The organism is Sporosarcina sp. SAFN-015 (assembly GCF_059415085.1).
In genome coordinates, this window is sequence record NZ_JBPFDR010000010.1 from 115,343 (window position 1) to 157,683 (window position 42,341).

At 42.9% G+C, this 42,341-nt stretch carries 45 protein-coding genes (1 of these 45 cut by a window edge); 37 read left to right on the plus strand and 8 right to left on the minus strand.

Annotation, left to right across the window (positions count from 1 at the left end; translation table 11 throughout):
* The 19 genes from dnaK to recO form a co-directional block, all read left to right on the plus strand.
* Positions 1-1,191 carry the 3' portion of a molecular chaperone DnaK gene (gene dnaK, locus ACR65H_RS16290; protein WP_440501700.1) on the plus strand. 648 nt of this gene lie to the left of the window's left edge, so only the last 1,191 of its 1,839 coding nucleotides appear in the window; its start codon lies beyond the left edge, outside the window; the stop codon is at positions 1,189-1,191.
* Between the two features lie 207 nt (positions 1,192-1,398).
* Positions 1,399-2,529: a molecular chaperone DnaJ gene (gene dnaJ / locus ACR65H_RS16295; RefSeq protein WP_440501701.1), complete on the plus strand. Its 1,131-nt coding sequence runs from the start codon at positions 1,399-1,401 to the stop codon at positions 2,527-2,529.
* A gap of 15 nt (positions 2,530-2,544) precedes the next feature.
* The gene (gene prmA / locus ACR65H_RS16300; protein ID WP_440501703.1) at positions 2,545-3,489 is read left to right on the plus strand and encodes a 50S ribosomal protein L11 methyltransferase; all 945 of its coding nucleotides are present in this window, start codon (positions 2,545-2,547) and stop codon (positions 3,487-3,489) included.
* A 3-nt stretch (positions 3,490-3,492) separates the two neighbouring features.
* Entirely contained in the window at positions 3,493-4,233 is a 741-nt protein-coding gene (locus tag ACR65H_RS16305) for a 16S rRNA (uracil(1498)-N(3))-methyltransferase (protein WP_440501704.1), read from the plus strand.
* A 16-nt stretch (positions 4,234-4,249) separates the two neighbouring features.
* Positions 4,250-5,590, plus strand: coding sequence for a tRNA (N(6)-L-threonylcarbamoyladenosine(37)-C(2))-methylthiotransferase MtaB (gene mtaB / locus ACR65H_RS16310; protein ID WP_440501706.1), 1,341 nt, complete (start codon positions 4,250-4,252; stop codon positions 5,588-5,590).
* A 110-nt stretch (positions 5,591-5,700) separates the two neighbouring features.
* A complete protein-coding gene (deoC, locus tag ACR65H_RS16315; RefSeq protein WP_440501708.1) occupies positions 5,701-6,372 on the plus strand; it encodes a deoxyribose-phosphate aldolase in 672 nt (223 codons plus the stop codon).
* A 152-nt stretch (positions 6,373-6,524) separates the two neighbouring features.
* A complete protein-coding gene (gene rpsU / locus ACR65H_RS16320) occupies positions 6,525-6,698 on the plus strand; it encodes a 30S ribosomal protein S21 (protein WP_009496905.1) in 174 nt (57 codons plus the stop codon).
* A 158-nt stretch (positions 6,699-6,856) separates the two neighbouring features.
* A complete protein-coding gene (locus tag ACR65H_RS16325) occupies positions 6,857-8,191 on the plus strand; it encodes an NfeD family protein (protein WP_440501710.1) in 1,335 nt (444 codons plus the stop codon).
* The gene (gene floA / locus ACR65H_RS16330; RefSeq protein WP_495164286.1) at positions 8,191-9,201 is read left to right on the plus strand and encodes a flotillin-like protein FloA; all 1,011 of its coding nucleotides are present in this window, start codon (positions 8,191-8,193) and stop codon (positions 9,199-9,201) included. The genes ACR65H_RS16325 and floA overlap by 1 nt, the downstream gene beginning before the upstream one ends.
* Before the next feature lie 37 nt (positions 9,202-9,238).
* On the plus strand, positions 9,239-9,745 hold the full coding sequence (locus ACR65H_RS16335) for a YqfB family membrane protein (RefSeq protein ID WP_440501712.1): 507 nt from the start codon (positions 9,239-9,241) through the stop codon (positions 9,743-9,745).
* A gap of 47 nt (positions 9,746-9,792) precedes the next feature.
* The gene (locus ACR65H_RS16340) at positions 9,793-10,050 is read left to right on the plus strand and encodes a hypothetical protein (RefSeq protein ID WP_440501714.1); all 258 of its coding nucleotides are present in this window, start codon (positions 9,793-9,795) and stop codon (positions 10,048-10,050) included.
* Positions 10,025-11,128, plus strand: a complete 1,104-nt coding sequence (locus ACR65H_RS16345; protein ID WP_440501715.1) for a sporulation protein YqfD — start codon at positions 10,025-10,027, stop codon at positions 11,126-11,128. The genes ACR65H_RS16340 and ACR65H_RS16345 overlap by 26 nt, the downstream gene beginning before the upstream one ends.
* A 5-nt stretch (positions 11,129-11,133) precedes the next feature.
* Positions 11,134-12,093, plus strand: coding sequence for a PhoH family protein (locus tag ACR65H_RS16350; protein ID WP_440501716.1), 960 nt, complete (start codon positions 11,134-11,136; stop codon positions 12,091-12,093).
* Between the two features lie 119 nt (positions 12,094-12,212).
* Positions 12,213-14,285, plus strand: coding sequence for an HD family phosphohydrolase (locus ACR65H_RS16355; RefSeq protein ID WP_440501771.1), 2,073 nt, complete (start codon positions 12,213-12,215; stop codon positions 14,283-14,285).
* Between the two features lie 19 nt (positions 14,286-14,304).
* Complete coding sequence (gene ybeY / locus ACR65H_RS16360; protein WP_440501718.1) at positions 14,305-14,775, plus strand: rRNA maturation RNase YbeY; 471 nt, start codon at positions 14,305-14,307, stop codon at positions 14,773-14,775.
* A 7-nt stretch (positions 14,776-14,782) separates the two neighbouring features.
* Positions 14,783-15,130 carry a diacylglycerol kinase family protein gene (locus ACR65H_RS16365; RefSeq protein ID WP_440501720.1) on the plus strand — a complete coding sequence of 116 codons (348 nt, stop codon included), beginning with the start codon at positions 14,783-14,785 and terminating at the stop codon, positions 15,128-15,130.
* Between the two features lie 24 nt (positions 15,131-15,154).
* A complete protein-coding gene (locus ACR65H_RS16370; RefSeq protein WP_440501722.1) occupies positions 15,155-15,568 on the plus strand; it encodes a cytidine deaminase in 414 nt (137 codons plus the stop codon).
* The gene (gene era / locus ACR65H_RS16375; RefSeq protein ID WP_440501723.1) at positions 15,549-16,463 is read left to right on the plus strand and encodes a GTPase Era; all 915 of its coding nucleotides are present in this window, start codon (positions 15,549-15,551) and stop codon (positions 16,461-16,463) included. The genes ACR65H_RS16370 and era overlap by 20 nt, the downstream gene beginning before the upstream one ends.
* Positions 16,464-16,487: 24 nt before the next feature.
* Entirely contained in the window at positions 16,488-17,273 is a 786-nt protein-coding gene (recO, locus tag ACR65H_RS16380; RefSeq protein ID WP_440501725.1) for a DNA repair protein RecO, read from the plus strand.
* A 24-nt stretch (positions 17,274-17,297) separates the two neighbouring features.
* Here recO and ACR65H_RS16385 read toward each other — a convergent pair whose 3' ends face one another.
* Positions 17,298-18,677, minus strand: coding sequence for a glycine--tRNA ligase (locus ACR65H_RS16385; RefSeq protein ID WP_440501727.1), 1,380 nt, complete (start codon positions 18,675-18,677; stop codon positions 17,298-17,300).
* 373 nt (positions 18,678-19,050) lie between these two features.
* Between ACR65H_RS16385 and ccpN the strand changes: the two genes are divergently transcribed.
* From ccpN to ACR65H_RS16430, 9 genes are all read left to right on the plus strand, one after another.
* A complete protein-coding gene (gene ccpN, locus ACR65H_RS16390; protein WP_440501728.1) occupies positions 19,051-19,680 on the plus strand; it encodes a transcriptional regulator CcpN in 630 nt (209 codons plus the stop codon).
* Between the two features lie 38 nt (positions 19,681-19,718).
* Positions 19,719-20,534, plus strand: a complete 816-nt coding sequence (locus tag ACR65H_RS16395; RefSeq protein WP_440501730.1) for a pyruvate, water dikinase regulatory protein — start codon at positions 19,719-19,721, stop codon at positions 20,532-20,534.
* A gap of 190 nt (positions 20,535-20,724) precedes the next feature.
* Positions 20,725-22,533, plus strand: coding sequence for a DNA primase (gene dnaG, locus ACR65H_RS16400; RefSeq protein ID WP_440501732.1), 1,809 nt, complete (start codon positions 20,725-20,727; stop codon positions 22,531-22,533).
* 35 nt (positions 22,534-22,568) lie between these two features.
* The gene (gene rpoD / locus ACR65H_RS16405; protein ID WP_440501734.1) at positions 22,569-23,741 is read left to right on the plus strand and encodes an RNA polymerase sigma factor RpoD; all 1,173 of its coding nucleotides are present in this window, start codon (positions 22,569-22,571) and stop codon (positions 23,739-23,741) included.
* Positions 23,742-23,811: 70 nt separating this feature from the next.
* A complete protein-coding gene (locus ACR65H_RS16410) occupies positions 23,812-24,228 on the plus strand; it encodes a hypothetical protein (RefSeq protein ID WP_440501735.1) in 417 nt (138 codons plus the stop codon).
* A gap of 85 nt (positions 24,229-24,313) precedes the next feature.
* A complete protein-coding gene (locus tag ACR65H_RS16415) occupies positions 24,314-25,456 on the plus strand; it encodes an acyl-CoA dehydrogenase (RefSeq protein ID WP_440501736.1) in 1,143 nt (380 codons plus the stop codon).
* Between the two features lie 136 nt (positions 25,457-25,592).
* Positions 25,593-25,973, plus strand: a complete 381-nt coding sequence (cccA, locus tag ACR65H_RS16420) for a cytochrome c550 (protein WP_440501738.1) — start codon at positions 25,593-25,595, stop codon at positions 25,971-25,973.
* A 109-nt stretch (positions 25,974-26,082) separates the two neighbouring features.
* Positions 26,083-26,781 carry a tRNA (adenine(22)-N(1))-methyltransferase gene (locus tag ACR65H_RS16425; RefSeq protein WP_440501739.1) on the plus strand — a complete coding sequence of 233 codons (699 nt, stop codon included), beginning with the start codon at positions 26,083-26,085 and terminating at the stop codon, positions 26,779-26,781.
* A complete protein-coding gene (locus ACR65H_RS16430) occupies positions 26,778-27,896 on the plus strand; it encodes a Nif3-like dinuclear metal center hexameric protein (protein ID WP_440501741.1) in 1,119 nt (372 codons plus the stop codon). The genes ACR65H_RS16425 and ACR65H_RS16430 overlap by 4 nt, the downstream gene beginning before the upstream one ends.
* 55 nt (positions 27,897-27,951) lie before the next feature.
* On the opposite strand, the gene ACR65H_RS16435 is transcribed toward ACR65H_RS16430, so the two are convergent.
* Positions 27,952-28,932, minus strand: coding sequence for a 4-hydroxy-3-methylbut-2-enyl diphosphate reductase (locus ACR65H_RS16435; protein WP_440501743.1), 981 nt, complete (start codon positions 28,930-28,932; stop codon positions 27,952-27,954).
* 64 nt (positions 28,933-28,996) lie between these two features.
* Positions 28,997-29,428, minus strand: coding sequence for a VrrA/YqfQ family protein (gene vrrA, locus ACR65H_RS16440; protein ID WP_440501745.1), 432 nt, complete (start codon positions 29,426-29,428; stop codon positions 28,997-28,999).
* A 112-nt stretch (positions 29,429-29,540) separates the two neighbouring features.
* Between vrrA and ACR65H_RS16445 the strand changes: the two genes are divergently transcribed.
* Both ACR65H_RS16445 and ACR65H_RS16450 read left to right on the plus strand, forming a co-directional pair.
* Complete coding sequence (locus ACR65H_RS16445; RefSeq protein WP_440501746.1) at positions 29,541-30,842, plus strand: DEAD/DEAH box helicase; 1,302 nt, start codon at positions 29,541-29,543, stop codon at positions 30,840-30,842.
* 7 nt (positions 30,843-30,849) lie between these two features.
* Complete coding sequence (locus ACR65H_RS16450; protein ID WP_440501773.1) at positions 30,850-31,737, plus strand: deoxyribonuclease IV; 888 nt, start codon at positions 30,850-30,852, stop codon at positions 31,735-31,737.
* A 55-nt stretch (positions 31,738-31,792) separates the two neighbouring features.
* Here the strand turns inward: ACR65H_RS16450 and ACR65H_RS16455 are convergent, their stop codons facing one another.
* On the minus strand, positions 31,793-32,038 hold the full coding sequence (locus ACR65H_RS16455; RefSeq protein WP_440501748.1) for a hypothetical protein: 246 nt from the start codon (positions 32,036-32,038) through the stop codon (positions 31,793-31,795).
* Between the two features lie 119 nt (positions 32,039-32,157).
* Between ACR65H_RS16455 and ACR65H_RS16460 the strand changes: the two genes are divergently transcribed.
* From ACR65H_RS16460 to ACR65H_RS16470, 3 genes are read left to right on the plus strand one after another with little or no spacing between them, the layout of a single operon-like run.
* Positions 32,158-32,922: a metal ABC transporter ATP-binding protein gene (locus ACR65H_RS16460; RefSeq protein ID WP_440501749.1), complete on the plus strand. Its 765-nt coding sequence runs from the start codon at positions 32,158-32,160 to the stop codon at positions 32,920-32,922.
* Positions 32,923-32,924: 2 nt separating this feature from the next.
* Positions 32,925-33,791 (plus strand): metal ABC transporter permease, encoded by an 867-nt coding sequence (locus ACR65H_RS16465; RefSeq protein WP_440501751.1) that lies wholly within the window; start codon positions 32,925-32,927, stop codon positions 33,789-33,791.
* Positions 33,788-34,204, plus strand: a complete 417-nt coding sequence (locus tag ACR65H_RS16470) for a Fur family transcriptional regulator (protein ID WP_440501752.1) — start codon at positions 33,788-33,790, stop codon at positions 34,202-34,204. Before ACR65H_RS16465 ends, ACR65H_RS16470 begins: the two co-directional genes overlap by 4 nt.
* Positions 34,205-34,232: 28 nt before the next feature.
* Here the strand turns inward: ACR65H_RS16470 and ACR65H_RS16475 are convergent, their stop codons facing one another.
* The 4 genes from ACR65H_RS16475 to ACR65H_RS16490 form a co-directional block, all read right to left on the minus strand.
* Positions 34,233-34,817 carry a 5' nucleotidase, NT5C type gene (locus tag ACR65H_RS16475; RefSeq protein ID WP_440501754.1) on the minus strand — a complete coding sequence of 195 codons (585 nt, stop codon included), beginning with the start codon at positions 34,815-34,817 and terminating at the stop codon, positions 34,233-34,235.
* Positions 34,814-35,938, minus strand: coding sequence for a flavodoxin-dependent (E)-4-hydroxy-3-methylbut-2-enyl-diphosphate synthase (ispG, locus tag ACR65H_RS16480; RefSeq protein WP_440501756.1), 1,125 nt, complete (start codon positions 35,936-35,938; stop codon positions 34,814-34,816). The genes ACR65H_RS16475 and ispG overlap by 4 nt, the downstream gene beginning before the upstream one ends.
* 89 nt (positions 35,939-36,027) lie before the next feature.
* On the minus strand, positions 36,028-36,354 hold the full coding sequence (locus tag ACR65H_RS16485; RefSeq protein WP_440501758.1) for a protein YqfZ: 327 nt from the start codon (positions 36,352-36,354) through the stop codon (positions 36,028-36,030).
* A gap of 45 nt (positions 36,355-36,399) precedes the next feature.
* Positions 36,400-36,903 (minus strand): DUF1189 family protein, encoded by a 504-nt coding sequence (locus ACR65H_RS16490; protein WP_440501760.1) that lies wholly within the window; start codon positions 36,901-36,903, stop codon positions 36,400-36,402.
* Between the two features lie 202 nt (positions 36,904-37,105).
* Between ACR65H_RS16490 and ACR65H_RS16495 the strand changes: the two genes are divergently transcribed.
* From ACR65H_RS16495 to ACR65H_RS16510, 4 genes are all read left to right on the plus strand, one after another.
* A complete protein-coding gene (locus ACR65H_RS16495; RefSeq protein ID WP_440501761.1) occupies positions 37,106-38,737 on the plus strand; it encodes a Na/Pi cotransporter family protein in 1,632 nt (543 codons plus the stop codon).
* 25 nt (positions 38,738-38,762) lie between these two features.
* Positions 38,763-39,248, plus strand: coding sequence for a DUF456 domain-containing protein (locus tag ACR65H_RS16500; protein ID WP_440501763.1), 486 nt, complete (start codon positions 38,763-38,765; stop codon positions 39,246-39,248).
* Between the two features lie 85 nt (positions 39,249-39,333).
* Positions 39,334-39,936, plus strand: coding sequence for a superoxide dismutase SodA (gene sodA, locus ACR65H_RS16505; RefSeq protein WP_440501765.1), 603 nt, complete (start codon positions 39,334-39,336; stop codon positions 39,934-39,936).
* 103 nt (positions 39,937-40,039) lie between these two features.
* Positions 40,040-42,247 carry a peptidoglycan D,D-transpeptidase FtsI family protein gene (locus ACR65H_RS16510; RefSeq protein ID WP_440501767.1) on the plus strand — a complete coding sequence of 736 codons (2,208 nt, stop codon included), beginning with the start codon at positions 40,040-40,042 and terminating at the stop codon, positions 42,245-42,247.
* Positions 42,248-42,341: the final 94 nt, after the last annotated feature.

A 42,341-nucleotide genomic window follows, 5' to 3' on the forward strand; every position in this document is an offset into this window, starting at 1 on the left:
GAAAATGCTATCGACCTTTCGAAAGACAAAATGGCGATGCAACGCTTGAAAGACGCTGCTGAAAAAGCGAAGAAAGATCTTTCAGGTGTAACGTCAACTCAAATTTCATTGCCGTTCATCACTGCAGGAGAAGCAGGACCGCTTCACCTTGAAATTTCATTGTCTCGCGCTAAATTCGACGAATTGACTGCACATCTTGTTGAGCGCTCCATGGTGCCGACGCGCCAAGCGATGAAAGATGCAGATCTCTCTCCTTCCGATATCGATCGCGTCATCCTAGTTGGAGGATCTACTCGTATTCCTGCCGTACAGGAAGCGATTAAGAAAGAAACTGGCAAAGAGCCTTTCAAAGGAGTAAACCCTGACGAAGTAGTTGCAATGGGTGCGGCTGTTCAAGGTTCAATCCTTCGCGGAGACGTGAAAGATGTTGTTTTGCTTGACGTAACTCCACTTTCTCTTGGTATTGAAACAATGGGAAGCGTATTTACGAAATTAATTGAGAGAAATACAACTATCCCTACTAGCAAGTCCCAAGTGTTCTCAACTGCTGCAGACAACCAGCCTGCTGTTGATATCCATGTGTTGCAAGGTGAGCGTCCAATGGCTGCGGACAATAAAACACTCGGCCGTTTCCAATTAACAGATATCCCACCGGCTCCACGAGGAATTCCACAAATCGAAGTGACATTTGATATCGATAAAAACGGTATTGTTACTGTTAAAGCGAAAGACCTTGGAACTCAAAAAGAACAAAACATTACGATTCAATCAAGCTCTGGCCTTTCTGACGAAGAAATTGATCGAATGGTAAAAGATGCTGAAGCGAATGCGGAAGAAGATAAACGCCGTAAAGAAGAAGCGGACTTGAAAAATGATGCAGATCAGCTCGTATTCATGGCTGAAAAGACATTGAAAGACCTTGAAGGCAAAGTTTCTGAGGACGAAGTGAAAAAAGTCGAAGAAGCTAAAGAGGAATTGAAAAAAGCAGTCGAAGCTGGAAACTTAGACGAAATGCGTACGAAAAAACAATCGTTGGAAGAACTTGTCCAACAATTGTCGGTTAAATTGTATGAGCAGGCAGCTGCGGAAGCCCAAGCACAAGGCGGCTCAGCTGAAGCTGGCGATCAACCGAAAGGTGATGGTGTTGTCGATGCTGACTTCGAAGAAGTGGACGATGACAAGAAAAACTAATTGAACGAACGATTGACGGAAAAGTCAAAGTCCGATATTCCGGCTTTGGCTTTTTCTTTTGTTGAGCAATTGTGTTCTTGCCAACAGTAGTTTTGTCTCTTTTTTCTGAGCGTGTTACAATGAGTCGTAACTTTTAACTAGAACGGTTATAAGCTTGAATATGGTTCGTGAACTGCGAATGTCAAAGATTCATGGGAGAGTGGAATAATGAGTAAGCGAGATTATTACGAAGTGCTTGGCGTATCGAAAACGGCGAGCAAAGAGGAAATTAGAAAAGCCTACCGGAAATTGTCAAAACAATATCATCCCGATTTGAATAAAGAAGCGGGAGCAGAAGAGAAATTCAAGGAAGTAACAGAAGCATTTGAAACATTAAGCGATGAAAATAAACGTGCGAATTATGACCAATTCGGCCATGCCGATCCAAACCAAGGCTTTGGTGGATTTGGCGGCTTTAGTGGCGGTTCTGCTGACGGATTCGGTTTCGAAGACATATTCAGCACATTCTTCGGAGGAGGGTCGAGAAGACGGGACCCAAATGCGCCGAGGAAAGGTGATGACCTCCAGTATTCCATGACAATCGATTTTATGGAAGCTGTATTCGGAAAAGAGACCGAAATCGAGTTGCCTAGGGAAGAAAAGTGCGATACATGTGACGGAACCGGAGCTAAAAAAGGAACACCGGTAAATACATGTTCTCACTGCGGCGGTTCTGGACAAATTTCAGTCACCCAAAACACTCCGCTTGGTCAAATGGTGAATCGCCGAACATGTCCGCATTGTCAAGGGACAGGGAAAATCATTCCTGAAAAATGTGAAACTTGCCATGGCTCAGGCCGTGTGACGAAACGTAAAAAGATCAAAGTGACAATTCCTGCAGGTGTCGACGATGGGCAACAATTACGCGTGTCAGGCCAAGGTGAAGCCGGCATCAACGGCGGCCCGGCTGGAGACTTGTATATCGTCTTTAGAGTGAAGGATCATGACCGCTTTGTTCGTGAAGGCGATGATATTTACTTGGAGTTGCCTCTTACATTCCCGCAATTGGCGCTAGGTGATGAAATCGAAGTACCGACCGTATCCGGGACCGTAAAACTGAAAATACCAGCAGGAACGCAAACGGGAACAAATTTCCGCCTTCGTGGAAAAGGTGTAAAAAATGTTCACGGTCATGGAGTTGGTGATCAACACGTCATCGTCAAAGCAATTACCCCTAAAAAAATGACGGAAAAACAGAAAGAGCTTCTCCGTGAATTCGCTTCAATTGAAGGCAACTCGCCGGATGAGTATTCGAGCTCACTTTTTGATAAAATCAAAAGAACAATAAAAGGCGATTGAAAGGGATGAACGTAGTTGAAATGGTCCGAAATCTCCATCCATACGTCACATGAGGCGACAGAAGCAGTTGCAAACATTTTACATGAAGCAGGTGCGAGCGGAGTTATCATCGAAGATTCCGAAGAGCCTGATCGAATTCATGAAGATCGTTTCGGTGAAATATATGAACTGAAAAAAGAAGATTTCCCTATGGAAGGGGTCATTGTAAAAGCTTATTTGCCAGTCAATAGTTTTTTAATTGAGACGGTAAAGGAAATTGGTGAATCCGTCAATGAACTGGCTGAGTACGGATTGGATGTCGGACTCAATCAAGTGCAGACGAACGAGGTCGATGAAGAGGATTGGGCAACGGCTTGGAAAAAATACTACCATCCTGTCAAGATTTCTGGCAGATTCACGATTGTTCCAACGTGGGAAACATACGAGCCGGTCGATTCTGATGAGTTAATCATTGAACTCGATCCTGGTATGGCCTTCGGCACAGGGACGCACCCAACGACAGTCATGTGTCTCCAAGCGTTGGAGAAATACGTCAAGCGAGGCGACTCTGTCATAGATGTCGGAACAGGCTCGGGCGTTTTGTCGATCGGAGCGGCACTTCTTGGCGCATCCAAAGTGCAAGCTTTAGATCTGGACGAAGTTGCTGTGCAAGCGGCGAAAGAAAATATCGCTTTAAACAAGGTGGAAAATGTCGTTGACGTAACTCATGGCAACTTACTGGATTCCATTAAAGAGCCGGCATCCATCATTGTTGCGAATATCTTGGCAGAAGTAATTATGACGTTTTCTGAAGATGCTTATTCAATTCTGCCTCAAGATGGGTTATTCATCGTTTCAGGAATCATCGCTCAAAAACGTGACCTAGTGAAGGAAGACCTCCAAAGCAAAGGATTTGAAATTATTGAATCCGTCTTAATGGAAGAGTGGGTGGCAATTGTCGCAGTCAAAAGGGGCGTGTGAGGTTTGCAACGTTATTTCTTAGAGACATCATTTGATAACGATGGAAATGCTCATATTTCAGGTGATGACGGGAAGCACATCGTCAAAGTGATGAGGATGGAAGTTGGTGATTGCATCATTGCAGTTGATGAAGGAGAGGCTTTCATTTCTGAAATTACCGATATCCTCAATGACGGTGTAGCCGTAAAGAAAAAGGATGGTCCATTGCCTTCAAATGAGATGCAAGTGAATGTAACAATTGCATGCGGCTTGCCTAAAGGTGATAAATTGGATTTTATCGTCCAAAAAGGAACCGAGCTTGGAATGAGGTCAATTATCCCTTTTGAAGCAGAGCGATCCATCGTCAAATGGGATACGAAAAAAGGGAGTAAAAAGGTGGAGAGGCTTCAAAAGATTGCAAAGGAAGCAGCGGAACAATGTCATCGGACGATTATGCCCGAAGTATTGTCTCCGATGTCCTTCAAGCAGTTGCTGAAGGAGTCCAAAAACTACGATATCCGATTTTTTGCAGATGAAGAAGATGCAAAAGGCACTGATCCGAACAAGATTGCAGATAGATTGAAAAACGTGTATCATAAACAAACGGTGCTCGTTGTTTTCGGTCCTGAAGGCGGATTGTCCAGAAAAGAAGCTGAGGAAATGAGCGCTGCGGACTTCCTATCGGTTTCGTTAGGACCGCGCATACTTAGGACAGAAACCGCTCCACTTTATTTTTTGTCCGCCATGTCATACGAATTTGAATGAAAGAGGTGAGCAGCTAGTGTCTTCTGTCGCATTTCATACATTAGGCTGCAAAGTGAACCATTATGAAACGGAAGCGATCTGGCAGCTTTTCAAGGATGCCGGTTATGAACGCTCCGATTTCGAAAAAAACGCAGACGTTTACGTAATTAATACATGTACGGTCACGAATACTGGCGATAAGAAAAGTCGTCAAGTCATTCGGAGAGCCATTCGGCAAAATCCGGATGCGGTTATTTGTGTTACTGGTTGCTATGCACAGACTTCCCCGGCTGAAATTATGGCTATTCCGGGAGTCGATATTGTCGTCGGTACACAGGACCGTACGAAATTGCTTGGTCTAATAGATGAATACAAAATAGAACGGCAACCGATCAATGCTGTCCGGAACATTATGAAGAATCGTGTATATGAAGAACTCGATGTACCTGCATTCACAGATCGTACAAGAGCTTCTTTAAAAATTCAGGAAGGCTGCAATAACTTCTGCACATTTTGTATCATTCCATGGGCTCGTGGACTTATGCGCTCTAGGGATCCCGAAGAAGTTATCCGTCAAGCTCAGCAGCTCGTCGATGCAGGTTATCTAGAAATCGTTCTTACGGGAATCCATACAGGCGGATATGGCGAGGATTTGAAGGATTATAATCTAGCACGTCTACTGCGAGACCTTGAAACCCGAGTAAAAGGGTTGAAACGACTTCGGATCAGTTCCATTGAAGCTAGCCAATTGACTGACGAAGTGATCGATGTGCTGCGTGAGTCAACTAAAATCGTAAGGCATTTGCATATTCCAATTCAATCTGGATCCAACACGGTTCTCAAACGGATGAGAAGGAAATATACAATGGAATTTTTTGCGGAACGTCTAGATCGTCTGCGCGAAGCATTGCCACATCTTGCAATCACATCTGATGTCATCGTAGGTTTCCCTGGTGAGACGGAAGAAGAATTCATGGAAACGTATAATTTCATTAGAGATCATCGTTTTTCTGAGTTGCATGTCTTCCCTTATTCAAAACGGACGGGAACTCCGGCTGCGCGGATGGATGATCAGATCGATGAAGAAGTTAAGAATGAACGTGTACATCGACTGCTTGAGTTGAATGACCAATTGGCAAAACAATACGCTGCTGAATTTGAAGACGAAGTGCTTGAAGTGATTCCGGAAGAGAAATATAAGTTGGACCCGGAAAGTGGTTTGTATGAAGGTTATACGGACAACTACTTGAAAATCGTATTCCAGGCAGATGAGTCAATGGTCGGCAAAATCGTTAAAGTAAAAATAACGAAGGCTGGATATCCATATAACGAGGGTCAATTCGTCCGTGTTATTGAAGAGGAAGAAGCTTTTGTGTGAACAAATTTAGAAAACGGTTCATCCATTGTTGGGTGAACTGTTTTTTAATGCGAAGAATGTCCTTCTTTGCTATGATGAAAGAGGTACGTACAACTGGAGGAGGAATTATTTTGAATCAACAATACGCAGCATATATCGACCATACATTACTGAAAGCGGATGCGACAAAAGAGGAGATCATTCAACTTTGCGAAGAAGCAAAAACATATTCGTTTGCATCTGTATGTGTGAACCCTGCATGGGTCAAAACGGCAGCAGAGGTACTAAAAGGGTCATCTGTGAAAGTGTGTACAGTGATCGGTTTTCCTTTAGGTGCTTCTACAAGTGAAGTAAAAGCATTTGAAACGAAAGATGCGATTGAAAACGGCGCTGGTGAAATCGATATGGTCATTAATATCGGAGCGCTTCGAAGCGGCGATGATGAACTCGTTAAAAATGATATTGCTGCAGTCGTCGAATCGGCAAAAGGCAAAGCGATTGTGAAAGTGATCATTGAAACTTCATTGCTCACTGAACAAGAGAAAAGAAAAGCTTGTGAACTTTCACGAGCTGTTGGTGCTGATTTTGTCAAAACTTCAACTGGTTTCTCCACTGGAGGAGCTACTGAAGAAGATGTAAAGCTAATGCGCGGAGTCGTCGGTCCCGAAATGGGTGTAAAAGCATCCGGAGGGGTTCGCAGCTTTGATGATATGAAAAAGATGATTGAAGCAGGCGCTACAAGAATCGGTGCAAGTTCAGGCGTGCAAATCATGCAAGGACTAGAGGGGAATTCTGCATATTGATAGGGCATCTACTGTGAAACAGAAAATTTTCCTATTTAGCAAAGATATTTTGAAAGTTTTTTATTGACCACTCACAGATAGTGCGTTATAATTTTTTAGTACAAGGAGTAAAACCTTGTTTCGAAGTGTGCTCGGAGGGAGGGACAAGAGATATGACGAAAACTGTCGTTCGCAAAAATGAATCGCTTGAAGATGCTCTTCGCCGCTTCAAACGTACTGTATCAAAAAGTGGTACAATACAAGAGGTAAGAAAGCGTGAGTTCTATGAGAAGCCAAGTGTCAAACGTAAAAAGAAGTCTGAGGCTGCTCGTAAGCGTAAATTCTAATATCTGTCCATATTAACTAACAAAAATAAGTATGTTATGAATGAAACCGGAAGATCCTATTGGATTTTCCGGTTTTTGTATTGTTTTGAATGAAACTTTTTAACAAGTCCATACGTAAAGAAGGTATAATGGACATAAAGAAAGAGGTGAATGAACGAATGCGTAAAATGATAGGGACGTTTCTCCTGTTCATTTTATTCTTATCCGCGATTTCAATACCTTTTGCGCAAACGGATGCAGCCACCGAAAAAGTATACCACGTGAAATTAAACAAGGAAGTGGAGAAAGGCCTTCATGCTTATTTGAAACGGTCCTTTAAGGAAGCAGAAGAAGCCGGGGCAAAGATGGTCATCCTTGAAATTAATACAAATGGGGGTTTTGTTGACGCAGCAGGTGAAATTGGAAAACTCATGGATGAGACTAAGCCTGAAATCATTGCCTATATCAACTACAAAGCACTTTCCGCAGGAGCATACATCGCACTCCATGCTGAAAAGATCTACATGTCTCCGAATGGAAAGATTGGTGCTGCTCAAGTAATTGAAGGGGCTAGTGGAAATGCCGCGGAAGATAAAGCCCATAGTTTTTGGGTGGCTGAAATGAAAAGCGCTGCAGAATCACATGGCCGAAATCCAGATTATGCAATCGCCATGGCGGAGCCTTCCATCGAAATGCCTCAATATCGAGCGCCTGTAGGCAAGTTGCTTACGCTCACTGCAAGCGAAGCGGAAGAAGTCGGTTATAGTAAAGGCACCGTTTCGTCGATCCAGGAAATTCTGCAATTGAATGGATTGGAAAAAGCCGAAATCGTAGAGACGAATGTGACCTTCACTGAAGGAATTGCACGTTTTATTACACATCCAATCGTCGTACCAATTCTTCTATCCATTGCAGGCTTGGGCCTCGTTGTGGAGCTTTATTCACCAGGCTTCGGTGTTCCGGGGACGATGGCGCTTTCAGCATTGCTGCTCTTCTTTTTCGGACATCTTATTGCGGGGCTTGCCGGATATGAAACGCTCATTCTGTTCATAATCGGCATTGTGCTCATTGTGCTTGAATTTTTCTTGGCAGGTGGGATAGCAGGCCTCCTTGGAGCGGTCGCTATCGTTGTTAGTATCATTTTGGCGGGTGCCAATCCAGTGTTCATGGCGTATTCTGTCCTGATTGCGATTGCAGTAGCCGTCAGCGGGATGGTGATTATTATGAAGTTTTTTGGTAGGAAACTGCACTTGCTGAATAAAGTCATCTTGATGGATTCGACAGATACAGAAAGCGGTTATGTATCGAATGTAAATCGGGTCGAGCTTCTCGGCAAAAAAGCGATGACAATTACGCCTCTTCGTCCATCGGGAACGATTGATATGGAAGGCGAACGAATTGATGTCGTTTCACAAGGAAGCTATATCGATAGAGGAAAACATGTTATCATTGTGAAGGTTGAAGGATCCCGGATCGTTGTTCGGGAATTCGAAGAAAAGGGGGAAAATGAATAATGGGTATAGCAGTTGGAGGAAGTATGATTGTTACTATTGCAGTCATTATCGGAGCAATCATTATTTTGTCGGTATTTTTTACACTAGTTCCTGTAACACTATGGATTTCCGCGCTAGCGGCGGGTGTACGAGTAAGCATTTTCACATTGATCGGTATGCGTCTTCGCCGGGTTATCCCGAGCAGGGTTGTCAATCCGCTCATCAAAGCGCATAAAGCAGGTTTGAATGTTGCTATTAATCAGCTTGAGAGCCACTACTTGGCTGGGGGTAACGTAGACCGGGTCGTAAATGCATTAATTGCCGCGCATCGTGCGAATATCGAATTATCATTTGAACGTGCCGCAGCGATTGACTTGGCAGGTCGTGATGTTCTTGAAGCGGTTCAAATGTCCGTAAACCCTAAAGTTATCGAAACACCATTTATTGCTGGTGTGGCTATGAATGGTATCGAAGTTAAGGCGAAGGCACGAATTACTGTTCGTGCAAACATCGACCGACTAGTCGGTGGTGCAGGTGAAGAAACCGTAGTTGCACGTGTCGGGGAAGGTATCGTTTCGACAATCGGTTCTTCTGTTGACCATGCTAAAGTTTTGGAAAATCCGGATTTGATCTCCCAGACAGTTTTAGCTAAAGGTCTTGACTCTGGAACGGCCTTCGAAATCTTATCCATCGATATTGCAGACGTTGATATCGGTAAAAACATTGGAGCTGAACTTCAAACTGAACAGGCAATGGCTGATAAGAACATTGCGCAGGCGAAAGCGGAAGAGCGTCGTGCAATGGCTGTCGCGAATGAGCAGGAAATGAAAGCGAAAGTCCAAGAGATGCGTGCAAAAGTGGTCGGTGCTGAGGCGGAAGTTCCTTTAGCGATGGCTGAAGCTCTCCGGACAGGCAATATCGGCATTATGGATTATATGAACTATAAAAATATCCAAGCGGATACAGGTATGCGTGATTCCATTAGTAAAATTGGTGGGGAACAGCAAAAACCTGACACAACTAAAGAGTGACATTTGAGCTGAAAATTCCCGGAAAGGGGATGCACAGATGGAAACGTTAATTATAGCAATCGCCATGGGACTTATCAGCATGTTTTTTAAAGGGAAGAAGTCTGATGAGCCCGAGAAGAAGTCACAACCTAAACGACCACCTGCATCACAAGGCCCTTCTGAACAACCGGATCCAATACGGAAGTTGAAGGAAATGTCCCGAGAGATGTACAAGGAAATCCAGCGTGAATTTCAAACGGAAATCGATGAACCTCCAAGCAGGCAGCCATCTGAACGCCAACCCGCTCCGGCTGTTACAACGCCATTTAAAGCGAAAGTAGCTGAAAGCAGGGGACGCCTCATAGAAGCTCCGGTTCACGTGGATATGATACACGACAGGACATCGAAACGGGAACCGCATCGTGGTCGTTTATCGGCTCATCAGGGCACTCTCATCACAAAAGAGCCGGTCAAACATAATGAGATGATACCGAAAAATGAAAATGACTTGATCAAAGGCATAATATTCTCTGAAATTTTAGGGCCTCCTAAGTCAAAACAATAATCATTGACCCCCTATCCAAATCATAGGCTTGGATAGGGGGTTTTATCTTGAAAAAATTATTTAAAATGAACTCAACTGTAACGATTGAAGAATTTGTTTCGGTCAAAATTACAGGTCCTTATTCTTTAATGAAGCTTGGACCGGATTATGCAACGATTCGTTGCGGTGATCATGTTATCGAAGCTGCGGGGGAGGAGCTAATCGTCGAAACGCTGTCGGAAGAAATGGCTGTATTCTCATTTGAAGTATTAACATCCGTGATAGTTAAAGAGATGAAAGATGGACAGGGCGCATATGATTCATAAGCGATTTAACGTCATTCTTATTGGCAAAACTGACCCTTCTAGATTTTTGACATTTCTTGCAACATCTGGTGTGAAGGTTTCTGGAATTATGGAGTCCGGAAAAGGGATACGTTTCCGCACCGATAAAAAAGGTATTCAATTCATAAGGAAACATAGACGACGATATAAAATGAAAGTTTCAATCAAACCTGCAGATGATGGGGCGGTTGAAAAAAGGCTTTTCACATCCTTCCGATTTCTCATTGCTTGTCTTATCCCGCTCGTTGCATCGTTATTCCTTTGGAAAATCGAAATAGAAACGGATGTGCCAGAAGTATCGGAGAGGATCAGCAACAAGCTAGAGGACATTTCGATATCGATGTATCGCCCGCTATCGTTGATTCCCGATGAAGGGGAAATCCGCAGAGCGCTCATGTTGGAGGATCCATCGCTCTCTTGGGTACGTTTTAAGCGGTCAGGAAGTACATTGACCGTCATACCGATGCTCTCCCCGAAATTGAATGACAAAGTCGAAAAGGTGGGACCGCCTTCAGATCTCGTTGCACGAACAGGTGGCGTCATAACAAGTTTTCAGTTGAGCAGAGGCGAAAGGGTTGCTCGATTGCATCAAACGGTTAAAAAAGGTGATTTACTTGCTACCGGAATTTTGGAGCAAGGGAATAAGCGTGCAGTTGTCGGTGCTGAAGGATCTGTATATGCAGATTTTTGGATGGAGTATTCTTTTAAAATTCCGAAAACAGTTGATTATCATCTGCTTGGAGAAGAAAATGTCATTATCCATTGGCAATCTCCTGTTGTCTGGAAAAAGGGTGAAATGCCCGATTTTCGATCTTTTATTAGAACAGAAAGATACCGTGAAGACAGGCTTGATCAATTTGAGCTGACGGAAGGCATGGAGGAAGATGTAATCATTCCGTTACTAAAATATAAAATCATGACAGAAACACAAACCGATCTCATCATAAAAGATGAAAACATTTTACACTTGACGTTCGGAAATGATACAGTTGAGGGGACTATATTGTTTTTAATGAATGAGAATATAGCGATAAAAAGACCGTTATCCCAAGGAGACTGAAACTATTGAGCGAACAACTGATACAACTTCATATCGAGGAACCGAATGAGGCCGTCATGCTTCTCGGCATTTCCGATCAAAATATGAAATTGATTGAAGAATCCATGAATATTTCCATCCTTACCCGCGGAGATACGATTTCACTTGCCGGGGAAGAACAAGATATCATTGCCGGGAAGTATCTACTAGAGCAATTGTTAAAAGTGATCCGTAAAGGGATCAACATCAATTTACGCGATATTTCCACAGCGATAGAAATGGTGAAAAATGGCACGATTGAATATTTTGCCGAGTTATATGATGAAGAAATTGCTCGGACGGCAAAAGGGAAGGCAATCCGTGCGAAGACGATCGGCCAACGGGAGTACATTCATGCAATCCGGAAAAATGACTTAGTATTCTGTATCGGCCCAGCAGGTACCGGTAAGACGTACCTCGCAGTCGTTCTTGCTGTGCAGGCAATGAAGACAGGATCTGTAAAGCGAATTATATTGACAAGGCCGGCAGTAGAAGCCGGTGAAAGCCTAGGATTTCTTCCTGGAGATTTGAAAGAGAAGGTCGATCCTTATTTACGTCCTCTTTACGATGCTCTGCATGACGTTCTAGGGGCTGAACATACGGAAAGGCTCATAGAGCGGGGAGCGATCGAAATCGCGCCCTTGGCGTATATGAGGGGCCGTACGCTAGACGATGCTTTCGTCATTCTCGATGAGGCGCAGAACACGACAAAAGCGCAAATGAAAATGTTTTTGACTCGACTTGGATTTGGCTCCAAAATGGTCATAACAGGCGACAAGACACAAATCGATTTACCTCGAGGCGTTGACTCGGGACTGAATGCTTCTGAATCGATCTTGAAGAAAGTACCTGAAATTCATTTTCAATATCTGGAGCAAGGTGACGTCGTACGACATCCGATCGTCGCAAAAATCATCGAGGCGTATGAAAGTGAGCAGTCATCTTAACATGACTGCTCTTTCATCATTTCAACAACGAACGAAAAGATAAAGAGAGATAGGGGGAATTGTTTGTGTTCACACCCATCATTAAACTTTTCAAGTCCTTGAAATTTAAATATTTATCAATGTTCGTCATAGGATTAGCAGCTATCGCATTATTTTCCCTCATGTATGGAAATGTTAAGCAGGAAACGTATGAGCTTCATGAATTCAAAATCTCTCCAAAGACGATCCGTTCTTTGAAAACGGTTGAAGATACTGTCAAAACGGAGCAGGAAAAGAAAAGAATTGAATCGGAAGTAACACCGTTTTATCAGTTTTCGGAAGATATTGCGAAGAACAGGGCTGCCATCGCCATAAACTTATTCGATTTCATCATAGATGAAAAACAACAGAATGTCCCGGATACCGGAAATCCAGATAAAAAAGTGAAAACACGTTCCGAACAAATTAAAGATATTAGGGATAAATTTTTGAAGCTGGAAGAAGAGGAGCCGGGCCTTCGTTTGACCGATGATGCGATTTCAAGCTTGTTAACAAGAGATGTATCCGTTTTGCGCAAAATGCAAAATGAAATTTCAAGCATTATTACGGAAGAATTGTCCAAGCCTATCCGGAGCGGTGATTTGTCTACGGTCCGCTACGAAGTGGAAAGGAAATTACGATTATCAGAAGCAATTCCTCCTGCGGAATTACAAACGCTTATAACATTAGGGAGATCGCTCGTTGTAGAAACGGAAACAATAAACAAAGAATTGACAGACAAACGAATCGAAGAGGAAAAAAATGCAGTTGAGCCTACTAGGATTTTGCAAGGTCAAGTCATCGTTCGTGAAGGCCAATTCATAGATTCGGAAATTTACAGACAGTTGGAATTGACAGGCCTATTAACAAACCGGTCCTCTACGAAGCCGATGGCTGGACTCATACTGTATGTTGTTTTTGTCTCCTCTATTGTTGCGATGCATTTCACAACATGGCGGGAAGACAATAATAAGAAAAAGAAATCATTGCTGATCGTCTATTCCGTCTTCTTCATTCTAGTAATTATGATGAAGCTTATCAGTTTGATTGATAAAGAGTTTGATGTGCAGATTGCATTCCTGTTTCCGACGGCACTGGCACCTCTTCTTGTAAAGCTGCTAACGAATGAACGGTTAGCTTTCATGTTGACGATTATTACTGCCTCTACCGCTGGCATTATGCTTCAGGAAGGGTTCGCCGCAATCATGCAAATGGAAATTGCACTCTATATTTTGTTCAGTGGACTCATAAGCATCTATGTTTTAGGGAACAACGGACGAAGATCGAATATTTTACGGACGAGCCTCGTCGTGGCTGCGTCTAATATCCTATTTATAGGTTTCTATTTATTGATGACCCAGTCAACGTATGAGTTATCCGAGTTGGTATTTTACTTGATAGCCGCATTAGCTTCAGGAATATTGTCTGGAGCTTTGACGATTGGTCTAATGCCTTTTTTCGAGTCTGCTTTCGGGTTGCTTTCGGATATGAGGCTGATCGAATTATCAAACCCGAATCACCCTCTTTTGAAAAAAGTACTTACCGAAACACCAGGTACATATCATCATAGTGTAATGGTCGCCAACTTGGCAGACGCTGCATGTGAATCGGTCGGGGCGGATGGACTGCTGGCAAGAGTAGGTAGTTATTATCATGATATCGGGAAGACGATACGACCAGGTTTTTTTATCGAGAATCAGCATGGCACCGTCAATCCACATGATGAATTGCCACCAGAAAAAAGCCGTGATATTATTATTGCCCATGCAAATGACGGTGCAGACCTGCTTGCTAAGCATAAAATGCCGATAGAAATCATTAATATCGCAAGGCAGCACCATGGAACAAGCTTTTTGAAGTTTTTCTTTGTAAAGGCGAAGGAATTGGGACAGGATGTAGTAGAGGATGATTTTCGCTATCCAGGACCGAAGCCGCAGACGAAGGAAATCGCCATCATTTCAATTGCGGATAGTGTCGAAGCGGCAGTGCGTTCTTTAAAGGAGCCGACACCGGAAAAAATAGCGAAATTAGTCAAATCGATTATCGCCTCGAAATTGAATGACGGGCAATTCGATGAATGTGATTTATCGATGAAGGAACTAAAAACGATTGAAAATGTTATTTGTGAAACGTTAAACGGCATTTTCCATAGCCGGATTGAATATCCGGACTGATCAGAAGGAAGGCGAAACAATGCTGGATATTTATTTTAATGATGAAACGGAAAAAGTGTCCGAAGACATTACACAACTCGTGGCGGAAGTTTTGAATCATGCAGCAGGAATGGAAGGGCTATCCGGCCAGCCTGAAGTGTCGGTGACTTTCATGACGGATGAAGAAATTCGGAAAATAAATGCTCAATACAGAGGAAAAGATAAGGCGACCGATGTCATTTCATTTGCGCTTGAGGAAATGACAGAAGGAGAAATCGCTGTCATCCAGGAAGAGGACATGCCGATTGTCCTAGGTGACATTCTTATATCAGTTGAGACAGCGTCCAGACAAGCTGCCGAATACGGCCACGATGAGAGGCGCGAAATCGGCTTCCTTGCCTTGCATGGTTTCCTGCATCTTCTTGGATATGACCATATGACGGAAGAAGATGAAAAGAAGATGTTTGGAAGGCAGAAGGAAATTCTTACATCATTCGGCTTAGAAAGGTAGGAAGGAGATGCATCCTTTCTTCAAGTCTTTCCATTATGCTCTAAAAGGAATACGGCATGGCATTTTGAATGAACGTAATTTAAGGTTTCATGCATTTGCTATAGTTGTCGTATCGATTGCAGGTGTATTCACTGGCCTCACTGCAACAGAATGGTGCATCATCTTTATTCTGTTTGGTGGCATGACTGCTTTAGAGTTGATAAATACTGCCATTGAACGAACTGTAGATCTTATTACAAATGAGATTCATCCCCTAGCGGAACAGGCGAAGGACGTAGCAGCTGGAGCTGTTTTGATTTTCGCATTTTTCTCTGCAATTATTGCAATGATCATATTTATTCCGAAATGGTTGTAAATAAAATTACGTAGAGGTGTACTGATGGATAAAATGATATTGATAGAAGAAGCAAAAAAGGCACGTGAAAAAGCATATGTACCTTATTCGAATTTTCAAGTAGGGGCGGCTTTGTTGACAGCTGACGGTCAAGTAATACATGGCTGTAATATTGAGAATTCAGGTTACAGCATGACAAATTGCGCAGAAAGGACAGCTTTTTTCAAAGCTATTTCAGAAGGGATCATGGACTTCAAAGCCTTGGCGGTAACTGGTGATACAGAAGGCCCGATTTCACCATGCGGCGCATGCAGACAAGTAATTGCTGAATTCTGCGATTCCAACATGCCTGTCTATTTAACGAATTTGAACGGAGTCTTAAAAGAGACGACCGTAGGGGAATTGCTGCCAGGTGCTTTCTCCAAGGAGGATCTGGATTATGCAGAAGGAAAACAATAAATTCAAGTCAGGTTTCATATCGATCATTGGCAGGCCAAATGTAGGGAAATCCACATTTTTGAATCGAGTCGTTGGCCAAAAGATTGCTATCATGAGCGATAAGCCACAAACGACGAGAAACAAAGTGCAAGGAGTTGTTACGACGGACAGTTCTCAATTAATTTTTATCGATACTCCAGGAATCCATAAGCCGAAGCATAAGCTTGGGGATTTCATGGTGAAGTCGGCGCGCAATACGTTAAAAGAAGTCGATGTCATCATGTTCATGGTGAATGCCAATGAGCCGATTGGTGGAGGAGATAGGTTCATCATCGATTTGTTGCAAAACACGGAAACGCCTGTATTCCTAGTAATCAACAAAATCGATCTCGTACACCCTGATGATCTTTTGACGACGATCACGAAGTATACAGAGGAATATGATTTTGCGGAAATCGTACCTCTATCTGCACTGAACGGCAATAATGTCGAAAGGTTAATGGAAACGTTGACGAACTATTTGCCGGAAGGTCCGAAGTATTACCCCGACGACCAAGTGACCGATCATCCTGAGCGTTTCATCATTTCCGAATTTATCCGCGAAAAGGTTTTACATTTAACACGCGAGGAAATTCCTCATTCAGTCGCAGTTGTCATTGAAAAGATAGATAGGGATGAAAGCCGCGGACTTATCGATGTAGCTGCCACAATTATCGTTGACCGAGATTCCCAAAAAGGAATCGTCATCGGTAAAAAAGGTGCCCTTTTGAAAGAAATCGGAACGAAAGCAAGACATGATATCGAAATGCTGTTAGGTTCGAAAGTATATCTAGAGCTTTGGGTAAAAGTGCAAAAGGATTGGCGCAATAAACCCGGTCAATTACGAGAATTTGGATTCCGCGAAGACGAGTATTGATTTTTCATTTGAGGAGGGGTGTCCTTGCTGAATAAATGGGAAGGGATCATCCTGAAAAGCATTCCATACGGCGAATCGAACAAAATCGTTACTCTCTATACACGTGAGGCGGGCAAAATGACCGCGATGGCGAGAGGAGCGAAAAAACCGGCTAGCCGTTTAGCTGCTGTGACGCAAACGTTCACGTACGGTTATTATCTTCTAAGGTCCGGGCGAGGAATGGGGACGCTTGAACAGGGCGAGCCGATCGATTCAATGCGACATATCAGAGAGGACCTTGAAGCGACCGCTTATGCTAGCTACATAGTCGAGCTAATCGACCGATTGACAGAGGATCATGGAAATGGACCGAATGTGTTCGGGTTGCTATACGAAGCATTGCATGCGATCAATGAGCAATACGATCCCGAAGCGATTGCTTTGTTCGTCGAATGGAAGATGCTGCCTGTCGCTGGCGTCCATCCTATCCTTCATAAATGCGCGAATTGCGGAGCGACTGAAGGGGAGTTCGCATTCTCATTTCAGGAGATCGGATTCCTTTGTCATCGCTGCTTCCAGATTGATCCTTATTTAGTCAGAATCACCCCGACGCAACTCAGGTTGATCCGCACTTTTTATACTGTGCCCATTGAGCAGGTCGGATCATTGAATTTGAAAAAACCGACCAAACAATTCATGAAAAAAATTGTACGGACAATTTATGACGAACAAGTGGGAGTTCGATTGAAGTCACGCACTTTCTTAGATCAATTGGAACGTACACCTGAGCTGTTGCCACAAAAAGAAAAACCGGAGGAAAAAGGTGAATGACCTTTTCCTCCGGTTTTTTTACACTTAAAATACGAGGTGCTTCGCAATATAATCTACAACATCCGATATCGGCATACGCACTTGTTCCATGGAGTCGCGGTGTCTTACTGTAACTTGGCGATCTTCCTCGGAATCAAAATCGTATGTGATGCAGAATGGAGTTCCAATTTCATCTTGTCTGCGGTAACGTCTTCCGATGGACTGAGAGTCGTCATACTGTGTAGCGAAATGCTTACGAAGCTCAGCAAATACTTCGTCCGCACCTTCAGAAAGCTTTTTAGATAATGGAAGGACAGCAGCTTTAATAGGAGCTAGGGCAGGGTGAAAACGCATCACTGTACGTTTGTCGTCTCCTTCAAGCTCTTCTTCGTCGAATGCATCGCAAAGGAATGCAAGTGTCACACGATCGGCGCCGACTGAAGGTTCGATGCAATACGGGATGTATTTCTCATTCGTTACAGGATCTTGATAATGGAAATCCTCACCCGAATGCTCCATATGGCGGGATAAGTCGAAATCAGTTCGGTTCGCAATTCCCCACAACTCTCCCCAACCAAATGGGAATTTATATTCAATATCCACTGTTCCTTTTGAGTAATGTGAAAGTTCTTCGGCATTATGCTCGCGTAAACGAATATTTTCGACAGTCAAACCGAGGTCTAATAGCCATTTTTCGGAGAAGTCTCTCCAATACTCATACCACTTCATATCTTCGCCAGGCTTGCAGAAGAATTCTAATTCCATTTGTTCGAATTCGCGGGTACGGAACGTGAAGTTTCCAGGTGTAATTTCATTCCGGAAGCTCTTCCCGATTTGCGCAATACCGAATGGCATCTTTTTACGCATAGACCGTTGGACATTTTTAAAGTTTACAAAAATCCCTTGAGCTGTTTCTGGACGTAAAAAGATTTCATTTGCAGAAGAATCAGTGACGCCTTGTGTAGTTTTGAACATTAAATTGAATTGGCGGATACCAGTGTAGTCCATAGCACCACAATCCGGACAAACAATATTATGTTCTCTAATCAGTTCTTCCATCTTTTCAAACGGCATACCATCTACGACAAGCTCAATGCCTTTCTCGTCTAATGCATCTTCAATGAGCTTATCTGCACGATGGCGCGTTTTACATTTCTTGCAGTCAATCATCGGATCATTGAAGTTTCCGATGTGGCCGGAAGCTTCCCATACTTTCGGATTCATAAGGATGGCAGCGTCAAGTCCTTCGTTATAAGGTGACTCTTGTACAAATTTCTGCCACCAAGCTTTTTTTATGTTGTTTTTCAGCGCAATGCCGAGGGGACCGTAATCCCAAGTGTTTGCCAAGCCGCCGTAAATTTCCGATCCAGGAAATACAAAGCCTCTTTGCTTCGATAAATTGACAATTTGATCCATTGAATACATTTGAATATCCCTCCAATTAAAATAAGCACCCATCCAGGGACTAAAAAGTCCGAGGACGAGTGCATGATGACCCGCGGTTCCACCTCGATTGGCTGCGAATGCAACCCTCTTTACGAAATGCTGGCTCCAGGCTGCCGTTTCATGCCAGTACGGGCTTTCACTGTCCCCGTTCGCTCAAGGTGGCATTACTTATAAACCTTTCTCCGCCTATTGAATTCTGTATTAGTGTAGCACGCTTCCACATTCTCTGCAATCCATAATACTGCTTCTAAACTACTTAAGACGGAAATAAAGCCATCGGGTTAGGAATTATGGATGTAAAATGCTATACTAAGCAAGGATATATTATCGAACGATTAGGGCGGTGATTCATATGGAATTGAATAAGCGCCAGACTGAAATCCTTGAAATTGTTAAAATGGATGGTCCTATCACTGGTGAACAGATTGCAGAAAGGTTAAGTCTCGCGAGAGCGACGATAAGACCTGACTTGGCAATTCTGACAATGGCAGGCTATTTGGATGCAAGACCGCGCGTCGGCTATTTTTATTCAGGGAAAAAACCTGTTCAATCGGTTGCTGACGGAATGATTGGAATGAAGGTCGGTGATTTCCAATCTATTCCTGTTGTTGTCAATGAGAATGTAACAGTCTATGATGCTATTTGCCAAATGTTCCTAGATGATGTTGGAACACTGTTTGTCGTAGATAAATCATCCTGTCTGACTGGAGTTCTATCTCGCAAGGATCTGTTGCGAACAAGTCTAGGCAACAGCGAGTTGGATAAAATACCGGTGCACGTCATAATGACTAGAATGCCGAATATTACATATTGCAAAAAACAGGATTCACTCATACAAGCGGCAAAGAAAATGATCGACCAACAAATAGACTCACTCCCTGTCGTTGCAATTAAAGAGGAAGGTTTGGACGTGGTTGGTAGAATTACAAAGACGAATATTACCCGAGCATTTCTTTCGCTAGCTGAAGATCATGAATTATAAGCGTTGCCTTCTGAGCAAAATGAAAGAGGAGTGATACAATGACAAAGTTGACATTGTTCATCGTTTCCGATTCTGTCGGCGAGACAGCGGATTTAGTTGCCAAGGCAGCAGCGAGCCAATTCAGACAGGATCTCGAAACAGTTTCAACAAAACGTTTTTCCCATGTCGAGGATGAATCACAACTGCGTGAAATCGCATACTTGGCAAAGCAGCAAAAAGCAATAATTATATATACGCTCGTAAAGAGCAGTATGCGAAGCAAATTAAAAGAGGAATGCCAGTACAATGGCTTGCAGTGCATTGACCTGCTTGGTCCCATTGTCAAGGAGATTGGCACATCCTTAGATGAAAAGCCATTTGAGGAGCCGGGGCTTGTTCGGCAGCTGGATGATGATTACTTCAAAAAAATCGAAGCAATTGAATTTGCGGTGAAATATGATGACGGTCGTGACCCAAGAGGCGTACTAAAAGCAGACATTGTATTAGTAGGAGTCTCACGTACTTCAAAGACGCCATTGTCCCAGTATCTTGCTCATCGCCGTTATAAAGTGGCAAATGTTCCGCTCGTTCCGGAAGTCGATCCACCTGAAGAGTTATATCAAATTGACCCTAAGAAATGCTTCGGCTTAGTCATTTCTCCAAGCGTCCTAAATTCTATTAGGAAAGAAAGATTAATAGCGCTTGGCTTGAAGGATGATGCAAATTATGCGAGAATCGAACGTATCCAACAGGAATTACAGCATTTTGAGAAGGTTGTTTCGAAAATCGGTTGTACGGTGATTGATGTATCGAATAGAGCGGTAGAAGAAACTGCCAACCTAATTTTAAGCGAAGTAGCCAATCGGAATTCATAAAATACAAAAAGAAGGACCGCCAAGTAAAAATGGTTGGTTCTTCTTTTGCGGATTGTGTACAATAGTATATTGTCGCAATACTATTATCATATTATAAGAAAAGTGAAGGATTATCATTTTATTTTGTCGAATAAGCAGGATTTATGAAAACAGTCTCGAATTCAATACGTGAGAAGAGAATGGTGATAGGATGACTAAAATTCCAGAAGAGACAATCGAAGAGATTCGTTCCAAAACGGATATCGTCGATCTTGTCGGTGAATATGTCCAATTGACGAAGCGAGGCAGGAACTGGTTTGGACTTTGTCCTTTCCATGGTGAAAGCACACCTTCTTTTTCCGTTTCAGAGGAAAAGCAAATATTTCACTGCTTCGGTTGCGGCGCAGGCGGAAACGCCATCACTTTTGTCATGGATATTGAAAATAGTCCTTTTACAGAAGCTATCTCCAAGCTAGCCGAACGAGCGGACATCGAATTGGACATCTCTTATAGCGAATCTTCCAAAGGCGGAAGATCGAATGAATTCCAACATATGATAGATGCCCACACGCTTGCGGCCAACTTTTATAGTCATTTATTACTGAATACGGTGGAGGGTGAAAAAGCATTACAATACTTGGAGCAAAGAGGATTTTCCCGTGAACATATCGAAAAGTATGGTATAGGTTGGTCGCTTGATGATCGGGAAGTACTTACCCAATTGTTAATTCGTAAGAAGTTTGATATGAAGGAGATGGAGCTTGCGGGACTTTGTATTATGAAGAATGATGGAACTGGGTATTTCGATAGGTTCCGTGGACGTATTATGTTTCCGTTACATGACGATAATGGAAACGTAGTCGCTTTCTCAGGAAGGACAATTTCCGATTCAAAAGAGGAAGCAAAATACTTAAACAGCCCTGAAACGCCAATTTTTGAGAAGAGCCGATTGCTCTATAATTTTCACAACGCACGTCTTAATGTTCGTAAAACGGGTAAAGTAATACTGTTCGAAGGTTTTATGGACACAATTGCAGCCGAAAGAGCGGGTATTATGAATAGTGTAGCTGTAATGGGTACATCCTTGTCTGACACCCATCTGACCAAAATGAAACGAATTGCCAATCAGTTGATTATTTGCTGTGACGGCGATAATGCAGGATGGGATGCAGCGAAACGATTTGCTGTCCTTTCCAATCAAAAAGGAATGGATTCAAAAATCGCCTTATTGCCGGGAAAACTGGACCCCGATGAATATATTTCTAAATTCGGTGCCGAATCGTTCGTTGAAAAAGTAATTGGCAATCCACACTCGTATATGTCATTTATTATGGCTTATTATAAAAGGTCTAAAAATTTATCGCATGAAAACGATGTGTTGCAATATATACACGAAGTGCTTGAAGAACTAGCCCCGAGAGTATCACCGGTTGAACGAGATTTGATGATTAGGCAATTGTCAGCTGAAACGGGAGTTTCCCCAAACGCCCTTAATGAGCAATTGCTGAAAAAGGTCGGTAAGTTGGCTAGTCAGGAGAAGGCTGCGCAACCGGAAGGACAAGCAATAACGATAACAGTGTCCAACCGGAGGATGACAAGCATCGAACGAGCTGAAAGGCTTTTGTTATGCCATTTGCTTAACGATGGAAATTTATTCGACAGAATTCGGGACGACAATCCGGAACTATTCTTTCGAGAAGAATATGCTGCGATTTTCATAAAGCTAGCCGGATTTTATGAAAAGCACGGCATGCCCGATTTCCATAGATTCGCGGAGTCTTTGGATGACCGTGAGCTTCGCAAAGTCGTCATGGAAGCCGCAATGCTTGAAAGAGACCCCGAATTTGCTGAACAGGAAATAAAGGATTGCATTCATCATCTTAATAAGCATCGAATTATTCGACGCATTGATGAGATGATACATGAATCGAAAGAAGCAGAAAAGATGAACAATCATACCCGGGCACTGGAGCTGGCCAGGGAAATTATACAGCTCCGGAAATCATTATCGGCAATGTAGGCCGTATTCCGGTGAATTAAGGAGGAACGGGTATTATGACTAAAGAGCAATCAGGAGAAATGGAGCACGAAATGACATTAGATGAAGCAAAAGCAGGTTTATTGGAAGCTGGTAAAAAAGCGGGAGAACTAACGCTGGAAGAAGTGACGGAGAAATTATCCGTCTTTGAAATGGAGCCTGAGCAGTTCGAAGAGTTCCTTGACCAAATCGAAGCCGCAGGCATTGAAATGGAACGTAAAGATGAAGAGGAAACGAACGCTAAGGATGAAGAACAATTTGACTTGAATGACCTAAGCGTTCCGCCAGGTGTGAAAATTAATGACCCTGTACGTATGTATTTGAAAGAAATCGGCCGAGTCGACTTATTGACCGGAGATGAAGAAGTGAAATTGGCCATTGCCATCAAAGAAGGCGTAGAAGCAGAAGAAAAGCTTACTGAAATGAAAAAACCCGATCCTTCCCTTCTAGAGATTGTCGAAAAAGGTGAAAATGCTAAGAAGAAGTTAGCAGAAGCCAATCTACGGCTAGTTGTAAGTATTGCAAAGAGATATGTCGGACGCGGTATGCTCTTCCTTGACTTGATTCAGGAAGGAAATATGGGTCTTATTAAAGCGGTTGAAAAGTTCGATCATACAAAAGGATTCAAATTCAGTACGTATGCAACATGGTGGATTCGTCAAGCAATTACAAGGGCGATAGCAGATCAGGCGCGGACTATCCGAATCCCGGTGCATATGGTCGAGACCATAAATAAGCTGATTCGAGTACAGCGTCAATTACTTCAAGATCTTGGTCGTGAACCATCCCCAGAGGAGATTGGCGAAGAAATGGATCTGACAGCAGAAAAAGTGCGCGAAATTCTAAAAATCGCTCAAGAGCCGGTCTCCCTTGAGACACCAATCGGGGAAGAGGACGACTCACACTTAGGTGATTTCATCGAAGATTCGGAAGCACAATCGCCATCAGACCATGCTGCCTATGAATTACTTAAAGAACAATTGGAAGATGTTTTGGACACGCTGACAGACCGTGAAGAAAACGTGTTGCGATTACGTTTCGGTTTGGATGACGGTAGAACGAGAACGTTGGAGGAAGTAGGGAAAGTATTCGGAGTTACACGTGAGCGAATTCGTCAAATTGAGGCGAAAGCACTTCGAAAACTAAGACACCCATCCCGCAGCAAAAGATTAAAGGACTTTTTAGAATAATCATCCGCATCGGCATAAAACATGCCGGTGCGTTTTAACTTTGTATTTGAATGATGATTAGGGGCGAAATATGATGAATGATCAGCGTAAAAAGATCATTATAGCTGAAATCAATTACTGGAAACAAAATAAATTGCTGCCTGAACATTACTGCGATTTTCTCATTACACTATATTCACAAGGGGATCACGACGAGGAGATCAGTGCAACGCAAGCTATTCTGTCAAAAAAGAAAATGAAGAAGAATGCACGCGCAATCCTCATCCAATCGTTATACATACTCTTTGCATTCGCTGTGCTCGGCATCTCTTTAAAGATATGGACACTCTATTTCGAAGGACAAAATATGCTGTTAGTTGGTTTTTTAATCGTGAACTGTTTATTGTGGCTATTAGCTGGAAGACTACTGAAGCAACTATATTTTACAATTTCAGGAGCTGCAGGGTTAGTTTTGATCGTCGTTTTCATTATAAAGTCGGTAATCTAGCATCCTCCGAAAGAAAGATTGTGATAATGCCGATCATTTCGGTATAATTGAAATGTAAGCGTTCACAACAAAGGGGATGAATAAAATGAATTTCGATTTGACAGATGAGCAACAGATGATCAGGAAGATGATGAGGGAGTTTTCCGATGAAGTCGTTGCACCAGGAGCAATTGAACGAGATCGCACAAAAGAATTTCCAAACGAGATATTCAAACAGCTGTCTGAAATGGGAATGATGGGATTGCCATTCCCTGAGGAGTATGGAGGAGCGGGTGCAGATACGACCAGCTTTGCGATCGTGACGGAAGAGCTGAGCCGTGGGTGTGCTTCCACCGGTATTACATACTCCGCACATATTTCCTTGGGAGGCGCACCGCTTTATCTATTTGGAACGGAAGAGCAAAAGCGTAAATATTTGACGCCGATCTGTACGGGAGAATCATTTGGTGCATTTGGTCTTACCGAACCGAATGCGGGGTCTGACGCCGGGGGGACACAGACAACCGCGATAGAAGATGGCGATGATTTTGTTATTAATGGATCGAAAGTATATATTACAAATGCAAGTTACGCTAAACATTTGGCGCTTACAGCAATAACGGGAAATAAGAATGACAAGAAAGAAATTAGTGCCATTATTGTACCAACAAATGCAGAAGGGTTCACGATTATTGACAACTATGAAAAGATGGGGTTACATGCTTCGAATACTACTGAACTCGTACTCGATAATGTGAGAGTTCCTAAAGAAAACCTTCTTGGGAAGCGCGGTGAAGGCTTCCGGCAATTTCTTGTCACGTTGGACGGTGGCAGAATCGGAATAGGAGCAATGGCTGTTGGTATTGCACAAGCCGCTTTTGATAGGGCGTTAAAGTATTCGAAAGAACGGAAGCAGTTTGGGAAAACCTTATCAGAATTCCAGATTACTCAATTTAAGTTGGCTGATATGGCAATGAAAATTGAATTAGCAAGAAATATGGTTTATAAGGCGGCATGGTTGAAAGACCAAGGAAGACCGTTCACGAAAGAAGCTGCCATGTGTAAACTGTATGCCTCCGAAATTGCGATGGAAGTTGCAGATCAAGCAATCCAAATTCACGGAGGATATGGCTATATGAAGGAGTATGAAGTTGAACGCTATATGAGAGATGCGAAATTGCTCGAAATCGGAGAAGGTACGTCAGAAGTGCAACGTATGGTTATTGCAAGACAAATTGGCTGTCACTAAGAAAAGTATGTCCAAATTGTCACAAAACGTTAAATGTATATGGATAACTCTTTCAGTTTTCATCTGGATACAGTACAATATTAGATGTGCACTGTATATTTTTACAGAATAATTCCTGGTGAAGGAGGGTAATTCGATGAAAAACAATCCTGTAGTGCCTTATATCCTGATTTTTGCGCTAGGATTAGGACTTATTTTCTTCATGTCCTTATACGGTATCGAGCAGAAAAAAGAAATTGCTGGAGCAGATGAGGAAGGTAAAACTGAGGAAACAACTGATGATACAGCAGCATCTGAGGACTTTGATCCTGAGAGCTATGCCCAAGGGCAATGTATCAGCTGTCATGGCGGTGACTTGACTGGCGGGTTCGGACCTAGTCTACATGGTCTATCACAGTCCAAAGATGAAATCCACGATATCATTAAAAACGGTCAAGGTGGAATGCCTGCGTTCGGCGGTAAAATATCGGATGAACAAATTGACCAATTGGCAGAGTATATCTTAACACTTAAATAAGTACGGGAAGCCATCGGTGGTGTTTTTACAGCCTCCGATGGCTTTTTCAATTCTGGCAAAGACAGTGATATTCCCTTACAATAGTGAGTATTAGAAAGGCGGGGATCTATTGAATTCCGAAAAATTATCAAAAAGGCTAGAAGCGGTTGCATCGTTTGTCGAACAAGGGGCAATTCTAGCGGACATTGGAAGCGATCATGCATATTTGCCTTGCAATTTAGTAAAGGCAGGAAAAATCTCTAAAGCAATCGCAGGGGAGGTAGTGAAAGGGCCGTATGAATCAGCGGTAAGAAACGTACGTAAGAAAGGTCTTTCAGATGTAATTACTGTTCGTCTAGCGAATGGATTGGAAGCTATTCAAGAATTTGATGGAGTAGATACAATTTCCATCGCAGGAATGGGTGGACCTTTAATTGCATCTATATTAAAAAGCGGGATGGATAAACTGCAAAACGTTAAACGTATTATCACACAACCAAATATACATTCATTATCAATTCGCGAGTGGGCCGTGCAAAACGGATGGAAAATTATCGACGAACAGATTTTGAAGGAAGATAATAAAATTTACGAAATTGTCGTCCTTGAAAAAGGACAAGCGGAATATGACGAGTTGGAAATGGTCGTTGGCCCTATTTTGCTCAAACAAAAATCAGAAGTTTTCATCGAAAAATGGAAACAGGAATCAGATGAATGGAAAAGAATTCTCGCAGCTTTAGACAATGCGGGAGATACGAATGAAATCGAAGAAAGAAAGAAACAATTACAAAAGAATATCGAGTTAATCGGAGGGGTTTTGAAGCATTGAAAAAAGCGAATGGATATGAAATAATCACCCTTTTTGAACAATGGTCGCCAAAACGATATGCGGAAGATTGGGATCCGGTCGGATTGCATATAGGTCAGTTGAATCGTCAAGTCGAAAAGGTGCTTATCACATTAGATGTCAACGAAGCTGTTGTAGATGAAGCGATTGAAAAAGGAGCTAATCTGATCATTGCGCATCATCCTCCCATATTTCGTCCGATGAAAAATATTTGGACAGACACGCCGCAAGGGAGGCTTGTTGAAAAATGCATTAAACATGATATTTCTGTTTATGCTGCACATACGAATCTAGATGTTGCTCCTGGTGGAGTGAATGATTTGCTCGCTTCCCGTTTAAAACTTAAAAATATAGAAGTGATGGAACCGACTATTTCTGATTCACTTTACAAATTGGCTGTCTTTTGCCCAGTCGAGCATGCGGATGAATTACGGGAAGTGTTAGCGCGGTCAGGAGCAGGCGCTATCGGAGATTATGCCGGATGCAGCTTTTCGTCCACAGGAACTGGACGTTTCACCCCGTCAGCAGGTGCAGATCCATTCATTGGTGAAATCGGGAAAATGGAAGAGGTAACTGAAGAGCGTATCGAGGTTGTCCTTCCAGGACCGCTTCGATCGAAAGTGCTGAAAGCGATGTTGTCGGCACATCCGTATGAAGAGCCTGCTTATGACTTTTTCGTGTTAGATCAGAGGACTGAAGAATTTGGGCTCGGAAGGGTAGGCGCATTGCAAGAGGCTATGGAACTTAAAGAGTTTGCCCAATTCATCAAAGGAGCTCTAGACGTCCCTGCAGTCAGAATTGTAGGCGACGCGTCAAAACTTGTCCGAAAGGTTGCCGTACTTGGCGGTAGCGGCAGTAAATATATAAGAGCGGCAAAACGAAAAGGTGCAGATGTATTCGTTACTGGAGATATGGATTTTCATAGTGCACAGGAGGCGGAACTGATGGACCTAGCCATCGTAGATCCAGGCCATCATGTAGAAAAAGTGATGATTGAAGGAGTGGCCCGCCATATGGAACAGGCATGCACGGAAAAAGGCTACGAAGTTTCTTTCATCAAATCAGAAATCGATACGGAACCATTCCGATTTATATAACAAAAAAAGGCTGTTCCATGTCGATGTACGACGACGGAACAGCCCGTTTACTCTGTTATTCTGTTATTGCATAAGGTTCGATGCGTTTAACCGGTTCTGGATTTTTGATTTTTGGCAAAATCCGCTCCAGTTTAAATTTCCGTTCAGGTACATGAGTCGACGGATCTTCCGGGTCGAAGCTTTCCAAGAAAGCAATCACTTCGCGGACAATTAACGTTGGCGTTGATGCTCCAGCTGTGACTGCGACTGTTTCGATGCCTTCCAGCCAATCGATATTAATCTCGGAAACATCTGAAATTCTGTATGAAGGCGTATTGGCAATTTCCACAGATACTTGTGTCAAACGGTTGGAGTTATTACTTTTAGGATCTCCGACAACGATTAACAAATCCGCTTCTCCTGCCTGCTCCGCTACAGCTTCTTGTCTCACTTGTGTGGCAAGGCAGATTTCCTTGTGCACTTCAATGTGAGGGAATTTCTCTTTCAACGCATCCATAATATGAGCAACGTCCCATTGACTCATCGTCGTCTGATTCGTTACAAGCAGCTTTTCATTATCGAGTAATAGGCTATCGACATCGTCAAGCGTCTCGATCAGATGGACGGCATGAGGCGCGACGCCAATCGCTCCTTCTGGCTCAGGATGATGTTTCTTTCCGATATAAATGATATCGTAGCCTTCTGCAGTCTTTTCTGTGATCAGATCGTGAGTGACCGTAACATCGGGGCAAGTTGCATCAATAGAAACGAGCCCTTTGCGTTTAGCCAATTCTCGAACTTCCGGTGACACGCCGTGCGCAGTGAAAATAACAGTACCCGTTTCCACTTTTTCGAGGATTTCCAACCTGTTTTCACCATCCAACGTGATGATGCCATCTTCCTCAAATGCATCTGTGACATGTTTATTATGAACAATCATGCCTAATATATAAATAGGTCTCGGCAAAGTTTTGTCGAGTGCTGCATTTCTCGCGATTACCATTGCATCGACAACCCCGTAACAATAGCCGCGCGGGGAAATCTTTTTGACTTTCATTCACTCCACACTCCTCTAAAGGGATCTGTATCCATTATAGCGGAGTCAGGCGCACGTTTCAAAATTATAATTTGGGAGGCTGAAAGATCCGTGGATTTGAAACGCCGGGTTGCGGACTTGGTGCGCCGGCGGATGCGGCGTTGGAAGCTGCTCCCGCTGCTCCTCCCGCAGAAGGAAGCGACTGGAAGCCTTTATATAATCTCCACATCGCAGGCAAGTTCTGGAACATGGGAGCAATTTGCTGGACTAGTGGTGCGTATTGTTGTGCGGTATTTAAAAACCGGTTCGCTGTTTGCATGTACATTTCCATTTTGGATGTATTTTGAAACGGAGCCGGTGCGGACGAGCCGAACGGATTTCCCATCGGAGACCCTTGAAAAGGTTGTCTCGGTATTTGGGAGAAGTTCTGCTGTTGCTGTGGGCCGCGGAATGGCTGCCTCATTGCAAACGGCGAATTTTGCGCACGAGCGAATGGATAGAAGGATTCGTACCTCATGGATAACCCCTTTCATTTGGTCATTGTGAACTTTCACTATCTATACTATGCCAAAATCGCATACTGCGGAACGGAATCATGCTACAATAGGAATACGTTAGGAGGCATACGAATGTCTAAATTCACTGATTATCAATTCAAACCTTTCCTTAGGGAGGCAATTGCCCGGTTGGGGTTTGAACACCCTACACCGATACAAAAAGAAATGATCCCTTTAATCCTTAAAGGGTCCAATGCGATCGGACAAGCACATACAGGTACAGGTAAGTCGCACAGCTTCCTTATTCCGATCCTTGAACGTCTGGATGAGGAGAAGGAAGAATTACAAGCTGTCATCACTGCACCGACGAGAGAACTCGCATTGCAGCTATATGAAGAATTGAATAAAATGACAGAAAAAACGAGTATCCGAAGCTCGCTTTTAATTGGAGGAACTGATAAGCAACGTTCCATCGACAAGCTTAAATCGAATCCACACATCATTGTAGGAACGCCTGGCAGAATTCGTGATCTTGCAGATGAAGGGGCTTTAGCAATTCATACAGCAACTATTCTGGTAATCGATGAAGCCGATTTGGCATTTGACATGGGATTCATCGAAGATATTGATAAATTTGCTTCTAAAATGCCGACGGACTTGGAAATGTATGTTTTTTCAGCAACAATTCCTGAAAAATTAAAGCCATTCCTGTCTAAGTATATGGAGAGCCCTGTTCACGTACAGATCGGGAATAAAAAGCCTTTAACCGAAGGTATGAAATATTCACTAGTACCTGTACGGAGCATGAACCGTAAGAAGAAGCTATTGCATGTTTTGGAAGCCATTAATCCATACTTAGCGATCGTCTTTACGAACACGAAGCAAAATGCCGATGAGATCGCTGATTACTTAGCAGAACATGGCATTAAGGCGGGCAGAATCCACGGTGATTTATCCCCACGCGAACGTACAAGGATGATGAAACAGATCAGAGATCTCGAGTATCAATATATCGTAGCAACTGACCTTGCAGCACGTGGGATTGACATCCCTGGGGTGAGCCATGTCGTCAACTATGAATTGCCTGATGACTTGGAGTTCTTTATCCACCGTGTAGGAAGAACAGCCCGGGCAGGCCTTGAAGGTATCGCCATCACAATGTATGAACCTTCGGAAGACGACAAAATTGTACAAATTGAAAAGATGGGCATCCCATTCATCCATGAAGATGTAAAAAAAGGCGAGTGGATTGAAGTCAAGGAACGCCATGCGCGGAAGAAGCGTGTCAAAGAAGTGGATGAACTTGATAAAAAAGCAACTTCATACGTTCGTAAACCATCAAAGGTCAAGCCTGGATATAAAAAGAAAATGGCTAAAGACGTAGAGAAATTCAAGAAGAGGGAAAGGAGATTGAAACGAAGAAATGAAAAATGATCTACCATTGCTATTAGGTTCACATGTTTCGATGAGCGGCAAAAAGATGCTCCTAGGATCTAGTGAAGAGGCGTTGGGCTACGGCGCTACAACATTCATGATTTATACCGGAGCTCCGCAAAATACGCGTAGAAAACCGATTGAAGAATTGAATATTGAAGCGGGATTATTGCATATGAAAGAGAATGGCCTATCGAATATCGTTGTCCACGCTCCATATATCATTAATATTGGTAATACGACTAAGCCTGAGACGTTCAGATTAGGCGTAGACTTTCTGCAGCAGGAGATTCAAAGAACAGCGGCTCTTGGGGCAGATCAAATCGTTCTGCACCCTGGTGCGCATGTCGGTGCAGGGGCAGATCAAGGAATTGCTAAAATTATTGAAGGATTGAATGAAGTTCTTGCTGAAGATTCGACAGTCCGAATTGCGCTTGAGACGATGGCAGGAAAGGGCAGCGAATGCGGAAGAAACTTTGATGAGATTGCAAAAATCATTGACGGTGTTCACAACAATGAACGCCTTTCGGTTTGCTTCGATACTTGTCACGTACATGATGCAGGCTATGACATCGTTCATGATTTCGATGGTGTGTTGCAAGAATTCGATAACATTATTGGGAAAGAAAGAATTTCAGTCATCCACGTCAATGACAGTAAAAACGAACGCGGTGCAATGAAAGATCGTCATGAGAATATCGGGCATGGACATATCGGCTTCGACGCGCTCAGTTACATCGTTCATCACCCAGAGTTCATATCAATTCCTAAAATCCTTGAAACGCCTTTCGTAGGCAATGATGCCAAAAACAAAAAAGCGCCATATCAATATGAAATTGAAATGTTGAAATCGAAAACATTCCAAGCAAACCAACGTGAGCTTTTATTAGTATGAAAATGGTGAAAACCCGCTAATTGGTCATTCCAATGGCGGGTTGCTTTTTGCGTATTTAAATCATATCCAAATATTGTCGGAATAACTCTTCTCCCTTTTTTTCCCCGACAGCACGTTTCACTTTGGCGATGAAGCTTTCCGGAATGCCGGTAAAAATCCAGTGGAATGAAATTTCATCAAGCAAAGGACGCAACGCCCTAATTTCTTTTATTGATAAATTGATGCCATACGCATCTGCCAATAATTTGGCTTCTTCATCACTCTTCCTTTTTATTTCATTCAATATTTGCATATAATCCAAATTGCACCATTCCTTCTTAATTAGTTGTGTCCGGCCGAATCTTCCTATATACTTCTACTAGTGATCGTAATCGTAATCGTTCCTGTTTACATTTTTTCAACAGAAAGGGATTCTACTATATGACAAATACAATAATTGAATGTATCGATGTCAGTTTTCGGTATGAACAGTCTACCGTTCTCGAAGATATATCATTGGAAGTAAAAGAAGGGGAGTTCTGGGCGCTTATCGGGCCGAACGGTTCAGGAAAATCAACTCTAATCAATATCATCTTAGGATTATTGAAGGCGGATCAGGGGACAGTGAAGCTATTTGGCCAAAATGTTGATTCCTTCAAGCAAAGGGAGCGTATTGGATATGTCTCTCAAAAGTCGAATTCATTCAATTCGGGGTTTCCAGCGACAGTTCTCGAAGTGGTGAAAAGCGGTCTTACGCGAAAGGTCGGTTTATTTAAAAGTTTTTCAAAGCACGATGAGCAAAAAGCATTGGAAGCTTTGCGAATCGTGAAAATGGACCAATTCGCATCCCGAAATATCGGAGAGTTATCAGGCGGCCAGCAGCAACGTGTCTTCATCGCTCGTGCATTAGTAGGGGAACCGGATTTGCTGATTATGGATGAACCGACTGTCGGAATCGATCAGAAAAACGTAGCTTCGTTCTATTCTATGCTGAATGAATTGAACCGTGAACATGGTATTGCAATCCTGCTCGTTACCCATGAAATTGACCTTGTAACTGAGCTGGCGACACATGTAGCGTGTCTTAATAGGTCTATCCATTTCCATGGAGTGCAATCTGAATACAAGAAGATGAATGATGTAGACATATCGTTATGGTACGGTCACCCTGTACGGCGCGTCCATCAAGAACAAAGGGAGGTTTGACCGTGATTAGTGCTATACTCACATATGAATTTCTTCAAAATGCATTCTTGTCTGGACTAATCATCGGGGTCATCGCACCGTTGCTTGGGCTATTCATCGTTGTAAGAAGGTTGGCGCTTATCGCAGATGCTTTAAGCCACGTTGCGTTGGCCGGAATAGCGGGGAGCCTTTTTTTAAGTCAGTCAGTCCTTCTTTTTTCCACTTTAAATCCGGTATATTTAGGAATGGTTAGTGCGGTAGGGGGATCATTGTTGATTGAACGGCTGAGGGGTGCATATAAGCATTTCGAAGAGCTGGCAATCCCTATCATCCTTTCCACCGGTATTGGGTTCGGTGCGATTTTCATCTCCTTGGCGAAAGGATTCGGCTCTGACCTTGTCGGTTACTTATTCGGCTCCGTTTCAGCTGTAAGCCGGCAGGATTTATGGATTATCATCATTATCGCCATCGTCGTCCTTGCGTTTATTCGATTTTTCTATAAAGAAATGTTCGCTTTGTCATTTGATAAGGAATATGCAAAGGTCTCAGGTGTCAACGGAAAGATCATTCAAACGGTTTTCATGATTATCGTCGCACTTGTCATCGGTGCATCAATGAGGATTGTCGGAATCTTGCTCGTTTCGTCGTTGATGACAATACCGGTTGCAGCTGCCATACAGCTTGCTAAGAGCTTCAAGGGGGCGCTTATTTACTCCGTCGTCATTGGTGAGCTGTCTGTCATTATAGGGCTGTTTGCAGCATTTCATCTGGATATTGCTCCGGGAGGGACGATTGTCATCACGTCTATCATCATTTTATTGCTTGTGTTAAGTTGGAATAAAGTGAAAGGCAAACAGTCTACCCGGAAAAGGAAGGGGGAATTCGCATGACTCTCGATGAAGCATGGCGCATTTTGCAAGAGCAGCAGTTCAAAAGGACAAAAAATCGCGAGACGATTTTAGAATTCTTTTCTGAGAATGATAGGTATTTGACAGCGATGGAAGTTAGGAATTTCATGGCTTCGGATAATCCTGGCATTAGTTTTGATACGATTTATCGCAATTTGACGACCTTTTCGGAGCTTGGTATTTTGGAAGAGACCGAATTGAATGGGGAGAGGCATTTTAGGATGCAATGCGATCATGGCGTCCATCATCACCATTTTATTTGCACGGCATGCGGCAAAACGCGTAACATAGCGCATTGCCCTATGGAATCGATTACGGTGAATTTACAAGGCTATGAAGTACAAGGCCATAAATTCGAAATCTACGGCAAATGTCCGATTTGTGTGGAACAATAAAAAGGAGTAGGGGAACCCTACTCCTTTTTCAATTCACTTTTTCTTGAATGGGAAACAGCTTTTTGATCCACTGGTCGGCTTCTTGCCAACTTGTCACTCGTATTACACCTTCCGGAATCGGTTCGCGGTTATATGGTGTATCAAAGAGAAGGACAGGAATGTTCAATTCCTCATGAATCGTGACTGCGTTATCATGCTTGTCTTCAAAAAACGCATCGACATTGAACTTTCTCGCCGTCTCAATTTTATGATGGCTGCCAATCAGTTCGATATGGTCATAAGGGATTTCCTCACGTTCAAACCAATCGAGCGTACAATCAGCCACGTTTTGACCGCGGGCGGAAATATAATAAAGCTCGTAATGCTCCCGCCATTGAGACAAGATCATTTTCGCGAATTCCTGTGCTGGAGACGTTTCGTAAATTGTCATTTCCGCTTGACGGTACCAATCATAAAACTCTTTTTCATCGACAGGAAAAGCTTTTGTCAAATCATATTCTTTAATATCGTCTAGAATCAGATTGCATCCAAATTGTGCATTGATATGTGGAAGAAGAGAGGTGGGACATGTTACTGTCCCATCGATATCAATGCCGAAACGGATTTTCCTCATTCAGAGGCACCACTTTGAAGAAGCAGCTCTTCTTGGCGTTTCTTTTCGAAGTATTCTTCAGCAAGCTTGTCGATCTCCATTTTTAGTTCTTCCACCATTGTTTCCTCAGGCACTTTACGGACGGTTTTTCCTTTCATGAAGAGCAATCCTTCTCCACGTGCACCTGCAATCCCAATATCCGCTTCACGCGCTTCTCCAGGGCCGTTTACGGCGCAGCCCAATACTGCTACTTTTAACGGTGCTTTAATCGTAGAAATATATTCCTCTACTTCATTTGCAATGGAGATCAAGTCAATTTCAATACGTCCGCAAGTCGGACAAGAGATTAGCGTGGCGGCATTTGAAGAAAGACCAAATACTTTTAACAGTTCTCGTGCCACTTTTATTTCCTGTACAGGATCTGCGCTCAATGAAACACGCAGCGTATTCCCGATACCTGCTGAAAGCAATGTACCCAGTCCTGCCGCACTTTTGATGGATCCAGCGAACAATGTTCCAGACTCTGTAATCCCGAGGTGCAATGGATAATCGAATGCAGCAGCAGCTTTCTTGTACGCTTCGACTGCCAAATTCACGTCTGATGCTTTCAATGAAACGATAATGTCATGAAAATCGAGATCTTCCAGTATTTTGATATGGTGCAAGGCACTTTCAACCATGCCATCTGCAGTCGGATAACCGTATTTTTTCAAGATGTGCTTTTCAAGTGAACCAGCGTTTACACCGATTCGAATCGGAATACCTTTTTCTTTCGCCGCTTTGACGACTGCTTCCACTTTTTCCTGACGACCGATATTACCCGGATTGATCCGGATTTTATCTGCGCCTTGCTCGATTGCGATCAATGCAAGTTTATAGTCGAAGTGAATATCGACAACGAGCGGGATATTAATCCTTTCTTTGATAGCACCGATAGAATATGCAGCGCGTTCGTCCGGACATGCAACACGAACGATTTGACAGCCGGCTTCTTCCAGACGTAAAATCTCTGCCACCGTTGCCTCAACATCATGTGTTTTAGTTGTTGTCATACTTTGGATGAATAGTTCGTCACTGCCGCCGATCGTCAAATTGCCTACCCGTACAGGACGTGTTTTGGATCTGTGTATTATTTCACTCATGGGTATATTCTCTCCTTACAAACTCATAACTAATATCTATTTTAGCAATCAATCGGATGAAAAAACAAGGGACACCGCTTGAAACATCATTAATTGCAATTATCTTGTCCCGTTTCCGAAAGGGGAAGCTGAACGGAAAGACCGCCAATTAGCTCTTGGTTTCGAAGATGGGGATTCAGGGAATAAAAAGCTGATAATCTTTCTACAAAAGTAGATTCCGGATCTGGGTACATTGCAAAAAGGGATTCAATCGTATCACCTTGGATTGTTGTCACATGTATGCTTTCCATTTTCGTTTCTTCACAAGGCTGTTCATTCCCAAAAAACGATGCTAAAGGGATTGTCCCATCCCCCAAGTCAATTCGGATAATGTGAAAGGTAAGAAATAAAATTACGGCTACGAATAAAGTACGCATGTACATTCCCCCTTCCCACACAATATGCGGGAATTTGGAAAGTATTCATCTAGGTGCTTTTGGATAATACTTGAGAGCGACAATTAGGTAGCCAATATGGATTAAGGACGAGAAAAGAATGCCGAAAGTTTCCCAAGCTGGCAAGAAATCTAGAAATATCGTCAACAGCAATGGTACGGTGATAGCTATGGCGGCAGTCCGCCAAATAAAGCGGTATTCTATACGCCTCTTCATTAACTTGCCGATCCATATACCGATAGCTGCAAATAAGCTGATTCGGACAAATACGTAAAATGTCGAAATGACAAATTGAAAAATAAAGGCCATTGGATAAATAAGCCCGCCGATCGTTTCACTATACTCTGTCAGTTCAGGAGAAGCTTCAAACAATTCGGTATCGCCAATAGAGAAGCGAGTAATTGAAATAAGTGTCATGACGAATATAAAAAAGAAAGCATAACGGATAACGCGCCCGATTGGAAGGAGCCGGAATGCTGCAAGTTTTTTCGGCTCATGGAACGCTGCCAAAAATATTTGATGGAACTTCAAAAGTTGGACCTCCTTTACTTACTGATAGTCTACCATGTATGCAAGTGGGAAGTATGGATATCAAATTCGACAGAAGTATGACTTTTTTTCGCTGGATTGTTAAGGCTATGTAAAGATTTGCTCACTTCTATTTACAATTCGTTAACATAGTCAACATAATGGGAATGCTTAAAGATAATGTATGATGGAGGTATACTAAGTAATGGAAATAAATTGGCAGGAAGTGCTCTTTCAATTTCTAGGGGGTCTTGGGATCTTCCTATTCTCCATAAAGTATATGGGGGATGGCTTACAAAAAGCCGCAGGGGATAGGCTAAGGAGTATTTTGGATAGATTTACGACAAACCCGTTCATGGGTGTCCTCGTCGGAATTATCGTGACCGTACTCATACAGTCGAGCTCGGGTACAACTGTTATTACCGTCGGTTTGGTAAGTGCAGGCTTTATGACGCTTCGCCAGGCAATCGGCGTTATTATGGGCGCAAATATTGGGACGACGATTACAGCATTCATTATAGGTCTTGATGTGGGTGCGTATGCATTGCCAATTATGGCGCTTGGTGCAATTCTAATTTTCTTCTTTAAAAAGAATACTATTAAAAACTTTGGTGAAGTTGTATTTGGATTTGGGGGCCTATTCCTCGGGCTTGAGCTAATGAGTGAAGGAATGAAGCCTCTAAGGTCGCTCTCCGCATTCTCTGACTTTACGGTTTCAATGGCTGATCATCCAATACTTGGAGTTGTTGCGGGAACTATCTTCACACTTATCGTCCAAAGCTCAAGTGCAACTGTCGGGATATTGCAAGGGCTGTACGCAGAGAACCTTGTCTCGCTTCAAGCCGCTTTACCAATTCTTTTTGGAGATAATATCGGAACAACGATCACAGCAGTTCTTGCGTCGATTGGCGCGTCTGTGGCAGCAAGAAGAGCAGCTGCGGCACATGTTCTCTTCAACGTCGTTGGTACAATTGTTTTCATGATTCTATTATATCCGTTTACGCTTTACGTTGAGTGGATTTCAGGTCTACTAGCTCTGGAAAGTAAAATGCAAATCGCATTCGCCCACGGTACTTTCAACGTGTTGAATACCGTTATTCAATTTCCTTTAATTGGTGCTTGGGCATTACTCGTGACGAAAATTATTCCTGGTAAGGATGTGACAATCGAGTACAAACCAAAGCATTTGGATCCGAATTTTATCAATCAATCTCCTTCCGTCGCAATTGGACAAGCGAAGGAAGAAATTATTAGGATGGGTGATTTTGCGGTACAAGGTATGGAAGAAACATATGAGTATTTGAAGACGAGCAACAAACGCCATGCTGAAACAGCTTATCAGATAGAAGACGCGATCAATAATTTAGACCGTAAAATTACTGATTACCTTGTAGATATTTCTGCGGTTAATATCTCTCCGATTGAGTCTGCAAGACATGTCATGCTTATGGATACGGTACGGGATATTGAACGGATTGGAGATCACTTTGAAAATATAATCGAATTGATCGATTTCCGGGAAGTGAACCGTGTCAGATTGACTGAGGATGCGATGAAAGATTTAACAGAAATGTTCACGTTGACAATTGCTACCGTTCAAAAGGCAGTGCGCTCACTCGATATGAATGACGTCGATTTAGCGAAAGAAGTTGCTGAGCAAGAGGCTTTGATCGACAAGATGGAACGTAAATTCAGGAAGAACCATATTGTTCGTTTGAATGAAGGGCATTGTTCTGCGCAATCAGGGATGGTATTTGTCGACATCGTTTCCAACCTTGAACGAATCGGCGACCATGCTGTAAATATTGCAGAAGCCATTTTAGGAAAACGGGTATAAGATTGAAAAACAAGGAGGGAATGCAATGGAAATAGCAGGATGGATCGCAGCCATTGTCATGTTCATCATCGCCTTCATCGGTTTATTCTATCCGATCATTCCTTCCGTATTTTTCATAATCGGTGGATTCTTGTTTTATGGATGGATTGTTTCTTTTGAGGAGATGACTTGGTTGTTTTGGGTAATCCAAGTGTTGTTCGTCATTTTGCTGTTTGGTGCGGATACACTTGCGAACTTTGTTGGTGTCAAGAAATTTGGCGGTTCAAAGGCCGGTATGTGGGGAAGCACAATTGGACTGCTTATTGGTCCTTTCGTGATTCCAGTAGCGGGTATCCTCATCGGTCCATTCCTAGGTGCGTTCCTGTCAGAACTGCTAGTGACGCGTACTGGTGTAAAACAATCATTGAAAACAGGTGTAGGTTCAATTGTTGGCTTCTTCACTTCCATCGCCGCTAAAGGTGCGGTCATGTTGCTTATGATTGGAATTTTCATACTCTATGTTACAACGTAGTTCATTTCAATTGAATGGCCTCCCAAATTTTGATAATGTTTATTGTGTAGGATAAATTATGAATCAATTGAGGAGGAATGGACAAATGGCTTACAAATTACCAGAACTACCATACGCATACGATGCACTCGAGCCGCACATCGACAAAGAAACGATGAACATCCATCACACGAAACATCACAATACTTATGTGACTAACGTGAATAATGCATTGGAAGGGCACGAAGATTTGGCATCTAAATCTGTTGAAGAGCTTATTTCCAATCTGGATGCTGTTCCTGAAAACATCCGTACGGCTGTCCGTAATAACGGCGGCGGTCATGCTAACCACACATTCTTCTGGAATATCCTTTCACCAAACGGTGGCGGAAACCCAACTGGAGAACTTGCTGAAGCGATCGACAAGAAGTTTGGAAGCTTTGATGCATTCAAAGAAGAATTTGCAAAAGCGGCTGCAACTCGTTTCGGTTCAGGATGGGCTTGGCTTGTTTCCAATAACGGCGAACTTGAAATCATGTCTACTCCAAACCAAGACTCTCCATTGATGGAAGGCAAGACGCCGATCCTTGGACTTGACGTTTGGGAACATGCTTACTACTTGAACTACCAAAACAGACGCCCTGATTACGTTTCTGCATTCTGGAACGTAGTAAACTGGGATGAGGTTTCTAAAAACTTCGGTAAATAATGTAATGCAACCAGGCATATATCCTGTTCGTCAGGATATATGCCTTTTTTTATTTTAAAATGCTATAATTGAATAATGGACTAATAACGTAAGGGGAATACATATGAAAAAGCCGATGCGCAAAGTGGATCAAGCGAAAATCCGTCAACGGAAACATATTGCCTTCAGGATGAACCTACTCTTCTTTTCAATCTTCATCCTATTTTCCTTGCTCATTTTTCGACTTGGATACTTGCAGATCGTCAAAGGCGAAGAGTATACGAGAGAATTGGAGAAGAAAGAGGAAATTGCAGTCAATACGAGTGTACCTCGAGGCAGAATTTATGACCGGACAGGGAAGGTGCTTGTCGATAATAAACCTATGAATGCCATAACATATACGAAGACAACTTCCACGACTTCACAGGAAATGCTGGAAATTGCAGAAGGTTTATCCGAATTAATTCACCAAGATACGAAAAGGGTGACTATCGGAGATAAGCGAGACTTCTGGATTTTATTGCATCCCGAGGAAGCCGAGGCGAAAGTGAGTAAAAAGGAACTTAAGGAAATCAGCAAAGATGGAACTGTTTCCAAACAGGACATTCAACGCGAGGTGACTCGTTTGACACGTGAACGGATTACGGATGAAGAGCTGAACTCCTTCACGGATCACGAGCTTGAAGTGCTGGCAATCTATCGTGAAATGATGTCAGGCTATGCTTACTCCCCACAGATCATTAAAAGTGGAAATGTTACCGAAGAGGAGTTCGCAGCAGTGTCGGAACGGTTGAGTGACTTTGAAGGGGTCAATACGACGACGGACTGGGAGAGGGTGAAATTCTCGGACAGTACGATTCTTGGAACGATGACAAGTTCCATCGAAGGGATTCCAAAAAGTCATCTCGATTATTATTTGGCAAGGGATTATTCAAGGAATGACCGGATTGGCAGGAGCTATTTCGAGCAGCAATATGAGGAACTGTTGAAAGGGCAAAAAACGATCGTTAAAAATGTAAAAGATCGAACAGGTCGCGTCATTGAGACGAAAACAGTGAGAGAAGGGGAGCCGGGCAAAGATCTTGTGTTATCGATGGACAGTGATTTGCAGGAATCTTTGGAAAAACTCATATCAGAGAAGCTTCTTGAACTGAAGAAAGACTCGCGATCCGGATTGATGGACAGGGCATTCCTCATAATGATGGACCCGAATAATGGGGAAGTGCTTTCATTGGTCGGTAAACGATTAGTGAAAGATGAGGATTCGGGCAGATGGGAAGTTCGTGATTATGCGTACGGCACATTCACTTCCGCTTATGAAGTCGGATCCACTGTCAAGGTAGCGACAGTTTTGGCAGGTTATAGCGAAGGAGTTCTGTCGGTCGGTGAAGTGAAAATTGACGAACCGATGAATATTGCCGGATTATCCAAAAGATCCCTGTTCAATCAGTACGGACGGGTGGCTGTCGATGATATTACGGCGCTTGGCAGGTCTTCTAACGTTTATATGTTCAAAATCGCCATTTCAATAGGGAATGGAGTTTACAGACCTTTTAAAGCACTTCCAATTGATATTGCCGGTTTCGATAGGCTCCGTAACGCATATGCATCCTTCGGCTTAGGAGTAAAAACGGGAATCGACTTGCCTGGAGAATACACAGGTGTCACAGGTACGGATACACGTTCTGGTAAGTTGCTTGACTTTGCCATCGGACAATTTGACACATATACTCCGTTGCAGCTTGCTCAGTACGTCTCAACTGTTGCGAATGGTGGTTACAGAGTTGCACCGAAAATATTAAAGGAAATTAGAGAACCCTCAATAGATGGAGAAACGTTTGGCGCTTTATTGCAGGAAACGGAAGTGAAAGTGCTTAATCGTATAAACAATACGGAAAAAGAAATTGAACAAGTGAAAAAAGGGATGCACTACACGTACTACGGACCAAACGGGACTGCTCCGAATCTATTCAATGGGGCTTCCTACACGGCTGCTGGGAAAACGGGTACTGCTCAATCTTTCTACTATGGGGATGATAGGAGTAAGTATGGTATGGCTTCGGTGAACTTGACACATGTAGGGTATGCACCTGCTGAAAACCCTGAAGTAGCATATGCAGTTGTCATTCCATACGCTTCGACCGACCGAAGTAATTACATTTCACAAAACATAGCGATGAAAGATATCGTCAGAACGGCCCTAGACTCCTATTTTGATTTAAAAGAGGAGCGGGCGAAGACCAATGTTCCTGAAACGACCGATCAAAAAATAGACCGTCGATTTGAAAAAGAGAAAGAGAAAGAAAAAGAAAAAGAAACGAACGAGAAATGAGAAAAGCTGCCCAACCGTGATGTGACCCCTAAAAGTTAGAGTTTTATATTACGCAGCTAGTTGGCTGGTGTGAAGACGGTATTGAACCGGACTC

Excerpts from the sequence above, each read along its gene's own strand:
- dnaJ (WP_440501701.1), top strand. The coding sequence starts at position 1,399 with ATGAGTAAGCGAGATTATTACGAAGTGCTTGGCGTATCGAAAACGGCG.
- rpsU (WP_009496905.1), top strand. The coding sequence starts at position 6,525 with ATGACGAAAACTGTCGTTCGCAAAAATGAATCGCTTGAAGATGCTCTT.
- ACR65H_RS16325 (WP_440501710.1), top strand. The coding sequence starts at position 6,857 with ATGCGTAAAATGATAGGGACGTTTCTCCTGTTCATTTTATTCTTATCC.
- floA (WP_495164286.1), top strand. The coding sequence starts at position 8,191 with ATGGGTATAGCAGTTGGAGGAAGTATGATTGTTACTATTGCAGTCATT.
- ACR65H_RS16335 (WP_440501712.1), top strand. The coding sequence starts at position 9,239 with ATGGAAACGTTAATTATAGCAATCGCCATGGGACTTATCAGCATGTTT.
- ACR65H_RS16345 (WP_440501715.1), top strand. The coding sequence starts at position 10,025 with ATGGACAGGGCGCATATGATTCATAAGCGATTTAACGTCATTCTTATT.
- ACR65H_RS16355 (WP_440501771.1), top strand. The coding sequence starts at position 12,213 with ATGTTCGTCATAGGATTAGCAGCTATCGCATTATTTTCCCTCATGTAT.
- ybeY (WP_440501718.1), top strand. The coding sequence starts at position 14,305 with ATGCTGGATATTTATTTTAATGATGAAACGGAAAAAGTGTCCGAAGAC.
- ACR65H_RS16365 (WP_440501720.1), top strand. The coding sequence starts at position 14,783 with ATGCATCCTTTCTTCAAGTCTTTCCATTATGCTCTAAAAGGAATACGG.
- ACR65H_RS16370 (WP_440501722.1), top strand. The coding sequence starts at position 15,155 with ATGGATAAAATGATATTGATAGAAGAAGCAAAAAAGGCACGTGAAAAA.
- era (WP_440501723.1), top strand. The coding sequence starts at position 15,549 with ATGCAGAAGGAAAACAATAAATTCAAGTCAGGTTTCATATCGATCATT.
- ACR65H_RS16385 (WP_440501727.1), bottom strand. The coding sequence starts at position 18,677 with ATGTATTCAATGGATCAAATTGTCAATTTATCGAAGCAAAGAGGCTTT.
- ccpN (WP_440501728.1), top strand. The coding sequence starts at position 19,051 with ATGGAATTGAATAAGCGCCAGACTGAAATCCTTGAAATTGTTAAAATG.
- ACR65H_RS16395 (WP_440501730.1), top strand. The coding sequence starts at position 19,719 with ATGACAAAGTTGACATTGTTCATCGTTTCCGATTCTGTCGGCGAGACA.
- dnaG (WP_440501732.1), top strand. The coding sequence starts at position 20,725 with ATGACTAAAATTCCAGAAGAGACAATCGAAGAGATTCGTTCCAAAACG.
- rpoD (WP_440501734.1), top strand. The coding sequence starts at position 22,569 with ATGACTAAAGAGCAATCAGGAGAAATGGAGCACGAAATGACATTAGAT.
- ACR65H_RS16410 (WP_440501735.1), top strand. The coding sequence starts at position 23,812 with ATGATGAATGATCAGCGTAAAAAGATCATTATAGCTGAAATCAATTAC.
- ACR65H_RS16415 (WP_440501736.1), top strand. The coding sequence starts at position 24,314 with ATGAATTTCGATTTGACAGATGAGCAACAGATGATCAGGAAGATGATG.
- cccA (WP_440501738.1), top strand. The coding sequence starts at position 25,593 with ATGAAAAACAATCCTGTAGTGCCTTATATCCTGATTTTTGCGCTAGGA.
- ACR65H_RS16435 (WP_440501743.1), bottom strand. The coding sequence starts at position 28,932 with ATGAAAGTCAAAAAGATTTCCCCGCGCGGCTATTGTTACGGGGTTGTC.
- vrrA (WP_440501745.1), bottom strand. The coding sequence starts at position 29,428 with ATGAGGTACGAATCCTTCTATCCATTCGCTCGTGCGCAAAATTCGCCG.
- ACR65H_RS16445 (WP_440501746.1), top strand. The coding sequence starts at position 29,541 with ATGTCTAAATTCACTGATTATCAATTCAAACCTTTCCTTAGGGAGGCA.
- ACR65H_RS16460 (WP_440501749.1), top strand. The coding sequence starts at position 32,158 with ATGACAAATACAATAATTGAATGTATCGATGTCAGTTTTCGGTATGAA.
- ACR65H_RS16470 (WP_440501752.1), top strand. The coding sequence starts at position 33,788 with ATGACTCTCGATGAAGCATGGCGCATTTTGCAAGAGCAGCAGTTCAAA.
- ACR65H_RS16475 (WP_440501754.1), bottom strand. The coding sequence starts at position 34,817 with ATGAGGAAAATCCGTTTCGGCATTGATATCGATGGGACAGTAACATGT.
- ispG (WP_440501756.1), bottom strand. The coding sequence starts at position 35,938 with ATGAGTGAAATAATACACAGATCCAAAACACGTCCTGTACGGGTAGGC.
- ACR65H_RS16485 (WP_440501758.1), bottom strand. The coding sequence starts at position 36,354 with ATGCGTACTTTATTCGTAGCCGTAATTTTATTTCTTACCTTTCACATT.
- ACR65H_RS16495 (WP_440501761.1), top strand. The coding sequence starts at position 37,106 with ATGGAAATAAATTGGCAGGAAGTGCTCTTTCAATTTCTAGGGGGTCTT.
- ACR65H_RS16500 (WP_440501763.1), top strand. The coding sequence starts at position 38,763 with ATGGAAATAGCAGGATGGATCGCAGCCATTGTCATGTTCATCATCGCC.
- sodA (WP_440501765.1), top strand. The coding sequence starts at position 39,334 with ATGGCTTACAAATTACCAGAACTACCATACGCATACGATGCACTCGAG.
- ACR65H_RS16510 (WP_440501767.1), top strand. The coding sequence starts at position 40,040 with ATGAAAAAGCCGATGCGCAAAGTGGATCAAGCGAAAATCCGTCAACGG.